Genomic DNA, 40,433 nt, shown 5'->3' on the forward strand with positions numbered 1-40,433 from the left:
TCTATGAAAGGTATGGATCATGATATGTCTTCTATGAAAGATATGAATCATGATATGTCTTCTATGAAAGGCATGAATCACGATATGTCTTCTATGAAAGGTATGGATCATGATATGTCTTCTATGAAAGGTATGGATCATGATATGCCGATGAATAGCGCTACTGTTAAGTCGGCTTCAGACAAGAATGATAATACCGTATTTGGATGGGCAAATGCTTCAACACCCGTTGGTCAAAAAGCACTCCAGTATAGTGATTTACAATCTTTAAACCCTCAACCAGATACTCGTGCCCCTGAACGTGAAATGGAAATCCGTCTTGGTGGGAATATGGAGCGCTACATTTGGACAATTAATGGTAAGAAGTTTAATGAAACAGAACCATTCAAAGTGAAATATGGGGAACGTATACGCTTGAAATTTGTGAATGACAGTATGATGGCTCACCCAATGCACTTGCACGGTATGTTTATGCAGCTTGAAAATGGTCAAGATCCAAGTAATATGCCAAATAAACACACGATCATTGTGCCACCAGGGAAAACAGTTACAACTTTACTTACTGCTGATGAATTAGGTGAATGGGCTATCCACTGCCATTTGTTATATCACATGGCAGCTGGAATGATGAACAAACTCATTGTGGCAAATGTAGATAGCAATGATGTTGATTCAAAAAGTATCGTTGCCCAACCCCATGCAAATGATAAGGGAGTGAATCAACATGCAAACCACTAAAAAACTTTTTTCAAAAACACTTTTATCAGTTGCTTTAATTGGTTTAGCAGGTATGGCATTTGCGAATGATAATTCGACTGAAAATCTAAATAAGAGTACTTCAAGTATGAATGTGCTTTTAAGAGAATCAGGCGGATTAGGTTATGTTGAACGCAATGTTGCTCAAAAAACTTCAAAAGACAAAGGAATTGAAACTTTAACTCTTAGCCAAAATCATGATAAACATCTGAACGAGCATGGTGGGCAGATTTACCAAACAACTAAATTTTCCAATGAGTGGATAGTTGATAAAGATGGTAAAGGCAGTTTAGGTTCGAGTTTCGAAACATTGATTGGAACAGATGAAAATCGAATGTTTGTTGAAGCCAATCTGAATAAAGCAGAGAGTAATGATCCCAATTATGATGTATCAGCTCTTTACAGTAGAAATGTTGCACCATTTTGGGATGTTCAAGCTGGGGTAAGGTATAGTGAGGACAAAAATAACCGTAATAGTAATCGCATTGATGGTGTTATTGGATTATTAGGTCTTGCTCCTTATTTCTTTGAGACAAAAGCTTACCTTTATGGTGGTGAAAATAATTTTTGGGGAGCCAGTTTTGATTTCGACCGTGATTTATTACTCACTCAAAAGTTGATTACTCAGCCATATATTGAAGCAGATGTTGTGTTTAATGATAATTCTGACTTTGCATCAAAGACGGGATTGTCAGAATTGAAGACAGGTATTAAAACTCGTTATGAGATTACCAAACGTATCAGACCATTTGTTGATATAGCTTATCAATATGAAAAAGGGCAGAAATTAACAACTTTTCAAGAAGCTACAGATTCTGAAAAGGGGTGGTTATACGGGGCAGGCATTGAATTAGTTTTCTAAATATTTTATTAAGAATGAATAATGGTGATATTCCATTATTCATTCTTAATTATTTTAAACTTACGGATAACCCTTCAAGTACTTTACAAGAGTTAATTTCCAAAAAACCAGAGCATTTACTTCTTAAATCAGAAAGTTGTTGCTTAAGCTGAATCTGTTTTTGGATATTCTGCTCTAATTGATGAATATGTTTATCAACTAAGATGTTAATAGAACTACAGTTTCCACAAGGTTTGTCTTTGTATGCTAATAAAATTTTTATTTCGTCCAAGCCCATATTCAAAGTTCGGCAATTAAGAATAAATAGAAGTCGCTCTAAGTGGTCTTTGTTATAAAGTCGATAATTAGCTTCCGAACGATTAGGGGCTAGTAATAAAGCTTCTTTTTCATAAAACCGTATTGTAACAACAGGGCAACCGGATAGCTGAGATAATTCACCAATTTTTAAGTTCATTTCAAGTCACCTGATCTATTGACTCTATAGTAGCTATAGGGATTTTAATATGCAATACGTGAAGATATGACTATAGGCACATCAATGAGTGGTTGCGGTTGTAATCAAGAAAGTTCTTGTGAAGACACTAAGCAAAAACAAAATGAATCAAAAACAGATTCTTGTAAAATTAAAGATTTAGCTACAGAAGAAAGCGAAAGTTCTTGTTGCGATAATGAGGTACAGCAAGAACTTACCCCTGATGAAAAAGATTCCTGCGGTAGTAAGCAGTCGAATTCATGCTGTGGCCCAGATACTATAAATTTACCAGAGCAAGTTCGTGGCAATGAAAGTATAGTGGCTTTCATCAGTGACTATAGCATCCCGAAAATGGATTGTTCCGCAGAGGAACAAATGGTTCGGATGACTTTATCTTCATTGATAGATGTTAAGAGCTTGGTTTTTGATTTGCCGAACCGAAACCTAAAAGTTCTGCATAATGGTGAAAGTAATGAAATCACTACAAAACTTGAAGTTCTTGGATTTGGGGCAAAATTAAATAAAACTGAAGTTTATGAAAATAAAGAACAAGCACAAGAAGCTAGTACTTTTCTGATTCCGAAGATGGATTGTTCGGCAGAAGAGCAAATGGTAAGAATGGCACTTTCTCCCTTGCATGAAGTTAAAGGTTTATCTTTTGATTTGGCGCAAAGACAGTTAGTTGTTTTCCATACCAATGGGATTAATGAAATTACCACAAAACTTGAAGCCCTTGGCTTTGGTGCAAAGCTTGTGGAAACGGTAAAAGCTACGGGGGAATTGCCTGAAGCACCTGATCCAACTAAGCAGGCGAAAGTACTAAAATTATTATTAGCGATCAATGGTGTTCTTTTTTTTATTGAATTCATAAGTGGCATTATCGCCGAATCTACAGGTCTTATTGCCGACTCTCTTGATATGTTTGCTGATGCTGCTGTTTATGGTATAGCACTTTATGTAGTAGGAAAAGCAGCTAAGTACCAAGTAAAAGCAGCTCATTTCGCTGGTTGGATTCAATTGTCATTAGCTCTTGTTGTTATTGTTGATGTGATTAGGCGCTTTATTCTAGGTAGTGAGCCTGAATCTAGCATAATGATTATTATTGCTTTCTGTGCACTTATTGCAAATGTTGCCTGTCTCTATTTATTGACAGGCCACAAAAATGGAGGTGCCCATATGAAAGCAAGTTGGATATTCACCGCAAATGATGTAATCGTTAATATGGGAGTCATTTTTGCCGGTGTACTTGTGACATGGACTAGCTCAGCTTACCCTGATTTGATTATTGGTATCCTCGTTTCATTGTTCGTGCTTAACGGCGCTAGAAAAATTTTGGCGTTGAAATAAGGTGCAGACAATGAATTTATTTCAAGTAAAGCAAGACCAAATTGTAAAAATCATTGATCTTAAAAAGGGTGATCAGTATCAAGATAAAAATGATCCTGTTCTAGAGCGTTTAGAACTGCTGGGCTTTAGAGTAGGTGAATCCTTACAAGTACTTGCAAAAGGGCTTTTTGGTGGTGACCCCGTATTGGTTCAAATTGAAACCTCACGTTTCGCATTAAGAAAAAATGAAGCAGAACGAATTTTTGTAGAGATTACCAATGAACACTAAAAATATTGCACTCGTTGGTAATCCCAATTGCGGTAAAACATCACTTTTTAACACCCTCACAGGGACTCGTCAAAAAGTTGCTAATTATGCTGGGGTAACGGTAGAACGGAAAGAGGGTTTTTTTAAATTACCTTCTGGCGATACTGTACGAGTACTGGATTTACCTGGGACTTACAGTTTAAAGCCAAGTAGTTTAGATGAAGAAGTAACTAGAGCAGTCTGTTTTGGCGAGTTAAAAGGTGAAGTTATACCTGATATTTTTGTATGTGTTGTGGATGCTACGAATCTTCATCTTCATTTAAGTCTTGTACTTGAAGTCAGAGCTTTAAACAGACCAATGTTACTTGTTCTTAACATGATGGATGAGGTTAGAAAACGTGGTATCTCGATTGACACATCAAAATTATCTCAGCTCTTAGGTATTCCTGTTGTTGAATCGATAGCTGTAAAGACAAAAGGGATTCAGGGTTTATTAACGCAGTTAGACCAAAAAAATTTGTTTATTTCCCCTTATCATTCTGATCTAAATCATTTCGACCAAATCAAAGATATTACAAAACAGGTCATATTGAAGAATGATAATGGTGATAAACGAACGGCTTTCTTAGACAAAATATTCTTACATCCATTTTTTGGATTATTAATATTGACCTTTACCATGTTTGTAATGTTTCAGGCTGTTTTCATTTGGGCACAACCCTTCATTGCATTTATTGAAAATTCGATTACATGGTTTAGTGGGGCTGTTGGACCTTTAATTTCGCACCAACTTCTAAGAAGTTTGATTGTTGACGGTGTGATTGCGGGTGCAGGTAGTGTGCTTGCCTATATGCCTCAAATTCTTATTTTATTTTTCTTTATTTTAGTTTTAGAGGAATCAGGTTACTTACCTAGAGCTGCCTTTTTGTTGGATAAACTGATGTCTAAAGCAGGCTTAAGTGGGCGTTCATTTATTCCGTTGCTTTCAAGCTTTGCCTGTGCCATCCCAGGAATTATGGCAACACGGAGTATCAGTTCTGAAAGAGATCGTTTGGCAACGATTATGATTGCACCTTTGATGACGTGTTCTGCACGATTACCTGTATATGCTTTGCTGATCGCTGCATTCATTCCAAACAAGTTGGTTTATGGTTGGCTCAGTTTACAAGGTCTAGTTCTGTTCGGGCTTTACATGTCAGGAATCGTATCCGCTTTATTGGTTTCTTTATTCCTGAAATTAGTAAGAAAAGATAAAACTGAAAGTATTTTCATTTTTGAATTACCTACATACCGTATTCCAGATGTTCGAAATGTAGCTTTGGGGCTTTATGATAGAGCGACTATATTCTTAAAAAGAGTTGGTGGAATTATTGTCGCACTTTCTATTTTATTATGGTTCTTGGTAACGTTCCCATTACCACCTGATAACCCAACAATGCCACCAATCAATTATAGTATTGCTGGACAGTTAGGACATCTAATCCATCCAATATTTGCTCCGATTGGATTTACGTGGGAAATTTGTATTGCTTTGATTCCTGCCATGGCAGCTCGTGAAGTGATTATTGCTGCGTTAGGGGTGATCTATGCAATGTCTGGTGATGAAGATGCAGTTACCCAGACTTTATTATCTCAAATATCTGGTCCGGATGGATGGGGGCTAGCGACAGGTATGTCATTGTTAGTTTGGTTTATCTTTGCCCCGCATTGTTTAGCAACACTAGCGACCATTCGAAGAGAAACAGGGAGTTGGAAACAACCAGTCGTAATGGCTGTATATCTCTTTTCATTGGCTTATTTATTTTCCTTTATAACTTATCAAGTTATAAGTCGGTTTTAATTTAGAAGGCGGTTGTTGATATAAACCAACAACCGCTGTTTAATGAATTAGTTTAATTAATTATAGGATTGTTATTTACAGGATAATCTGTAAAACTAAAAAGGTTAAATTTTGGTCTTGATGTTATGCACTTGTTAAGGACATGCTTATCGCTGTTTTTATCTTTTGCTATCCTAATTGTAGGATCGGCAGCAGCTGCTGCATCTGTACATAGCCCATGTTTAATGTCATCTCAAGATACACAATCCATGCAAATGATGAATTCTGAAGATCATGAAAAAGCAAGTGCTATGCACATGGATTGTATGAAAGCTGAGGTAAAGATTAAGAAGCAATTACATGATCCATCATGTATGTCTAAGCAAGATTGTATTATGTCATTTTCTAAAATTGCATATACATCTACAGCGCTGGATGTTTTGCAGTCGATGATTTTTTTACCTGCGGAACAGTCTACTTTTTCTCCATTAAATCAAAATTTCATCTCATCTGATCTTTCCAATTTATGGAAACCCCCACGCTTTAACTAATTTGATGATTCTTCATCATTCATAGAGTTTTCTATGGGTGTTCTGCACGTGCGCGTGTACATCATTTTAGAGCTAAAAATATGAACTTTAATAAAGGAAAGCTGTCCCTAAAATGGGGTGGATGCTCGATTGCGACGATCTGTTTTTTCTTGAGTTATGGACATGCTTATGCCCAGCCACTGACTTTGGATACAGCATTGAAGCTTGCTGAGCGATATGCGCCTGCTCTAAGAGCTAATAGTGCTCAGATTGAAGGTGCTGAGAATATGGTTTCAGCTTCCGGTATCTTACCCAATCCTAAACTGTTTGTTGGCTTAGATAATTACCCCGTGTCTGGCGATGCCGCATGGTCAGTCACACAAGAAGGCATGACGATGAAAAAGATTGGCATCATGCAAGATTTTCCAAATCGTGCCAAAAGATTGGCCGAAATAGAATTAGCAAAAGCTGAATTGGGTTCAGCTAATGCTCAGACAGAAATTCTTCGTATTGAGTTACGTCAAAAAGTAGCATCGGTATGGCTTAAGCGTTTTTATCTTGAGCGTAAACTGGCCTTATATGATGACCTTCTTTCAGAAAATGGATTGTTATTCCAGATTACGCAGACACAGGTTACATCTGGTCGGACTATGGTTACTAATGCGATTTCCCCTAAGCTGGACAAAACGGTTTTACTTGATCAAAAAGATGATTTACTTCGAGATTTAAATAAAGCAAAGCTAGAATTACACCGATTAATCAGTGCGGATTCTAGTCGTACAACTGAAATAGAAAGTTTGCCTAGCCAAGAACCTGTAATTAATTTTGATACATCACGTTTATATCATCATCTGCATCAACTTCCTGAATTGAAAGCATTTCAAGCAGAAAGGCAAACTGCTGAAGCCAAACTTAAGCAAGCTCAAGCCCTACAAAAATCAGATTGGAGTATCGAGTTTGCCTATCAGCACCGTGCTCCTGAATTTGGAGATATGATTGGTGTGCAACTGACAACGGAACTACCAGTATTTTCAAAAAAACGTAGTAGTTCATTGGTTCAAGCCATTTTAGCGGAACAAAACAGGATTACAGCAGATCAGGAGATAAAATACCGCGAGCATCTCACTATGTTAGATGAGGGGCTATCGGACTTAAAAGCCCTTGATCAACAAATCCAACGTACAGTTCAAAGTACACTTCCTTTGACTAAACAAAAAGTAAATTTACAGCTAGCAAGTTATCAGGCTGGTAAAGCCAATTTGTCAGATGTCATTGAGACACGACAAGCATTACTAAATCAGCGATTACGCCTCATCGATTTACAACAACAGCAAGCAATTATCAAAGCCCAGCTCTATTTTTCTTTTGTAGAACCGACCTTAAACCATGCTGAGGAGTCACGATAATGTTAAAAAATAAATTAGCATTCGTAATTGCTGGCTTGATTGTGGGCAGCTTGGGAATCGGTAGTGGAGCTGGATATTGGTATGCTCATCAAAATGATAAAAAGCAAACTGTAAGTGATCAGGCAACTGCTAAAGTGTTGTACTGGTACGATCCAATGAAACCAGAACAGCATTTTGATAAGCCGGGGAAATCCCCTTTTATGGATATGCCGTTAGTCCCTAAATATGCGGATGAAAGTACTTCTGGAATGACTGAAAGTGCAGGAGTAAAGATTGATCCATCTCTTCAACAAAATCTAGCCATTCGTTATGCCACAGTCGAACAAGTTGTAATGGGTAATACTTTGTTAACCAATGGCATATTACAAGCGAATGAACGACAGATAGCGATTCTGCAAACACGGGCAAGTGGTTTTGTTCAGCGTGTCTATGGTCATGCAGTCGGAGATATAGTGACTCAAGGGAGCCCGATTGCTGATATTTCAATACCAGAATGGACTGGGGAGCAGACCGAGTTTTTGGCAGTACTTAAAATAGGAGACCGTTCTCTTATTCAAGCAAGTCGACAACGCCTACGGCTTCTGGGAATCCCACCAAATGTGATCCATCAAGTCGAACAAACACATCAAGTACAATCTAATATGACTTTGAGTGCTCCTATAAGTGGATTCATTGACTCATTAGAAGTTCATAGTGGAATGACTTTAACTATGGGGCAAACACTTGCTTCAATTAAAGGAATTAATCCAATTTGGTTAGAAGCAGCAGTGCCTGAAACGCAAATTGCTGGAATAAAACGAGGTGCTAAAGTCGAAGCAACTTTTGCTGCATATCCTCAAAAAGTGTCTGGTAAAGTCATTGATATTTTACCAACACTAGATACCACAAGCAGAACCATAAAAGTTCGTATTGAGTTACCCAATAGAGAGGGACAACTCAAGCCAGGAATGTTTGCTTCTGTCAAATTCTCCAACAATCCTCAAAGCAGTTTAGTTGTGCCAGAGCAAGCTGTTATACGTACCGGTACTCGTAATATCGTCATTGTGGCACATGAACAAGGGCGTTTTGAACCTGTTGTTGTACAGTTAGGGCAGAGTGATGGAAATAAAATAGCAATTCTACAGGGTTTGAACGCTGGTCAGAAAGTAGTGGTTTCGGGACAATTCATAATTGATTCTGAGGCCAATTTACAGGGTGTACTGGATAAGTTAAACACTGGACAATCGATTACTTCATCTCAAGTAACTAAGGCATCAATATACCAAGGCATTGGTAAAGTGGAAAAAGTTACAGCTCAAGACATTACCATTTCACATCAGGCAATTGCTGAGTTGGGTTGGGGGGCTATGACCATGGGCTTTAAACAACCAGTACAACCATTTACCCAAATTCAGCAAGGAGATCAGGTCAGTTTCCGCTTTACACATGTTGGGGATGCTTATGTGATTTCTGACATTTCCAAGATGTCTATGACATCTATGAAGAACTAAACGGGAGAACCATCATGATCACCCGTATTATTCGTTTTTCAATTGCAAATCGAGTATTTGTCTTATTAGCTGCTGTAGTTCTTGCCGTTTGGGGAACTTGGGCTGTCAAAAATACTCCGGTTGATGCTTTGCCAGATCTGTCTGATGTACAAGTTATTGTGCGAACTAATTTTCCCGGTCAAGCACCACAAATTGTTGAAAATCAGGTGACGTATCCTTTAACAACGACCATGTTATCAGTGCCCGGTGTTAAAGCTGTTCGGGGCTATTCTTTTTTTGGTGATTCGTTTGTTTATATCATTTTTGATGAACATACTGATCTTTACTGGGCACGTTCTCGCGTGTTGGAATATCTGAATCAAATACAAGGGCGAATGCCTACAAATGCAAAATCTTCATTAGGACCAGATGCTACAGGTGTTGGTTGGATTTACGAATATGCTTTGGTTGATCCAACAGGGCAACATGATCTCTCACAACTGCGAAGCATACAAGACTGGTTTTTGAAGTATGAACTAAAGACAGTACCGAATGTGGCTGAGGTTGCCACAATTGGGGGAATGGTTAAGCAGTATCAAATTGTTTTAGACCCTACCAAGATGGCAGCATTCGGTATAACTCAACGAAGTATCATTGAGGCAATTCAAAAGGCAAATCAGGAAACTGGCGGTTCAGTCCTAGAAATGGCTGAAACTGAATATATGGTAAGAGCTTCTGGTTATTTAAAAACATTAGAAGATTTTCGGCAGATCCCATTACGTACGAACGGTTTAGGCATCCCAATCACTCTTGGAGAGGTTGCAACGATTCAACTCGGACCTGAAATGCGTCGTGGAATTACTGAACTTAATGGACAAGGAGAAACCGTTGGAGGTGTTGTGATTTTACGGGCCGGTAAGAATGCACGTGAAACGATTACTGCTGTGAAAGCAAAACTGGCTGAATTGCAACAAAGTTTACCTAAAGGCGTGCAAGTTGTTCCAGTATATGATCGCAGTCAATTGATTGATCGGGCTGTAGAAAATTTAAGCCATAAATTGATTGAAGAATTTATTGTGGTGGCTTTGGTTTGTGGATTATTCCTCTGGCATTTACGTTCAGCAATGGTTGCGATTGTTTCTTTGCCCTTGGGAATCTTGTCAGCTTTTTTATTGATGTATTATCAGGGACTAAATGCCAATATCATGTCATTGGGTGGTATTGCCATTGCAATTGGCGCTATGGTCGATGCCGCTGTGGTTATGGTCGAAAACGCACATAAGCATATCGAAGCTTGGCAACATGAACATCCTGATCAAGTTTTAAAAACACAAGAGCGTTGGGACATCATTACGCATTCTGCTAGTGAGGTTGGACCTGCTTTATTTTTCTGTTTACTCATCATTACTTTATCCTTTATTCCTATTTTTACTTTACAAGCACAAGAAGGACGACTGTTTTCTCCATTGGCATTTACTAAAACTTATGCCATGGCCGCTGCCGCAGGGTTATCAATTACACTGATTCCAATTTTGATGGGGTACTGGATTCGAGGGAAGTTACCCTCTGAACAATGCAATCCATTAAACCGTTTTCTAATCAAAATATACCGTCCGATGTTGGATAAGGTCTTAGCTTATCCAAAGACAACTTTATTTGGTGCATCATTCATTTTTCTTCTCAGTCTTTTCCCTTTAACTCGCTTAGGTGGAGAGTTCCTGCCCAATATGGATGAAGGTGATTTACTGTATATGCCTTCGGCTTTACCGGGATTGTCCGCAGCAAAAGCTTCTGAGTTACTTCAACAGACTGATCGAATGATTAAAACTGTTCCAGAGGTTGCCACGGCATTTGGTAAAGCTGGGCGAGCAGAGTCAGCTACAGATCCAGCACCTTTAGAAATGTTTGAAACCACGATTCAGTTTAAACCGCGATCTGAATGGCGTTCAGGTATGACACCCGACAAGTTAGTAAAAGAACTGGATAAAGCGGTTCAAGTACCGGGTTTAACAAATATCTGGGTGCCACCTATTCGTAACCGAATTGATATGTTGGCAACTGGGGTTAAAAGCCCAATCGGGATTAAGATTTCAGCAAATGATTTGCAAGATATTGATCGGGTCGCACAACAAATTGAACAGGTTGCCAAAAAGATACCCGGTGTTAGCTCAGCTTTAGCTGAACGACTCACAGGTGGGCGATATGTTGATATCGATATTAATCGAAAGCAAGCTGCACGTTATGGTCTTAATATCAATGATGTACAGCAAATTGTGTCATCAGCAATTGGTGGGGAGAATATTGGGGAAACTGTTGAGGGATTAGCTAGGTATCCTATTAATGTACGTTATCCACGAGAAATCCGAGATTCACTTGAAGCCTTAAGGAATCTACCAATTCTGACTGAATCAGGTCAGCAAATTGTTTTGAGTAGCATTGCCAATATTCAAATCACTGATGGCCCCCCAATGCTAAAAAGTGAGAATGCTCGCCCAAGTGGTTGGGTCTATGTTGATGTACAAGAGCGTGATTTAGCTTCTGTAGTTCAGGATTTGAAACGATCTATTGATGAACAAGTGAAACGCTCTGCGGGTATGAGTATTAGTTATTCAGGTCAATTTGAGTTTATGGAAAGAGCAAATGCTCGTCTAAAGGTGGTGATACCAATCACTTTGATGATCATTTTTCTATTGCTCTATTTGATTTTTAGACAAGTACAAGATGCCGCTCTGATTATGCTGACTCTACCATTCGCTTTAATCGGTGGTATTTGGGCAATGTATTTCAGTGGCTATAACTTTTCAATTGCCATAGCAGTAGGCTTTATTGCACTTGCGGGTGTTGCCGCAGAGTTTGGTGTGGTCATGTTGTTTTATTTAAAGCAAGCCATACAACAAACGCAGTCTTCTGAAAAATCCTTAACTGAACAACAGCTCAATGACGCACTTCGTACAGGGGCTGTTCTACGTGTTCGCCCAAAAGCGATGACTGTAGCTGTAATTTTAGTCGGGCTACTTCCTATTCTTTTGGGGACTGGAACAGGTTCTGAATTGATGAGCCGTATTGCTTTACCGATGGTTGGAGGCATGATTTCAGCTCCGCTTTTATCAATGTTTGTTATCCCCGCTGCCTACCAACTTCTAATCAAAAGGAAACTATCAAAATCTTGATAGTTTTATTATTTCGTTCAAAGAGGTTTTATTATGTTTAAATTTATGAAAATTGTAGCTCTTGTTGCAACTATTGCTACGTTAAGCGCTTGTAGTAAAAATGAGGCATCAGAGCAAAAGAAAGCGGAAGCACCTATGGAGCAGATGAGTAAAGAATCATCTACAGCAATGACAGCTCAAGCTGTTGGCGTTATTACAGCTATTAATACGAAAGAAAATATTTTGACACTCAATCATGAGGCAATTGCAGCGATTAAATGGCCAGCAATGACAATGGGTTTTAAGGTTGCAGATCCTAAGTTGTTAAATGGGCTTGCAGTAGGGCAAAAAGTTGATTTTGAATTAAAAGCAGATGGTGAAATTTACACAATCGTAAGTGTTAAACCAGAAAACAAGTAATGTCAAAAGTATAACTAATATCAAGAGTACAGAGCCTGTAAAAAAATCTGTTTAATTCCCTTTAAAACGAATGCTTCAGCCATCTAAGGCTGAAGCATTCGTTTTATGATGTCTAGTTAAAGTGTGTACAACAGAATTCAGTCCAATCAGCCATTAAACCTTTACGTTTTTCAAGGTACCCTCCACGTAAGTAAGAAGCTTCAACTTCATCGGGTAGTTTATGGGCAAGTACATGCTCACAAACTTCCCGTGAATAATCCGCTTTATCGGCTGACCAATCACGGAATGTAGAACGGAAACCGTGTGTTGTAACCACACGATTTTGTTTTGGATCAATATAGCCTAAGCCATCTTCTTTAAGCTTCTGCTCATGCATCCGTTTGATCAATGTGGTTAATGACATATCAGAAAGCATTTCTCCAGAACGTGGGGCAGGGAAAATGAAATCTTGTGCTTGAGTATGATTTTTGATTGATTCAAGCAACGTGATGGCTTCTTCAGACAAAGGTACGCGATGTTCCTTTTCTGCTTTCATCCGTTCTTTAGGAATAATCCAAACCTTATTCTTAAAATCAATTTCCTGCCATTTAGCCCCAAAAATCTCACCAGATCGACATGCAGTTAAAATCGCAAATTCCAGAGCTTTAGGGGAAATCCCTTTTTTCTGTCTTAAATGCTGGATAAACTCAGCAACCTGTTCATAAGGCAGGGATGGATGTGGGCGTGATTCCTGCTTTAAGTTACCTAATATAGGTTCAAGATTGCCTTTCCATTCAGCAGGGTTGTCACCCTCAAAATATCCCATAGCCTTGGCATAATCAAAAATGGTTTCTATACGACCACGAATACGTCTGGCTGTTTCATTTTTTTCAATCCAGATTGGTTTGAGAGCTTCAGCAATATCTACTTTGGTAATGGTGCCAATGGTGAGATCACCCAGCGTTGGATAGATATAGGTTTCCAGTGTTGTTGACCATTGTCCGATATGCTTTTGATTTTTGAGTTCACGGGTTTTATTGGCAATAACAACTTTTGCACATTCCATGAATGTTTTATTCCGTAGTTGCTGGACATGCAGCTTTTCAAGCTGTTCCTGTTTATGCACAATAGGATCAATCCCATTTCGTATTTGTAATTTTAATTCAGCGGCTTTGGCACGGGCTTCTGCCAAGGAAACTTCAGGGTAGGGGCCAATACCAATATCACGGCGATGAGGTTTTAATTTTCCATCTTTATCCAGACGTTTTCCCACAACGGCACGTAAAATCCAGACACGGGAATCTCTTTCAACATTTAAACAAAGACCATCAACGCCGCCTACGTGGTATCGACCAGTCTCTTTAATTCTTGCTACACTGAGTGCGGAAAGCTCTTTGGATTTCTTTGGCATGCCTTTGATTTACCCCTCAACCTACCCCTCATAAAATACTGGAAATGGTAGGATTGGGCAAGATGGCTTAGGACGATTAAAATATTAAACAATTGAAAAATATATATTTATAATATTGTGTTGGACTGCTTAGGACTATTGTTAGACGGACACCGCTTCCGCCAAATATTTAAAAAAGCCCTTGTTTTTACAAGGGCTTTTTTTCTTAGCTCTGGTTTTACCCCTAAACCTACCCCACATCCAATATTGGATTGAATTACATGGGATAAAACTTGTAAGGAGCAATTGAGAATTAGCTAATCGTCAGTTTGAAATGCTAACAATATACAAGCCTATACTTCGAACAACTTAACTGGCTCTTTCAAAGTAGAATAGATGTGAATGACGGTTTGATCTGCCTAAATTCAGTAGTAATTATTCAAAAGATAGGGCACACATTTAAAAAAATACTGTCAGTTGTCTGAGGTTATAATGATTGTTTTCTATAGAAGACAATTCTAAACAATTAAGATGTTATTCATTTACCGTTGAATAATTTGAACTGAATCTTTTTAGTGTCTACTAACTTAATTTGGAAAATAGTTTACCCATCAGAAAATATAGAAGTTGTTATGGAGAAAATTTTAGGTAATGAATGGATTAAACTTAATCACAGATCAAGATCGAATCAATGCTGTTTTATGTATTTAGGCATGTATAAATAATAATTTTTTAGAACATCATTGGTTTTAATGGGAAGTATTATTATGAGAATTTACACTTTTTGATGTTATGCAGCCAAAGACCTACTCTTTATCGCTAATAATTTGACAGAGAAGAAAGCTAGCATTAGTGATAATTTTCGTCACATCGCTTCCAGTCTTGTTGTTTATTTCAAAAATATGACTTAAATATTTAATAACTAAAAATAAATATTAAAAAATGGTTGAATAGTAAGCAATTATCTATAATGATAACTAATATTCACTTGATCATTCATTCTAGGAGGTAGATCATGATTGATGTGCAATATTCCGAAAATGTCTCGATACATCAGTTATCTGATGATGCATTCTTGTTAAGAGTCAATGATGCAAAGGTTTATCAATATTTGCTCAAGCAATGTGGTAAGGAATTCGGTTGGGAACGTTCGATACAAAAATCTCAAAGTTTTTTTAACGGTGATATTGAATACCAAATTAACCTTTCTGATATTCCGTTGGAAAATTTTGGACGAGATTTCTTTATGTTGGAACCAGAACTACTCGATAACATTGCGAAAAGTTAATACATAGCTTGATTATATGCTGTGTATAGTGAGTTATATATTTCAGTTTTTCGCCACGTCATCCCCTTGACGTGGTCTTTTTATATAAAACTATTTTATCGAAAATAGAATCAATTTTATAATTTTGATACTGAATATCGTCTCCAATGGCGCAAACTTCATATCAACTACGAGTAGTTCAGCTCACAACAAACAAAGTGAGTGATTCAGAGGTGCTTGGTGATTTGCTTGATCAAATTCCGTTGGATGAACGAATTGATTTAGTCTATACAGATGGTGCTGATGATACAAAGCACTGCCGACAAGTCATTTTAGATTGAGATGCACATGCAGTCATTCCACCTAGCAAGAATGCAAAGCTTTGGAAAGATAAGAAATAGATATCTTTAGAGAGGAATGAATTATTAAAAACAGTCAAAAGGCTAGGTAGGTCACTTTGGAAAAAATGGTCTGGTTATCATCATCGAAGTTTAGTGGAAACCAAAATGCATTTCATCAAATTATTAGGTGATAAATTCACAGCAAGGAGTTTTCCTAGTCAGATGAATTAGATTCATGCATATGTATAAATTTTTAATAAATTCAAATAATTAGATTGATATCATATCCAGGTTATCACTTGAATTTAGCTCAATTAGGGTAGCATTCTATTTCAAACTTTTGGCAACAAAACCTCGCTGCACTAGTAAGCCAGATAAACTTGCAATAACGACTTTCGCAAGAGGTTTTATCTTGATGCGGTTGTGTAATGTTGGGTAGCGAATTTAAAAAAAAATCAATCCAATCTGTAGAATAAAAATTCACGCTTTTTTCACCTATTTCCATCTAAATTTAAACATGAAGTAATTCAAATAAATCATCTTTCTCAGTTCAAGTTGAAGGCAAAGGAGTAATTATGACTCTCGTATTGATATTGCTTAGCTTGTTGATTCAGTTTTTTGTGTTGTGGGCTGCATTTTATTTCGAACTCAATCGAACAATTGGTAGTATTTTGGCTATCGCTATTGCGATTCTATGCGCGATTTTTATTACACCTTGGTGTTTAGTGGTTGGTATTCCCATCATTTTAATGAGTATTATTTTACTTGTTGCACCATTACGTGAAGCGTTAATTGCTAAACCTGCATTTAATATTCTTTCCAAAGCAATGCCTAGCATGAGTATTACAGAAAGAGAGGCTTTGGAAGCAGGTACAAGTTGGTGGGAAAAAGAATTATTTATGGGAGCGCCTGATTGGGAAAAGTTCGATCAATATCCATATCCAAAACTTTCAGTTGAAGAACAATCTTTTATAGACAATGAAGTTCAACAACTTTGCTCCATGCTTGATGAATGGAAAATTCACCACAAAGATAAAAATTTACCTCCTGAAGTTTGGCAGTTTATTAAAGATAAAGGTTTTTTAGGACTCATCATTCCAAAATCATTTGGGGGAAAACAATTTTCAGCATTTGCTCAAAGCCGCATTATGAGCAAGATAGCATCACGTTCATTGACTGCGGCAGTGAGTTGTATGGTACCCAACTCGCTTGGTCCAGGTGAGCTATTGCTACATTACGGTACAACTGCACAGAAGCAACGTTATTTACCCGGCTTAGCAAATGGTACAGAAATTCCTTGCTTTGGCTTAACCAGTCCAGAAGCTGGTTCTGATGCGGGAGCGATTCCAGATACAGGTATAGTCTGTTATGGGTCTTATCAAGGACAAGAAGTTCTGGGTCTAAAAATGAATTTTTCTAAACGATGGATTACGCTTGCACCGATTGCAACGGTAATTGGCTTGGCGTTTAAGTTGTACGATCCAGATGGTCTATTAGGTGATAAAAGTAAAAGTGAATATGGTATTACCTGTGCATTAATACCTGCAAGTCATGAAGGCATAAAAATAGGTGCACGCCATAATCCTGGTGCGCCATTTATGAATGGAACTGTGGAAGGAACAGACATTTTCATTCCAATCGACTGGATTATTGGCGGTCAACAAAATGCAGGTAAAGGTTGGCGCATGTTGATGGAATGTCTAGGCGTTGGTCGTGGTATTTCTTTACCAGCATTGGCGACTGCTGCGGCTGAGATGAGTTACCTTTTAGTGGGTGCATTTGCTAGCGTTCGACAACAGTTTAAAGTGTCAGTTGGGCATTTTGAAGGTGTGCAAGAGGCAACCAGTGATATTGCCAGTGATGCCTATATGCTTGAGTCATTTAGATATATGGTGACTTGTGGTTTGAATCAGGGTGGGACTCCAGCCGTCATGACAGCTATGGCAAAATACTATGCGACTGAAACTATGAGAAAAGTGATTAATCATGGTATGGATGTCGTTGGTGGACGTGCGATTCAGCTAGGACCACGTAATTTTATGGCTTTAACTTATCAATCCATACCTGTTGCAATTACGGTAGAAGGGGCAAATATTCTTACGCGTTCTTTGATGATTTTCGGTCAAGGTTCCATGAGATGCCATCCGTATTTATTTGAAGAACTGCAATTATTGCAATCAGACAATAAAGAGAGTGCTCTAAAAAAATTCAATACCTTGTTATTTAAACATCTTGCTTATACTTTTAATCGTGCTGCAAAAGCGCTTGCATTTGGTCTCACAGGGGGCAGTAAAGTGGGCTCTTCATCGGCTGATGATTTCTCAAAACCATATTATGCAATGATCAATCGTATGAGTGCTGATTTTGCTTTGACGGCAGACATGGCATTGGGAATATTGGCTGGAGATTTAAAACGTAAGGAAATGCTTTCAGGTCGTTTAGCAGATATTCATGCCCATTTATTTATTGCAACAGCGATTCTTAATTATTATGAGCATGGACAAAGAACTGAGTCGGATCAAAAACATGCAGAATTAGCATTAAATAAGGCTCTCTATAATGCTCAGGAAGCATTCTTTGGATTGTATGAAAATTTCCCTGTGAAAATTGCTGCGACATTGGTGAAATTAATCAGTTTCCCATTTGGTCGACCAGTCACAAAACCATCGGATGAACTTAAACAACAAGTTGCTCAATTACTACTTAAAGAAAATTCTTTTAGAGCGGAATTGAAAAAACATGTTTATTACACAACCGATGAAACAGATGTGATGGGGCGCATGGAATCAACCTTCCAAATGTTACTAACATTGCAGCCGCTTTGGGATAAGTTTAAAAAAGCTGAATCTAAAGATCAGTTTAAAGGACTGACTTTTGAGGAACATATTACAGATGCAGTTGCAGTGGGTTTTATTACTGCAAATGAAGCGGAACAGCTTTTAAAATATAATGCTAAACGCTACGACAGTATGCTGACTGATATATTTGATCAGCATTTAGAAAATGACCTGTCTCTTGGGAACCCTCATTTGAAAAGTTAGATAAGGTGGTCAATAAAAAAGCGAGATATCCAAGTCTCGCTTTTTTTTTATAAATTAAATTTTTTACGATAGCGCCAAAGTGTGGTTCGACTCATACCCAGTGCTTTTGCTGCGAGTGAAAGATCATTTTGATATTGGATTAATGTTTTCCGTATCGTTTCTTTATTGATTTTATCCGAGATCAGTAATGGTTCATCTTCAATGATTGAATTTGAAGGTGGAATATGTTGCTTATCAATAATTTCATCGGGTAAATCGCAAACATCTATTTCAGACTTCTCGCTTGCCATGGTCAGTGCGTAAAGGAGCGTATTTTTTAATTCACGGACATTTCCGGGCCAATCATATTGCATTAAGGTTTGTAATGCTGAATTAGATAATTTAGTCGATGTACCAAAAACATTGTGTTGTTCAGATAAAATATAATCTGCAATATATGGAATATCTTGCTTACGATCACGCAGTGGTGGAACAAAAATTGGAATAACACGCAGTCGATATAATAAATCTTGACGGAAGCGTCCAAGACGAGCTTCTTCTCGTAACGCTCGATGAGTAGCGGTGATAATACGGACATTCGCTCTAATCGATTTTTCTCCACCTAAAGGTGTAAATTCACCAGTCTCAAGAACTCTTAATAATTTTGCTTGAAGTTCTAATGGAATTTCAGCGATTTCATCTAAAAAAAGTGTTCCGCCTGCAGCACGTTCAAATACGCCTTTATGTTCTCGAATCGCCCCTGTAAAAGCACCCTTAACATGACCAAATAATTCGCTTTCCAGAATATTGGCATTTAAAGCTGCACAGTTAATGGCAATAAATACGTTATTTTTCCGCTGACTATGATCATGAATAGCCTGCGCAACCAGTTCTTTTCCACTACCAGATTCACCGCGAACTAGAACTGGGAATTCTGTAACTGCAACACGTTGAATAATGGAAAACATGCGTTGCATTTCTGGCGAGTGGCTATGAAAAATCTGCTCTAAAGTTGGGATGTTTTGATCTTGTTTTATTTTCTGTATAACTTGAGTGGATTGTAATAAATATAAGGTTCCCTCAAAGTGCTGATCGATAATTCTAATAGGATGACGATGGCAAAACAGCTCGATGGATTGAGCTGCATCACTCATCATATGTCGTCCGATTTCAAGCTCATGATGTTGTATTGTTTTTTTTAAAGTTTGAAATAACGAATTATTGATTTTTTTATCGTTGAATTCATACACAAAACGCTGCTTAGATTGATCTAAGATAAGAAAGGAACTATCTAACATTAGAGTTTGCAATTTAAACAAAAAGCTCTCTAAATCAGCTTGAGTATCAAAATCAATCGCTTGGTGCATGGTGTTTCATCGAATGTTTTTCATTTGAAACAATTGAAACATATTGTGCAACATTAATGAAATAGGGATTTTGTTTAAAATTAAATATTATCAATTAATATATTGTTTTATTTGAATATAATTTGTATTGCATAAAGTTGGCACTTAGTTTGCAAAATAAGAATATAACCAAGCATATCGAGACAAATTGAAATGATATTTCATCAATTTTTTGAAAAAGAAAGTTCAACTTATACTTATTTGGTTGCATCTGAACAAACACGTGAAGCGGTACTGATTGATCCAGTTGCTTCTGAAATAGAAAGTTATGAACAAATGTTGAATCAGTTGAATCTCAAGTTAGTTTACAGCTTAGATACGCATGTTCATGCAGATCACGTTACGGCTGCAAATTTACTCAGAGCACGTTTTGGCTGTAAAACAGTTTTACATCGTAACTCTGGCGTGGATTGTGGTGATATTTTTATCACTGACCGCAGTGCGATCCGTGTTGGTGAATGCTTAATAGAAGCACGTTATACCCCTGGACATACGAATGCCTGCACAAGCTATGTCATTGACAATATGGTGTTTACTGGTGATGCATTACTGATAGATGGTTGTGGTCGTACTGATTTCCAAGAAGGCAATGCTGAAACCTTATACGACAGTATCCACCAACAGATATTCACTTTACCTGACGACACGATCGTTTACCCAGGACATGATTATAAAGGTCGTTTGTCTTCAACTGTAAGGCATGAACGCGAATCGAACTCTCGTTTAGGTCATGGACGTAGCAAACAAGATTTTGTAGAAATTATGAAAAATCTTGATCTTCCATATCCTAAAAAGATTGATATAGCCCTGCCTGCCAATAAAGCGTGTGGGAAATAAGGGGAAAATTGTGAGTGACTTAAAACAAGTTAACCCTGAATTTTGGGTATCTGCGCAGATCAATCAATCTGATTTGGTTGAAATTGCAGCCAAGGGAATCAAAACGATTATTTGTAATCGCCCTGATGGTGAAGGTGTTGACCAGCCAAATATTATTGAGATCCAAGAAGCTGCAATACGCCATGGGATTCAATTGGAATATTTACCTGTTGTAAGTGGGCGGGTGACAGATGAACAAGCAATTGAATTTAAGTCACTTTATCAAAAATCCCAAAAACCTGTACTAGCATTTTGCCGTTCAGGAACTCGATCAATTACCTTATGGGCACTGTCTCAAGTGGCTGAACTTACCATTGATCAGATGTTGTTGCAGTCAAAATCACTGGGCTACGATTTACAAGGTTTAGTCCCTCGAATTTTGAAGCAAAATCCAACTCAGTTAAACAATATACCGAATTTTTCTGTGGTGATTGTCGGTGGGGGAGCAGCGGGTATTTCAGCAGCATCAAGTTTGTTATCTCGTCAATCGAATTTAGATATTGCCGTGATTGATCCTGCTGAAATTCATTACTACCAACCAGGATGGACGATGGTGGGCGGTGGGATATTCGCTCCTGAAAAAACGGTAAGAACAATGGCGAGTCTGATTCCTAAACAAGTTCATTGGATTAAGGCGGCTGTTGCAGCTTTTGATCCTGATAATAAACAAGTTTTATTAGAGGGATGTAAGCCGATTAACTATGAAGTATTAGTCGTCTGTCCGGGCTTAAAATTAAATTGGCATGGAATAGAAGGTTTAGTTGAAACGCTAGGTAAAAATGGTGTGACTTCAAACTATCGTTATGATCTTGCACCCTATACGTGGGACTTGGTTCGTAATATGAAACAGGGTAAAGCTGTTTTTACACAGCCACCTATGCCAATTAAATGTGCTGGTGCTCCGCAAAAAGCAATGTATTTGTCAGCTGATTATTGGCAAAAACAAGGTGTATTAAAAGATATTGAAATTGATTTTTATAATACAGGTGCGGTGTTATTTGGTGTACAAGCTTATGTTCCAGCTTTGATGGAATACATTAAACGTTACAATGCCAATTTAAACTTTAATCATCAATTGATTAAAGTCGATGGAAGCCAAAAGCGAGCTTGGTTTAAGGTCAGTGAAGGGGAAAATACTTCAGTAATTGAAACTGATTTCGACATGATTCATGTTGTTCCTCCGCAGCAAGCACCTGATTTTATCCGAGCGAGTAACTTGGTTGATGCGGCAGGTTGGGTCAGTGTTGATCAGCATACCTTACAGCATAGTAAGTATCCTTATATCTTTGCTTTGGGTGATGTCACTAATGCACCAAATGCGAAAACGGCAGCAGCTGCACGAAAGCAAGCACCTATTGTTGCAGTGAATGTATTGCAGTACTTAAAAGGCAATCAGAATTTTGCGCAATATGACGGTTATGGATCTTGTCCGCTCACAGTTGAGCGTGGAAAGATTGTGTTGGCAGAATTTGGTTATGGCGGAAAACTGTTACCTAGTTTCCCTAAGTGGTTGCTCGATGGGCAAAAACCTTCACAGCTTGCATGGCTGTTAAAAGAGCAAATTCTACCGCCGATGTATTGGGATGGAATGCTCAAAGGTCGTGAATGGCTGGTGAAGCCAAAACTTTAGTTTATTCAGCTTAAATAAATCAAATACTTAGTCCTGATTCAGAGCTGAGTTAGGGCAGTATTTTCTCCAGAAATGGGTTCATCCTTGTACGAGGACATTGCATATCATGTGGTTATTAGTCTTAGAAGGTCTTGCGATCGGATGTTTACTTGGATTGACAGGCGCAGGTGGCGGTATTTTGGCTGTACCAGCATTGATGGCGAGTCAAGGATGGACGGTGTCTCAAGCTGCACCAGTAGGTTTGTTGGCAGTAACACTTGCTGCATTTGTTGGCATGGTTCAAGGCTTATTCAAGAAAATCGTACGTTATCGTGCCGCAATATGGATCGCTTTAATCAGCTTGCCATCAGCACGTTACGGGATTCATCTTGCGAGTATTATTTCTCCAGTTTGGTTAAGCCTTGGTTTTAGTATCGTGATGATGATTGTGGCTTATCGTATTTTCTTCAATAAGGTGAATGATTTTGAAGATCCACCGTGTAAGGTGAATCAATCAACAGGGCAACTGATTTGGAATGTTAAAACTGCTTCAGTGTTGGGTATTATAGGCATAATTGCAGGTCTATTAACTGGATTATTAGGAGTTGGTGGCGGTTTCGTGATTGTGCCAGCTTTGCGTAAAGTCACTGATCTAGATATGCGTAGTATCGTTGCAACGTCACTGATGATCATTTTCTTAATTGGTGGTGTAAGTATTTCAATACACATCATAGATGGCTTTCAGTATCCAATCGTTGTAACTGTTAGCTTTGTTGTGGCTTGTATTATCGGCATGCTAATTGGCAGAAGATTAATCAGCCTGATTGATATCAAAACGGTACAAGAGGTATTTGCTGTAGTGGTAATTTGTGTTGCGATTTATTTGGTGATTTCAAGCGTATCGAAAATCTTGCCCATGATTTCACTTTAATTATATTGCTATCTATTTGACTTTTAGTTTCTAAAACTGAGCCTAGACTCAAACGATGAGGTTTTGAGTTTAGGTTAAAAAATATATAAATTTATGTTTCCTATGTAATTTTGTATTATGATGCTAAGAGTTCACTAGCATGCCTAAAAGGATGCTTCACATAAACTTCATATGATTTCTATTAATATCATAAATATAAAAAGAGATTGGGTCAGGAAGAATCAATGTTTAAATTTTTTCTGCGATGGATGGATAGTTGGTCACTGACTGATACTTTAGATAAACAGCATATTCCTTTTCAAGAAAGCTCAAAAGATACCAAGATTCAGTGGATTAGAATTTTACCATTCATTTTGCTGCATATCGCTTGTCTTGCAGTTTTTTGGGTGGGTGTGTCTTGGTTTGCTATAGCATTCATGCTGTTTTTTTATTTTATTCGTATGTTTGCGATCACTGCTTTTTTTCATCGTTATCTTTCGCATAAAACCTTTCAAACTTCGCGTCCAATACAATTCTTTTTTGTGTTGATCGGAACCATGAGTGCACAGCGAGGGCCTTTATGGTGGGCAGCTCATCATCGTTATCATCATCGTTTTACTGACACAGATCACGATCCGCATTCATCTACACATGGATTTTGGTACAGTCATATTGGATGGTTTTTAAATGAACAGAATTTTTCTACACGAAAAGAAGTCATTAAAGACTGGCTAAAGTTTCCTGAAATTGTTTGGTTAGACCGTTTTAGTTTACCTGTGGTCTTGTTCACTGCTTTTGCAATTTATGGTTTAGGTGAGTGGTTGAGTATTGCTTATCCGAGTTTAGGTACTTCAGGCTTACAGCTATTGGTATGGGGATTTGTGATTTCAACTGTTTTGCTGATTCATGCGACTTTATGTATCAATTCACTTGCGCATTTGTATGGCAGTCGAGACTTCGAGACGAAGGATAACAGCCGAAATAATTTATTTTTATCGATTATTACATTGGGTGAGGGCTGGCATAACAACCATCATTATTATGCTGGGAGTACTCGGCAAGGTTTCTTCTGGTGGCAAATCGACATTACTTATTACATTTTAAAAATGATGTCTTTTTTAGGTCTGATTTGGGGAATTAAACCTGTACCACAACGTATTTATGATACCCATAAAAGTCATCAATTAAATCTCAAAATAAACACAAGTAAAATTCAAAGCGAGGAGTCTTGATGAAGATTGCAATCGTAGGCTCTGGTATTTCAGGTATATATGCTGCATGGAAATTATTAAAGCAGCATGAAGTGACAATCTTTGAGAAAGAACAGTATTTCGGTGGACATACGGATACACATGATCTTTGGATTGAACGTAAAAACGTTGCTGTAGATAGCGGTTTTATTGTATTCAATGATTATAATTATCCTCTATTCAGTGCCATGCTTGCCGAATTAGGTGTAGAAGCACAGAATAGTGATATGAGCTTTTCGGTCAACAATCAAGTGACAGGGCTTCAATATAATCCATCAAAAAAATGGTCACTATTAACTCGACCTCAGAATTTTTTAAATAAGAAATTTCGGATCATGCTGTCCGACTTGATTCGTTTTTATCAAGACAACAAAGATATTCAGTTAGATCAGTGCAACGCTGAACTGAGTATCGAAGACTATCTGAATCAAAATGATTATTCAGAGGTATTTCGCCAAGAACATTTATATCCAATGTGTGGTGCATTGTGGTCAAGCCCAGTGGATCAGGTTGGAAATATTCCCTATAAGTTTGTCGTAAGCTTTTTTCAACATCATCGTATGTTGCAATTGGAAGACCGCCCTCAATGGCAGACAGTAAAAGGTGGTTCAGCTTCTTATATACGAGCGATTCAAAAAGCTTGTCCATCAATTATTTGGAAAAAAGCGCAAGTTCAACAAGTGATTCGTGAAAATGATTTAGTTCATATTGTCACGAATCAAGAACAAGAAACTTTTGATTGGGTTGTGTTTGCGAGTCATGCTGATGATACGTTAAAGCTGATTCAAGATCCTTCGGCAGATGAGCGAGATGTATTAGGTTGTTTTGATTATCAAGATAACTTTATGGTGGTACATTCTGATACTTCGATTATGCCGAAGCGTCAATCTCAATGGGCAAGTTGGCATGTGCATGTCACTGCTCAAGAGAAACATCAAAAAAATAGCAAAGCTCATCAAGTACACTATGGATTTACTTACTGGATGAACAGCTTGCAGAAGCTACCGTGTAAGACTCAGATCTTTTCTACACTCAATCCGAATATGCCGATCGCAAAAGATAAGATTTATGTCGAACGTCGTTACCGACATCCTGTTTTTGATAAAAAAACAATTGAATCACAAGCGCGTTGGGATTTGATCGATGGTCAAAACCGCAGTTCATTCTGTGGGGCATATTGGGGTTGGGGCTTTCATGAAGATGGGGCGAGAAGTGCTCAACGTGTAGTCGATCAACTATTAAAATTGAACGGCTAAATTTGGAGGTGATCACATGTTTGAAGATTCACTTTCCATAGCCAAAGCTCAGATTAGACATCGGCGCTTTTATCCTAAAGCACACGATTTTGAGTCTAGTTTGAGCTATTTATGTTTTGATCCAGATCGTATCGAACAAAACCTAGATCGTTCATGGCTTTGTTCAACTTCGCGTTGGAATATCTTAAATCTTTATGAAAATGATTTTCTAAAAGGCTATACAGGTTCGATCAGAGAACGAATTAAGAAAATCCTTTTGCAGCAAGCGGATACGATTTTATCAACTCAATCAGAAATTCGTGTGCTCGCATTGCCAAGAACTTTAGGATTTAGTTTTAATTCAGTCATCTTTTATTTTGTACTCAATCCTCAAAAACAACCTGTTTTCATATTGAGTGAAATCACCAATACCCCTTGGAATGAACGTAAAGTTTATGTGCATGACTGTCGTCAAAAATTAAAAGAGCACAGTCATTTCAAAAGTTATGAGTTCGAATTTGAAAAGAGTTTTCATGTCTCTCCATTCATGCCAATGGATATTCAGTACAAATGGCGATTTAACTTTTCAGATGAACAAAATGTGATTCATATGCAGCTTTATCAATCAGATAAATTTATCTTTGATGCAACGATGCGTTTCACTTTAACCAGCATCACAGTTCCTTCACAACTGAATCGTTATGCTATTCATCATATCTTTGAACCTTTCAAGATGTTAGCTTCGATCTACGTTCAAGCTTTTCATCTATGGCGAAAGAAAGTTCCATTTTATCGGCACCCTAAAAAAGATAAGGATTTAAAACAACATGATGAAAACGCTTATTTTCGGTGAACAGGATTCACTGCCTTTGGTTCTTCGAAGCTTGCTCAAACTTCGTCATGGACAAATTCATTTTCGTGGAGAATGGAATGGTACCGTGGGTGAGGTTTCTGATTTAGAAGCGACGATAGAGATTCATAATAAAGAATTGATTGATCTGATTTTTAAAAACGGTGTACTTGGTGTAGCTGAAGGTTATATTCGCGGTTATTGGAGCAGTGAACACCTCGTTGAAGTCATTCAAATTTTGGCGAGAAACCGTCATGTGCTTGATAAGATTAATCAGAATGTGATTTCTCAAGCCAGCCAACTTGTATTAAAAGCTTGGTACAAAACACGTAAAAATTCATTGTCAGGAAGTCGAAAAAATATTGCAGAGCATTACGACCTGAGCAATGACTTTTTCAAACTCTTTCTTGATTCTTCCATGATGTATTCCAGTGCTGTGTATAAGCACAAAGATATGACTTTAGAAGAAGCATCGGATTATAAAAAAGAACTGATTTGTCAGAAGTTACAGCTCAAACCTATGGATCACTTGGTTGAGATCGGGAGCGGTTGGGGTGGTTTTGCGATTTACGCTGCTCAGCATTATGGCTGTAAAGTGACTACGATTACGATTTCTCAAGCACAATATGATGAAGCAACCAAACGTATCGCAGATGCGGGCCTTAGTCATCGTGTCGATGTTCAACTCAAAGATTACCGATTGTTAGAAGGCAAGTTCGACAAATTGGTTTCGATCGAAATGATCGAAGCTGTTGGTGAGCAATATTTATCGACTTATTTCAATAAATGTAGATCTTTATTAAAACCGAATGGTTTGGGCTTGATTCAAGCTATCACAATTGAAGATGCACGTTATAAAAAAGCTTTGAATACCGTGGATTATATTAAACGCTATATTTTCCCAGGAAGTTTTATTCCGTGTATCAGTGTTTTAACTCAAGCTGCATCTGAACAACAGTTACGTTTAAAACATCTTGAAGATATTGGCTTGAGCTATGCAGAAACGATTCATCAATGGCGTGAGCGTTTCTTAAATGCCAAAGAACGCGTTTTGGCTTTGGGATTTGATGAGAACTTTATTCGGATGTGGGATTTCTATCTCTGTTATTGCGAAGGTGGCTTTAAAGAAGGCGTGATCAGTGATGTACATCTTCTATTTGAAGCAAGCCCTTATTAAAAAATCAAAGATTTTTTAATGCATCAAGGAGGTGGTTATGTTGTGGCAATTATTTTTACTTGATGCCGTTGTGATGACGCTTTGTTGGTTGTGGGCAACAGTAAACCATCGTGCAGGTATCGTAGATGTCGCATGGAGTTTCTGTATTGTTCTCAATATTGCCATTACAGCATTGTTTGTTGAGATCGCTCCGTTAAATGTCAGATTGTTTCTCGGCGTATTCAGTTCAATATGGTTCTTGCGTCTAACTTTGCATCTATTCCGTCGTTATTTAGCTGAGCATGAAGAAGACCGTCGATATGCCAACATGCGTAGAGCAATGGGCAAATATCAACATTTTGGTTTCTTTGCTTTTTTCATGTTTCAGGCTGGATTAGCCATTTTATTTAGCATTCCTATGTGGAGCTTGCTCAATGTGCCAAGCATGTCTTGGAGCATGGATACCAATGATTATCTGATTATTGCAGGTCTAATTATGTTTGTTGCATTCGTCGGTGAGACGGTTGCAGATCAACAATTATATCGTTTCAAGCAAAATCCCAATAATCATGGCAAAACAATGGATCAAGGTCTGTGGAAGTATTCAAGGCATCCAAACTACTTCTTTGAATGGCTGCATTGGTTTGCTTATCCCATCATAGGATTAGCGGCAGGATTATTAAGCTTGTGGATCTATCCAATTTTGATGTGGTTATTCTTGTATTACATCACGGGTATTCCATTCAGTGAGCAACAAGCATTAAAAAATCGCGGTCAAAATTATCTCGATTATCAAAAACGAACTTCAATGTTTATTCCGTGGAAACCCAAACAGTAGGTACTGCACATGGACTTTATTATTCAAAAATCTTTAAAACTCGTTGAAAGCGGTTTAGTTCCAGATCAGGCAATTCGTGCAGCCATCCGTGCATTGAGTAAAAAGCGTTTGATTCAAGAAGGGCGCTATGATCCTGAGCAAGGTGCACAGCGTTATATGGACGTGCTCAATATGTTGAAGCACAGTGAGATTGCGATTGAAACAGACAAAGCCAATCAGCAACATTATGAGTTGCCGACTGCTTTCTTTCAGGCTGTCTTAGGCAAACGTTTGAAATATAGTGCCTGTTTCTTTCCACATGACCACACCACATTAGATGAAGCCGAAGAATTTGCACTGCAAATATATAGCGATCGTGCACAGTTGCAGGATGGTCAAGAGATTTTAGAATTGGGCTGTGGTTGGGGATCATTTACCCTATGGATGGCTGAGCGTTATCCAAATGCGAAGATCACAGGTGTTTCAAATTCTGCAACTCAACGTCAGCATATTTTAGCTGAAGCTGAAAAACGTAATTTGAATAATATTCAAATCATCACTTGCGATGTCAATGTGCTTGAATTAAAGACCAATACGTTCGATCGTGTAGTTTCGGTTGAAATGTTTGAACACGTTAGAAACTATCAGAAACTCTTTGAGAAAATTCAGTCTTGGCTTAAAGCAGATGGGATGTTGTGGTGTCATATTTTTTGTCATCGTTTCTTACATTATCCATTTGAAATTAAAAGTGAATATGATTGGATGTCACGTTACTTTTTTACGGGTGGTCTGATGCCATCAACGTCTACATTCTTACATTTCCAAGATCATTTAGAGCTATCTAAACATTGGCAATGGTCGGGTACTCATTACGAGAAAACAGCGAATGCTTGGTTAGAAAATATGGATCGCAATGTCGAACAATTAAAACCACTTTTTGAACAAGTTTACGCTCAAGATGCAGAAGCATGGTGGCAACGTTGGCGTATTTTCTTTATGGCTTGTGCAGAATTATTTGGGTTTGAGCAAGGGCAAGAGTGGGTTGTCGGTCACTTCCTGTTTAAAAAGAAAGTCGTATAATTAAAGATAGCTCTGTAAGTAGATCAGCCAATGTTTAGATCGAAACAAAATGACGGAAATAATCATCCACTCGGTGAGATGTTTAATCGCTATTATTGGTTGCAGATCGGGCTGATCGCACTTTCAATTATTATTGGTATTGCTTGTAGTGCATGGGTGATTAAAGGTTCATTACTCAAAACTGCGCTTGAACAAGAAATGGAACATTATTGGATACGTGTTGATCGTAATCCAAATGCCGATCTTCCAGACACTAAAAATTTATATGGCTATCGTTGGTCATCAAACAAGCCTCCGCAACCACTTCGTGATTTGACTTTACAGCAAGGTGTGCATCGTATTTTTGTAGATGGCAAAGATCGTATGACTGTTTATGGCGAGCGCAATGGTCAGCATGTGTTGTTGGTGTTCGGTGAAAGTAACGTCAATAAAATTGTTTGGATGTTTGGTCTTGCGCCATTAATGTTTAGTTTGATTGTGCTCTATAGCATTTTATGGTGGTCAAATCGCCGTGCGAAACGTTATTTCTCACCGATTACCCGTCTTGCAAATGCGCTAGAACTAATAGACTGGGTTCATCAAAGTAAAGAGGCTTCTCCATTTCAAGATATTAGTACCAATGGCAACATGGAAGCAGAATATCTAAAACAGGCATTAGAAAAGTACCATGAAGTATTGAGTGAGTTTATTCATCGTGAACGCGAGTTTACGGGGGATGTTAGTCACGAATTACGTACCCCTTTGACGATTTTGAAAGGTAATGTCCAAATCTGCCAAGCAAGATATGGTAATGATAAATCATTGAACCGTATAGCAAATACCATTGAGGACATGCAATTACTCGTAGATACTTTACTTGCAATTGCACGTAACACGACCAATACCCTAAATGCTGAGCAAACCCGATTATCTGCCATTATTACTGATCTCGTTCATGATTTAGATATGGTGAGCCAAAGTAAAGGGATAGAGATCTTGGTGCAGTATGATGATTCAGAATCAACACGTTTATTATATTCATCAATGACAAAAATGGTGTTTAGCAATATTTTGCGTAATGCGCTAAATTATTCTCAAGGCTCAAGTATTCATATTATTCAACAGAAAAATAGCATCATCATTGCCGATAACGGCATTGGAATTAGCCTACCAGATGAATTAAAAGTTCGAGAGTTAAGTCGTAGTCAGCTAAAACTTAATCCTAAAGGACATGGCATAGGTCTGCAGTTAGTAGAAAAACTATGTATGCAACTAGGCTGGAGAGTCGAGTTGTTCGATCGTCAATATTATTTAAATACACATACTGACCTTGAACTGCCGAATACAACAGGATTAATTGTTGTGGTATATATGAATTAAAGCACTTAATCCTCAAGTGCGATTTTTAAACCAACACCCGAAATCGTATGAATGAGTTTTTGTTGAAAAGGTTTATCCACCATTTTACGTAAATTATAAATGTGGCTACGTAAAGCATCACTTTCAGGCTCTTCATCACCCCAAAGCTCAATAATAATTTCTTGTTTGGTTATTACTCTTGGTGAGTTTCTCATTAAAATTTTAAGTAATTTAAATTGAATCCGTGGTAATTCAATGTGTTGCCCTGCACGAATAATGGTTTGTGTGGAGCTATCTAAAATTAAGTCATGGATTTGAATTTTATTTTTGGAAACTTCGCCTAATGAACGTTTAATTAGGGCACGAATTCGCATGACTAATTCATTGAAATCAAAAGGTTTAACTAGATAATCATCTGTACCTGCAACAAAACCTTTCAATTTATCATCTAAGGTGTCACGCGCGGTAAGCATAAGCACGGGAATATCCATACCTTGTTCTGTTCTTAACCATTCGCATAAATCGTAACCAGAGCCATCAGGTAAATTTATGTCTAATAAAAGCAGATGATATGCCTGTGTTTTAAGAAAATTACGTGCAGCATCCAAGTTACGCGCATGATCAATTACAAAACCATGTTCCTCTAAAAACTCACATACAGTTGCCGCAAGTTCATAGTGGTCTTCAACCATCAGGATAAATTGGTTGCTCATAATAATATCCACTATGGATTAAGTAATTGTTGTTTTAATTTAGCATTAAAAGGTGAATTTCCAAACCAAATTTTAAAATACTGATTTGCTTTTCGATCTGTAATCGCACCGAGAGTCTTTTGATTTAAAGATAATGTAAGTGTATTGCTATTTTGATTGTAACTGAGGCTATAGAGATCACCTTTTTTTACAGGGTGATATAATTCTGTGATGTTATTCAGTGGTGAGTTATCTGAGAAGTCTGCAATATTTTTCTTAAGGAAATGAGTCGCTGCGCGTTTAAATGCCCATTCAGGAATGTTTTGACGATAAGAAAAGTCTAGGCGTATGTTTTGGTTTTCCCAGTTTTTTTTACAATCCTCTGCAAAGTATGTCACTGAACCAACAACTTTTCCCGTAACAATTAGTGGGGCATTCCGACAAGTTTGAACACTTGCATGCACTACATGAGTACCTACTATTAAGTTAATGGCACAAAATGAAAATATTTTCTTCGTTAAATTAGAATTCATTTTTAGCTCCATTGTACAAAGAAATACTCAATTCAAAGCTTATTTAATAAGATATATTTTTAATAGGCATAAAAATTCAGATTTTTTTCAATACGTTCAATTTCGTAACGTGCATAGGCAGGATTTGTTAGAGTATGATCTAAAATTGCATATAAAAATAGGTTTTGATTACTTTCAAGGGGAGTAATCATATGATATTGATTGTGTAAACTGATAAATATACCTTCAAGATAATCCATTGGATCAAACTGATGTGTCAGCTTTATTTGCATGTTATATATATTGGTAACTTCAAGTATAGCACTATCTATATTTATATGATGATCTCCTATAGATTCTAATATAGCACCATCATAATTATCTATCACAGCAAGGAAGATTAAACCATCAATGTGACTAAATTGATTTAATAAGAAATTATCGTTCATATATATCACCCTTGAATTATTACAAATTTATGATGGCCGAATTTTAAACTATTTTTTGAAAGGTAAAACTAGAGAGTAACCCTTTCCAATATATGGTAATGAACGATATAAGCCATTGGCAGGATCCCAATAATCTTGTTGAAAAACTATTTGGCTAGAGGAGTTGATTTTGATTTCGCTTATGCCATACGATGCCATAGTTTTAATACGACCAAACATTTTAAAATCATAAGCCATATACCAATGTATATAGGCTGAATCTTTTTGATAAGTGGCACTAATAAGTTTAACATTGACGTTACTCACATGCTCATTCATACCTGAAAAATGTTTTACCAAATCTTGTTTGTTCGAAAACTGGGATAAGGTGTCATTAATGTATAGGTCATTAGCATAAAGTTGGCTTGCATTTTTAATAAAACTTGGTGTTCCAAGCGTATTGAATGCTGAAGTGAACCGCTTACCGATTTCAGTCGCTTGTTCTTGCGTCAAAGCAATGCCAGATATTTCTTTACTTGCTTTGCTATAGTCAGGTGAATAGCTTGGTATACTTTTACACGAAGCTAAAGAGAATAAGGCTAATGTTGAAACTGCTAAAGTTCGTATAAATGCCATGCTCGTAAACTCATTTCATTTTATAAATAGTTTAAAGCGCGTTATGTGAATCTGATGTGAACTGATTATTAAACCTAATACGTTATTCATAGCCTAAGAAAATAATTTCTTGGTGGTGTTTCAAAAAATATGCTGAAACAAAGCAGGTTGAATTTTGATAAAATAGAGAAATGCGAATAACTCTAGAAATCAAATGTCCAACCTGCCTCAGTGACAGTATCAAGAAAAATGGCATCAAAGTAGATGGGAAACAAAACTATCAGTGCAAAGACTGTAAACGTCAGTTTATTGGTGACCATGCTCTGAGCGATCTAGGATGTAATTCAGGCATTAGTATCGGTAAAGTTTTACGTACTTTAACCGAATCGACCTACCAAATTCAGCCTAAACAAAGTCATTATGAGTCTCTTGAAGTTGATGAGTTTTGGACTTTTGTGTGAAATAAAAATAATAAACAATGGCTTATTTACGCCTACCATCGAGAAATAGGTGAGATTGTTGCTTATGTTTGGGGTAAAAGAGACTTAGCTACAGTTCAACGATTGAAGAAAAAGCTTAAACAATCTGCCTTCATTTTAGGTTGTGAGCGTATTTTAAAAGCACGTAAAGAGCGTGGCATTTTCCCGGGTTAATTTTCTTTGCTTTTGAAACGACCTTAAGACACATGTTTTAAGGTCGTTTTTTCATTGTTGGATCAATCTAAAAAGAAATCTTTCTGTAAATTGGTATTTCCAGCGACACATGCATATTGAGAAAAGTCAGTGATGCCAATACGAGACAAAGCTTGTTCATCGGTCAGGCTTTGTCCTGTAAGTTCACCTCTAGCCGTGCTATAAATCGCAAAAGCTGCATCTGCCATGATCTCTGGTTTACGGCTGACCTGTAAGGTATTTTCTTCGCCTAGATTCTTCGAAACGGCTGCGGTTGCGATATAAGTTTCAGGCCAAAGCGTATTACATGAAATACCATAGTGACGGAATTCTTCCGCCATGCCTAAAGTCAAAATCGTCATACCGTATTTAGATAAAGCATAAGGTGCAAGCATCCCAAGCCATTTTGGCGACATATTTACAGGCGGTGATAAGCTTAAAATATGTGGATTTTCAGATTGCTTTAAAAAGGGCAATGCAGCTTGTGCGCAGATAAAGGTTGCACGATGATTAATAGTCTGGATCAAGTCATATTGTTTTAATGAGGTGGATTCCACCCCCATTAATGCAATTGCACCTGCGTTATTAATCAGCACATCAATTCTGCCAAAGGCTTTGGCGGCTTGTTGAATAGCGGTATGAATTTGTTGCTCATCTCTAACATCTAGTAACAGTGGCAATGCTTTGCCGCCTGCAGCTTCAATTTCTTCAGCCACACTATAAATTGTACCTGTTAATTTAGTGGTCTCGACTTCGGTTTTTGCTGCAATCACGACATTCGCACCTGCCTGAGCTGCTTTTAACGCAATTGCTCTGCCGATACCTCGACTGCCGCCCGTAATAAAAACAGTTCTTCCTTGCATATTATTCATTGATATTTCCTAGATTTGAGTTGTTGTAAACGTTGAATTAGATCATAAAAGGGTGAGCAAATTTTTCAGGATCATAGAGTTGGCGTTGCTTGGCAATCTCTACAATTCGATGGCGGAGCTGACGTTTGATCACGGCATAGGTTTGGCGGTGTTTTTGTGCCATATCCTCTGCAAATTTAAACACTTCATGACTTAATGCTTCGATCGGTTCAATTTGGTGAACGAGTTGGGATTGTAGACATTCAGTGCCTGTCATGGTTTTGCCTGTCAAAGACATTTCCCAAATTGCATGTTGATTAGGAAGTAGTTGCACAATTTCAGCAATGATATCTGTAAAAGGAATGCCCAGATGGACTTCTGGAAAGCAAAAACGTCCTCGATCTGATCGCATAAATCGGAAGTCACAAGCAGACGCGAGAATTGCACCGCCTGCATAAGCATTACCACCGATTTCAGCAATTACAGGTAAGTTGAGTAATGCTAAACGGAGCAACATATTTTCAAGTTGCAGGGTAAAGGCTTTTTTACCTTCCAACGATTGTTGCATTAACCAAGCAAGGTCTAAGCCGTTACAAAAGGTTTTAGGATGCTCACTTCGAATAATTAAACAGGCATTATTTTTATCACTTTCAATTTCATCAAAAATAGCAAAATATTCTTCTAATACCGCTTTATTTAAAGCATTTTCCTGATTGCCATTCGTCAAATTCAGCACATAGGTCGATTGCTGTTTATCGAGTGTCATGCTTGCCATTTCAGCAATTCCCCATTGTTTTAGTCATCAATCTTGAGGTTATTATTTCGAAGAAAATGCTCGCTCAATAGGGGAGACTATGCCATATTAATGATCATTTTAGGACATAGGATGTGTCATGCGTGATCCTTTTGGATTGTTTCAAGAAACCATCTCTGTTTCTTATGCCCATGTATTATTAGAAATCGTTTATGAATATGGCATCGATGCACACATTGTTTTGCATGGAACGGGATTGATTCCGGCTGAAATGCAACAAGCCGATGCCAAGATGAGTGCGCATCAATGGTCAAAATGGTAGTAAATGCGTTACGATTGACGGGGAATCTGCGTCTCGGGATTGAATATGGGTTTAGGTTACGTCCAACTTCGCATGGAGCTTTAGGGTTTGCATTTCTCAGTTGTGCGGATGTTGAAACGGCGTTAAGCCTTTGTCAGCAGTATTTTTGTACTCGAATTCAAAATTTTATCCCTGAATGGCACATTGATGAAACGTTTATCTATGTTTATCTAGATGATGTTCATCCAGTGAAATTAGGTGATGCAGAACAATCTGATCGGTTAAGACATTTTTTGATCGAAAGTTTATTATTTGGAGCAATTCATTTTCTCACTTTATTTTCTGACAAAATTGCAGAAAGTTGTGAGGTTTTTGTGGATTGGGCAGATGCTCAGAATTATGAAAAAATTGATTTATCCCAGATAAAGATTCATTTTAATCAAGCACGTAATGGTTTTCGATTTTCTAAAAAATATTTACATTGTAAGAATTTGAATGCAGATCAAGTTGCATTCCAACAGGCTATTTTGTATTGTGAAAATGAAAAGCTTAAACTCGCAAAAGAAAGTACTCGGGACTTACAAAAAAGTATTCGTTCCGAGTTGTTATATCATTCCAGTCATGGTTATCCCTCACTTCCATTGATTGCACAGCGCTTAAATATGTCAGAACGAACGATTAAGCGGCATTTGCAAGCACAGGGCACCACATTTTTGCAAATCTTGGCTGAGGTTCGGTTTAATCAAGCCAAGAAATTACTACAACAGCAGCAATATAGTATTCAGGATATTGCTGGCTTGGTAGGGTATGAAGAAGCCACCAATTTTATTCGTGCCTTTAAAAAGACGTTTGGGGAAACACCGAGTCAGTATCGCAAGAATAATCTATCCAAACTGAATTAATTGGGTATTTGACGTTGAATCGTTGTAATGAATAACTCTAGCGAATGCTGAATTTGCTCTGTCCATTCAAAAGAACAGTTCATACGAATAAAATGTTGATGTGAGGGCAACACATTAAATAAGGGACTTGGCGCAACACCAATATGATGCTGAATCAGTTGCTCATAGATTTGCATACTACTGACTTTGTCAGGGAGTTGAATCCACAAAAAATAACCATTTGGATAGTTATACACCTTACAGTCTTTCGGTAGATGTTGTTTGAGATATTGAAAAAATTGCTTTTTATTCTTTTCTAAGGCACGTCGCAGAGTTCTTAAATGCTTTTCATAATGATGATGAGAGAGGAACTCCACCAGCGCATTTTGAATCAGCGCATTGGCAGAAATAGTACTCATCAATTGTAAATGTTGAATATGTTCAGAGAATTTACCTGCATAGACCCAGCCCATACGGAAACTTGAACCTAAGGTTTTAGAAAAAGAAGAGCAGTGTAATACCAGATTTTGTTGGTCAAAATACTTCATTGGCAATGGTTTTTGGCTGCCATAAAACATTTCTTCATAAACATCATCTTCGATTAAATGAATTTGATGTTCATGCAACAATTTAGCGATTTTATATTTGATGTCATCGCTGACAGTAAAACCAATTGGGTTATGTGCATTCAGCATAAACCAACAGACTTTGATTGGATAATTTTTGATGACTTGTTCAAAAGCTTCAATATCAAAGCCATGCTGTGGATGTTCTGGGATGGTGATGACTTTTAAACCCAAACGTTCAGCAGCTTGCCAAGCACCATAAAAAATTGTTTGTTGTAATAAAATATAATCGCCAGGTTGTGTAATCGCTTGTAGTGAAAGATTTAATGCTTCTAGTCCACCTGATGTAATGACAATGTCATCTGCATCGGTTGGAATGCCTTGCATACAATAGCGTTGCGCAATCAGCTTTCTGAGTGCCAAATTACCGGGAGGTAAATTTGAAGTTTGGTCATAACTATGGCGATTGCGGGAAAGTTGTCCCATGATCTGAATCAGTTTTGGGGGATACAGCAACTGACTGTCTGGAAAGGCAGAACCTAAGGGGCTGACGTTGGGAGATTGAATTGATTTGAGATATTTAAAAACGAGTGAGTTAATTTCAATTTTTGGATTTAAAGACACCACTGAATAGGCTTGTGGAATCTGAATATGATTTTGCTCAGCCACAAAATAACCTGACTTTTCTTTTGAATAAATCAGCCCTTGTGCTTCCAGTTCTTGGTAAGCATTCATTACGGTAATCAGACTGAAACCTGATCGTTGTACTTGCTCACGTAAAGAGGGTAACTTGGTGTGTGGCTGCCAAGAACCATTTTCAATAAGCAGTTTCAAGTTATGTGCTAATTGTTCTGATTTATACATAAAATAAAGTAAATCCGTATTGATGGAATAGATCTCATCTAAAAGCTATTCCACCCATTTTTTAATAAGCAAACATCAAGAGTAATCTAAATAGACCTGCAAAGATGGCGAGTGCAAAAAATCCGACTAACCATAAGATTATAAACCATTGGGCTGGATTTAAATGCAGCGATTTTATTTTCATACAAAGCTCCTAGTGATAGCCTTCATCACCAATACGGACTTTATTCCGAAATACTCAGTACGACTTTCTATGCTAAAGTCTTGCGGTGTTTGCATCCAACTGTTAGAGGATACTATCCAAAACATGGAAATACAGGTGCCGATTGCAACCATGAGGGTAGCAAAAAATGCGCTTTGGGGTTGACCCGTCCCCAACCAAAGAGCATGATGCCGAGGAACCCCGCATTATAAATGGGATTTTGACTACATAGCCATTTGCATTCCAGCATAGCAAGAAAACAAGCGAGACCAATCGAGGTGGCAGGAAAGATAATGTGAAATGAAACAGTAAATGCAAACTGTATTCGAGCTAATTCTAAAGCAGTTAGACCAAGATCCATAAATGATCTGTTATATTTTTTTAGCGAAACTCTGTAGCTATTCAGTTGTTTGTACCTGATTCAAAATAGCATCAAGCAACGATGCAGTGTGTTAAATATTGATCAAGCATTGTAAGTCGTTTGAATGACACTAATTCGGACTGAATAGCGTATGACTATGTTTATCACTAAAGAACTTAATGCGTTGACTCAGCTTTTTCAAAGCAAAGTCCCTTCGCAAGCGGTACAACAACAGCTAAGTCTAGAATATGTAAATCTGGAAGCCACTTTATTAAGGGGCAAGGTACTGAGAGATTTTTCTAAGGAGAAGGTCGCTTATATTGCTCAAGCTGAAATAGTGGAAAATGATAATAATCTCGCCTATTTATTTGCACCATTTATGATTGCTAATTTAAATCAGCCTGTGATTTATACCACGCCAGTCTCATCCTCTGTACTTAAGATATTGAATCAATACTATCAAGCTGAGAAAAGTGTCAATCTTAAAATCGAAGATGTCATCCACAGCCTCAAGCTTTATATCGAGCTGGTCGATGATGCAAAAGCAGAGCAAGATTTTCTGTTCCGTTGTTTAGTCAAAGCATTGTGTCGTACGGATATTTTTCATATTTTCTTGGTTACACATTTATCTTTAGATCAGCAACAGATTCAAATCCTAGAAGATTATTTTGATGTAAAAATTGATGTGATTCACGCTGATCGTAGGCCAAGCATGCTCAATGATGAATTGATTGATATGCGTAGGCTGCTATTTAAAAACAAAGATGAAGCACACAAAAGCTTGTGTACTTTGTTTTCCAGTCTTAATGCAAATCTAGTCGCAAAGATTGGTCAGTTTAGTCCGACCCAAGCGGCACATTTAATCGAGGATATGTTCTATTCGGAACATATTTTTGAAAAGTTATCGGTCTATGCCGAATACATGCAAACCCGAATTCAAAATGGCGCTAGTTTTAAGGCTCTATCCACTATGTAAATTGTTATGAATTAAATTTTAGTCTTTCAATGGGAGCAGAACTTATGTCTCAACAGCAATCAAGATTCCCATACCTTGCGGTTGGAATCAGTATTTTATTGGGTTGTTTATTTTTAGTCTTTTTCTTTCTGGCTGTGAGCAACCAACCTGATTATATGCCATCGCAACAGAAGCAAAATGCTGCTCATGTACAATCATCAGCTCAATCGAAGCAATAGCTTATGTTTTTTAATCCTAAGCTTGGTTTTTGTCTTTTACTGGTGATTTTGAGCAATTGCCAGTAAGTTTTTTGTTTTGGGCTTGGTTGTAATTGTTAAAATCAAGAGAGATTTTAACGCTCTAATTGATCGAATCAGACAAATCAAGAATAGAAAAGAAGCATAATTCATGTTAATCCTATCTGTAGCAAATGTTAAAAAATAGCTCAGATGAGGGCAACATGATTGATAACTCAGAACAAACCATTCATAAGCAAGAAAATACTAATTTTGCCAGAATTGAACCCTATATCCAACCCGCAGGTGGATAGGGCGCATTACTGAGAGTCGCTCGAAATCTAAAAAGGCAAGATATTTAAAATAGGACTTACGCACTATCATTTATAGATTCTCTGTGGTAGCAGATGATTTTTATCGAGAATAAAGTCATCAATGAAGTCTTTGATGATTGGTCTAAATAAGTTCTTTTGCCAACGATATACATTTTCAAAGATCCGCTCAAACTGGTTCTTTTGTATCTCGACGTAGGCCATCAAGGCT

35 protein-coding genes and 6 pseudogenes are annotated in these 40,433 nt (G+C 37.6%); 28 read left to right on the forward strand and 13 right to left on the reverse strand.

The genetic code is table 11. The annotated features are described in order from the left end of the window. Together F908_RS15465 and F908_RS06400 are read left to right on the forward strand one after the other, a co-directional pair. Positions 1–738 (forward strand): multicopper oxidase domain-containing protein (locus tag F908_RS15465; protein ID WP_005159421.1); only part of this gene is annotated, 738 nt, incomplete at its 5' end. After that, complete coding sequence (locus F908_RS06400; protein WP_005159431.1) at positions 725–1,618, forward strand: copper resistance protein B; 894 nt, start codon at positions 725–727, stop codon at positions 1,616–1,618. The genes F908_RS15465 and F908_RS06400, both read left to right, overlap by 14 nt. A gap of 49 nt (positions 1,619–1,667) precedes the next feature. Here F908_RS06400 and cadR read toward each other — a convergent pair whose 3' ends face one another. Beyond that, positions 1,668–2,072, reverse strand: coding sequence for a Cd(II)/Pb(II)-responsive transcriptional regulator (cadR, locus tag F908_RS06405; RefSeq protein WP_005144789.1), 405 nt, complete (start codon positions 2,070–2,072; stop codon positions 1,668–1,670). Positions 2,073–2,156: 84 nt separating this feature from the next. Between cadR and F908_RS06410 the strand changes: the two genes are divergently transcribed. From F908_RS06410 to F908_RS06445, 8 genes are all read left to right on the forward strand, one after another. Continuing rightward, positions 2,157–3,437, forward strand: a complete 1,281-nt coding sequence (locus F908_RS06410; RefSeq protein WP_005159434.1) for a cation efflux transmembrane domain-containing protein — start codon at positions 2,157–2,159, stop codon at positions 3,435–3,437. 10 nt (positions 3,438–3,447) lie between these two features. Beyond that, positions 3,448–3,705: a FeoA family protein gene (locus F908_RS06415; RefSeq protein WP_004722330.1), complete on the forward strand. Its 258-nt coding sequence runs from the start codon at positions 3,448–3,450 to the stop codon at positions 3,703–3,705. Beyond that, positions 3,695–5,524, forward strand: coding sequence for a ferrous iron transporter B (gene feoB / locus F908_RS06420; protein WP_005159438.1), 1,830 nt, complete (start codon positions 3,695–3,697; stop codon positions 5,522–5,524). Before F908_RS06415 ends, feoB begins: the two co-directional genes overlap by 11 nt. Positions 5,525–5,649: 125 nt before the next feature. Further along, a complete protein-coding gene (locus F908_RS06425) occupies positions 5,650–6,054 on the forward strand; it encodes a hypothetical protein (RefSeq protein ID WP_004699723.1) in 405 nt (134 codons plus the stop codon). An 80-nt stretch (positions 6,055–6,134) separates the two neighbouring features. Then, positions 6,135–7,439, forward strand: coding sequence for a TolC family protein (locus F908_RS06430; protein WP_005159440.1), 1,305 nt, complete (start codon positions 6,135–6,137; stop codon positions 7,437–7,439). Next, positions 7,439–8,929, forward strand: coding sequence for an efflux RND transporter periplasmic adaptor subunit (locus tag F908_RS06435; RefSeq protein WP_004912818.1), 1,491 nt, complete (start codon positions 7,439–7,441; stop codon positions 8,927–8,929). The genes F908_RS06430 and F908_RS06435 overlap by 1 nt, the downstream gene beginning before the upstream one ends. A gap of 14 nt (positions 8,930–8,943) precedes the next feature. Beyond that, entirely contained in the window at positions 8,944–12,078 is a 3,135-nt protein-coding gene (locus F908_RS06440; RefSeq protein WP_005159444.1) for an efflux RND transporter permease subunit, read from the forward strand. 33 nt (positions 12,079–12,111) lie between these two features. Next, positions 12,112–12,477 (forward strand): copper-binding protein, encoded by a 366-nt coding sequence (locus tag F908_RS06445; RefSeq protein ID WP_004912811.1) that lies wholly within the window; start codon positions 12,112–12,114, stop codon positions 12,475–12,477. Between the two features lie 112 nt (positions 12,478–12,589). Here the strand turns inward: F908_RS06445 and F908_RS06450 are convergent, their stop codons facing one another. Beyond that, the gene (locus F908_RS06450; RefSeq protein ID WP_005159445.1) at positions 12,590–13,867 is read right to left on the reverse strand and encodes a tyrosine-type recombinase/integrase; all 1,278 of its coding nucleotides are present in this window, start codon (positions 13,865–13,867) and stop codon (positions 12,590–12,592) included. A 994-nt stretch (positions 13,868–14,861) separates the two neighbouring features. On the opposite strand from F908_RS06450, the gene F908_RS06455 reads away from it, so the two are divergent. The 3 genes and pseudogenes from F908_RS06455 to F908_RS06465 all read left to right on the forward strand — a co-directional run bounded on the left by F908_RS06455 (position 14,862) and on the right by F908_RS06465 (position 18,495). Then, positions 14,862–15,134, forward strand: coding sequence for a hypothetical protein (locus F908_RS06455; RefSeq protein WP_004662783.1), 273 nt, complete (start codon positions 14,862–14,864; stop codon positions 15,132–15,134). A gap of 132 nt (positions 15,135–15,266) precedes the next feature. Next, positions 15,267–15,682, forward strand: a pseudogene (locus tag F908_RS06460) (transposase); the annotation flags it as partial. Positions 15,683–16,029: 347 nt separating this feature from the next. Then, positions 16,030–18,495 (forward strand): acyl-CoA dehydrogenase, encoded by a 2,466-nt coding sequence (locus F908_RS06465; RefSeq protein ID WP_005159449.1) that lies wholly within the window; start codon positions 16,030–16,032, stop codon positions 18,493–18,495. A 47-nt stretch (positions 18,496–18,542) separates the two neighbouring features. On the opposite strand, the gene F908_RS06470 is transcribed toward F908_RS06465, so the two are convergent. Further along, positions 18,543–19,841, reverse strand: coding sequence for a sigma-54 interaction domain-containing protein (locus tag F908_RS06470; protein WP_005159451.1), 1,299 nt, complete (start codon positions 19,839–19,841; stop codon positions 18,543–18,545). Between the two features lie 192 nt (positions 19,842–20,033). On the opposite strand from F908_RS06470, the gene F908_RS06475 reads away from it, so the two are divergent. From F908_RS06475 to F908_RS06520, 10 genes are all read left to right on the forward strand, one after another. Beyond that, positions 20,034–20,717 carry an MBL fold metallo-hydrolase gene (locus F908_RS06475; RefSeq protein ID WP_005159454.1) on the forward strand — a complete coding sequence of 228 codons (684 nt, stop codon included), beginning with the start codon at positions 20,034–20,036 and terminating at the stop codon, positions 20,715–20,717. A 10-nt stretch (positions 20,718–20,727) separates the two neighbouring features. After that, the gene (locus tag F908_RS06480; protein WP_005159459.1) at positions 20,728–22,386 is read left to right on the forward strand and encodes a bifunctional protein tyrosine phosphatase family protein/NAD(P)/FAD-dependent oxidoreductase; all 1,659 of its coding nucleotides are present in this window, start codon (positions 20,728–20,730) and stop codon (positions 22,384–22,386) included. 106 nt (positions 22,387–22,492) lie between these two features. After that, positions 22,493–23,296: a sulfite exporter TauE/SafE family protein gene (locus tag F908_RS06485; RefSeq protein ID WP_005159461.1), complete on the forward strand. Its 804-nt coding sequence runs from the start codon at positions 22,493–22,495 to the stop codon at positions 23,294–23,296. Between the two features lie 224 nt (positions 23,297–23,520). Beyond that, a complete protein-coding gene (locus F908_RS06490) occupies positions 23,521–24,507 on the forward strand; it encodes an acyl-CoA desaturase (RefSeq protein ID WP_005159464.1) in 987 nt (328 codons plus the stop codon). Beyond that, the gene (locus F908_RS06495) at positions 24,507–25,781 is read left to right on the forward strand and encodes an NAD(P)/FAD-dependent oxidoreductase (RefSeq protein ID WP_005159478.1); all 1,275 of its coding nucleotides are present in this window, start codon (positions 24,507–24,509) and stop codon (positions 25,779–25,781) included. The genes F908_RS06490 and F908_RS06495 overlap by 1 nt, the downstream gene beginning before the upstream one ends. Before the next feature lie 16 nt (positions 25,782–25,797). Further along, complete coding sequence (locus F908_RS06500; protein WP_005159481.1) at positions 25,798–26,613, forward strand: DUF1365 domain-containing protein; 816 nt, start codon at positions 25,798–25,800, stop codon at positions 26,611–26,613. Further along, the gene (locus F908_RS06505; protein WP_005159483.1) at positions 26,588–27,787 is read left to right on the forward strand and encodes an SAM-dependent methyltransferase; all 1,200 of its coding nucleotides are present in this window, start codon (positions 26,588–26,590) and stop codon (positions 27,785–27,787) included. Before F908_RS06500 ends, F908_RS06505 begins: the two co-directional genes overlap by 26 nt. Before the next feature lie 37 nt (positions 27,788–27,824). Next, a complete protein-coding gene (locus F908_RS06510; protein WP_005159484.1) occupies positions 27,825–28,604 on the forward strand; it encodes a DUF1295 domain-containing protein in 780 nt (259 codons plus the stop codon). A 9-nt stretch (positions 28,605–28,613) separates the two neighbouring features. Further along, positions 28,614–29,663, forward strand: a complete 1,050-nt coding sequence (locus F908_RS06515; RefSeq protein WP_005159485.1) for an SAM-dependent methyltransferase — start codon at positions 28,614–28,616, stop codon at positions 29,661–29,663. A gap of 30 nt (positions 29,664–29,693) precedes the next feature. Next, positions 29,694–31,022: a sensor histidine kinase gene (locus tag F908_RS06520; protein WP_005159486.1), complete on the forward strand. Its 1,329-nt coding sequence runs from the start codon at positions 29,694–29,696 to the stop codon at positions 31,020–31,022. A gap of 5 nt (positions 31,023–31,027) precedes the next feature. Here F908_RS06520 and F908_RS06525 read toward each other — a convergent pair whose 3' ends face one another. Genes F908_RS06525 through F908_RS06540 form a run of 4 tightly spaced genes read right to left on the reverse strand, consistent with a single transcriptional unit; the run spans position 31,028 to position 33,269 of the window. Then, positions 31,028–31,714: a response regulator transcription factor gene (locus F908_RS06525; RefSeq protein ID WP_005159494.1), complete on the reverse strand. Its 687-nt coding sequence runs from the start codon at positions 31,712–31,714 to the stop codon at positions 31,028–31,030. Between the two features lie 11 nt (positions 31,715–31,725). Continuing rightward, a complete protein-coding gene (locus tag F908_RS06530) occupies positions 31,726–32,226 on the reverse strand; it encodes a chalcone isomerase family protein (RefSeq protein ID WP_005159495.1) in 501 nt (166 codons plus the stop codon). Positions 32,227–32,285: 59 nt separating this feature from the next. Further along, a complete protein-coding gene (locus F908_RS06535) occupies positions 32,286–32,654 on the reverse strand; it encodes a hypothetical protein (protein WP_005159496.1) in 369 nt (122 codons plus the stop codon). A 48-nt stretch (positions 32,655–32,702) separates the two neighbouring features. Beyond that, entirely contained in the window at positions 32,703–33,269 is a 567-nt protein-coding gene (locus F908_RS06540) for a hypothetical protein (RefSeq protein WP_005159499.1), read from the reverse strand. Positions 33,270–33,439: 170 nt separating this feature from the next. Here F908_RS06540 and F908_RS06545 point away from each other — a divergent pair. Beyond that, a pseudogene (locus F908_RS06545) lies at positions 33,440–33,832 on the forward strand (IS1 family transposase); the annotation flags it as partial. A 131-nt stretch (positions 33,833–33,963) separates the two neighbouring features. Here the strand turns inward: F908_RS06545 and F908_RS06550 are convergent. Together F908_RS06550 and F908_RS06555 are read right to left on the reverse strand one after the other, a co-directional pair. Further along, entirely contained in the window at positions 33,964–34,791 is an 828-nt protein-coding gene (locus F908_RS06550) for an SDR family oxidoreductase (RefSeq protein WP_005159506.1), read from the reverse strand. Positions 34,792–34,828: 37 nt separating this feature from the next. Then, positions 34,829–35,545 carry an enoyl-CoA hydratase/isomerase family protein gene (locus F908_RS06555; RefSeq protein ID WP_005159507.1) on the reverse strand — a complete coding sequence of 239 codons (717 nt, stop codon included), beginning with the start codon at positions 35,543–35,545 and terminating at the stop codon, positions 34,829–34,831. Positions 35,546–35,663: 118 nt separating this feature from the next. On the opposite strand from F908_RS06555, the pseudogene F908_RS06560 reads away from it, so the two are divergent. Continuing rightward, positions 35,664–36,727: pseudogene (locus tag F908_RS06560) on the forward strand (helix-turn-helix domain-containing protein). Here F908_RS06560 and F908_RS06565 read toward each other — a convergent pair. From F908_RS06565 to F908_RS16180, 3 genes and pseudogenes are all read right to left on the reverse strand, one after another. Next, positions 36,724–38,136, reverse strand: a complete 1,413-nt coding sequence (locus F908_RS06565) for an aminotransferase-like domain-containing protein (protein ID WP_005159513.1) — start codon at positions 38,134–38,136, stop codon at positions 36,724–36,726. The pseudogene F908_RS06560 and the gene F908_RS06565 overlap by 4 nt on opposite strands. A gap of 61 nt (positions 38,137–38,197) precedes the next feature. Then, on the reverse strand, positions 38,198–38,320 hold the full coding sequence (locus F908_RS16400; protein ID WP_256731757.1) for a hypothetical protein: 123 nt from the start codon (positions 38,318–38,320) through the stop codon (positions 38,198–38,200). Positions 38,321–38,382: 62 nt separating this feature from the next. Beyond that, positions 38,383–38,699: pseudogene (locus tag F908_RS16180) on the reverse strand (cytochrome ubiquinol oxidase subunit I); the annotation flags it as partial. A 151-nt stretch (positions 38,700–38,850) separates the two neighbouring features. Between F908_RS16180 and F908_RS06575 the strand changes: the two are divergent. From F908_RS06575 to F908_RS16255, 3 genes and pseudogenes are all read left to right on the forward strand, one after another. Continuing rightward, positions 38,851–39,675: a hypothetical protein gene (locus F908_RS06575; RefSeq protein ID WP_005159514.1), complete on the forward strand. Its 825-nt coding sequence runs from the start codon at positions 38,851–38,853 to the stop codon at positions 39,673–39,675. A gap of 44 nt (positions 39,676–39,719) precedes the next feature. Beyond that, positions 39,720–39,893 carry a cbb3-type cytochrome oxidase assembly protein gene (locus tag F908_RS16080; protein ID WP_005159516.1) on the forward strand — a complete coding sequence of 58 codons (174 nt, stop codon included), beginning with the start codon at positions 39,720–39,722 and terminating at the stop codon, positions 39,891–39,893. 224 nt (positions 39,894–40,117) lie between these two features. Continuing rightward, a pseudogene (locus F908_RS16255) lies at positions 40,118–40,201 on the forward strand (hypothetical protein); the annotation flags it as partial. Between the two features lie 69 nt (positions 40,202–40,270). Here the strand turns inward: F908_RS16255 and F908_RS15915 are convergent. Then, a pseudogene (locus F908_RS15915) lies at positions 40,271–40,433 on the reverse strand (IS701 family transposase); the annotation flags it as partial.

Source organism: Acinetobacter sp. NIPH 284, from assembly GCF_000369425.1.
In the GTDB taxonomy this organism is placed as follows: Bacteria; Pseudomonadota; Gammaproteobacteria; order Pseudomonadales; family Moraxellaceae; genus Acinetobacter.

Coding starts and splice junctions, on each gene's coding strand:
- F908_RS16400 (WP_256731757.1), bottom strand. CDS start 38,320: ATGAAAATAAAATCGCTGCATTTAAATCCAGCCCAATGGTTTATAATC.
- F908_RS06490 (WP_005159464.1), top strand. CDS start 23,521: ATGTTTAAATTTTTTCTGCGATGGATGGATAGTTGGTCACTGACTGAT.
- F908_RS06515 (WP_005159485.1), top strand. CDS start 28,614: ATGGACTTTATTATTCAAAAATCTTTAAAACTCGTTGAAAGCGGTTTA.
- F908_RS06440 (WP_005159444.1), top strand. CDS start 8,944: ATGATCACCCGTATTATTCGTTTTTCAATTGCAAATCGAGTATTTGTC.
- F908_RS06510 (WP_005159484.1), top strand. CDS start 27,825: ATGTTGTGGCAATTATTTTTACTTGATGCCGTTGTGATGACGCTTTGT.
- F908_RS06525 (WP_005159494.1), bottom strand. CDS start 31,714: ATGAGCAACCAATTTATCCTGATGGTTGAAGACCACTATGAACTTGCG.
- F908_RS06495 (WP_005159478.1), top strand. CDS start 24,507: ATGAAGATTGCAATCGTAGGCTCTGGTATTTCAGGTATATATGCTGCA.
- F908_RS06565 (WP_005159513.1), bottom strand. CDS start 38,136: ATGTATAAATCAGAACAATTAGCACATAACTTGAAACTGCTTATTGAA.
- F908_RS06555 (WP_005159507.1), bottom strand. CDS start 35,545: ATGGCAAGCATGACACTCGATAAACAGCAATCGACCTATGTGCTGAAT.
- cadR (WP_005144789.1), bottom strand. CDS start 2,072: ATGAACTTAAAAATTGGTGAATTATCTCAGCTATCCGGTTGCCCTGTT.
- F908_RS06505 (WP_005159483.1), top strand. CDS start 26,588: ATGATGAAAACGCTTATTTTCGGTGAACAGGATTCACTGCCTTTGGTT.
- F908_RS06410 (WP_005159434.1), top strand. CDS start 2,157: ATGAGTGGTTGCGGTTGTAATCAAGAAAGTTCTTGTGAAGACACTAAG.
- F908_RS06530 (WP_005159495.1), bottom strand. CDS start 32,226: ATGAATTCTAATTTAACGAAGAAAATATTTTCATTTTGTGCCATTAAC.
- F908_RS06455 (WP_004662783.1), top strand. CDS start 14,862: ATGATTGATGTGCAATATTCCGAAAATGTCTCGATACATCAGTTATCT.
- F908_RS06450 (WP_005159445.1), bottom strand. CDS start 13,867: ATGCCAAAGAAATCCAAAGAGCTTTCCGCACTCAGTGTAGCAAGAATT.
- F908_RS06470 (WP_005159451.1), bottom strand. CDS start 19,841: ATGCACCAAGCGATTGATTTTGATACTCAAGCTGATTTAGAGAGCTTT.
- F908_RS06550 (WP_005159506.1), bottom strand. CDS start 34,791: ATGAATAATATGCAAGGAAGAACTGTTTTTATTACGGGCGGCAGTCGA.
- F908_RS16080 (WP_005159516.1), top strand. CDS start 39,720: ATGTCTCAACAGCAATCAAGATTCCCATACCTTGCGGTTGGAATCAGT.
- F908_RS06400 (WP_005159431.1), top strand. CDS start 725: ATGCAAACCACTAAAAAACTTTTTTCAAAAACACTTTTATCAGTTGCT.
- F908_RS06415 (WP_004722330.1), top strand. CDS start 3,448: ATGAATTTATTTCAAGTAAAGCAAGACCAAATTGTAAAAATCATTGAT.
- F908_RS06535 (WP_005159496.1), bottom strand. CDS start 32,654: ATGAACGATAATTTCTTATTAAATCAATTTAGTCACATTGATGGTTTA.
- F908_RS06575 (WP_005159514.1), top strand. CDS start 38,851: ATGACTATGTTTATCACTAAAGAACTTAATGCGTTGACTCAGCTTTTT.
- F908_RS06435 (WP_004912818.1), top strand. CDS start 7,439: ATGTTAAAAAATAAATTAGCATTCGTAATTGCTGGCTTGATTGTGGGC.
- F908_RS06520 (WP_005159486.1), top strand. CDS start 29,694: ATGTTTAGATCGAAACAAAATGACGGAAATAATCATCCACTCGGTGAG.
- F908_RS06430 (WP_005159440.1), top strand. CDS start 6,135: ATGAACTTTAATAAAGGAAAGCTGTCCCTAAAATGGGGTGGATGCTCG.
- F908_RS06540 (WP_005159499.1), bottom strand. CDS start 33,269: ATGGCATTTATACGAACTTTAGCAGTTTCAACATTAGCCTTATTCTCT.
- F908_RS06500 (WP_005159481.1), top strand. CDS start 25,798: ATGTTTGAAGATTCACTTTCCATAGCCAAAGCTCAGATTAGACATCGG.
- F908_RS06465 (WP_005159449.1), top strand. CDS start 16,030: ATGACTCTCGTATTGATATTGCTTAGCTTGTTGATTCAGTTTTTTGTG.
- F908_RS06485 (WP_005159461.1), top strand. CDS start 22,493: ATGTGGTTATTAGTCTTAGAAGGTCTTGCGATCGGATGTTTACTTGGA.
- F908_RS06445 (WP_004912811.1), top strand. CDS start 12,112: ATGTTTAAATTTATGAAAATTGTAGCTCTTGTTGCAACTATTGCTACG.
- F908_RS06475 (WP_005159454.1), top strand. CDS start 20,034: ATGATATTTCATCAATTTTTTGAAAAAGAAAGTTCAACTTATACTTAT.
- F908_RS06425 (WP_004699723.1), top strand. CDS start 5,650: ATGCACTTGTTAAGGACATGCTTATCGCTGTTTTTATCTTTTGCTATC.
- feoB (WP_005159438.1), top strand. CDS start 3,695: ATGAACACTAAAAATATTGCACTCGTTGGTAATCCCAATTGCGGTAAA.